This is a genomic window from Alkalibacillus filiformis, from assembly GCF_030814115.1.
GTDB lineage: Bacteria > Bacillota > Bacilli > Bacillales > Alkalibacillaceae > Alkalibacillus > Alkalibacillus filiformis.
This window is the reverse complement of record NZ_JAUSUP010000005.1, coordinates 115343-164031: the sequence shown is the minus strand read 5'-3', so window position 1 is coordinate 164031 and position 48689 is coordinate 115343. Positions and strand designations below refer to the sequence as shown.

The following is a 48689-nucleotide window of genomic DNA, read 5'->3' as shown; positions in this document are numbered from 1 at the left end:
ACATGAGGATTCCATATGAAAGCATCTTCTTTCATATGGATTAAAAGTTTGCCTTATGAGAGCAAAAACATGTCCAATATATTGACAGAACGTCACTATGAGCTTCTCGAGCAATTCTATGAGCCACTTACCCTGTTCTTTGAGCATCTAGACCAGATCTTTGAGCACCTAGATCATTTTTTTGAGCATCTTGACTAAATCTTTGAGCATCTAGCAATTACTGAACATAATTCTTTAATAAGTTCGAAATCTCATTCAATAAACGCTCCATCTCTTCATCAGTCCCAACTGAAATTCGGACATACCCTCTTACTTTAGATTTGTCAAAATAACGAATGTAAAAGCCGCGCTCTTTCAACGTTAAATACAACCACTCTGCTTCAACACGAACTGGTTTTACAAATAAGAAGTTAGCTTTAGAATCTAAAACTTCAAAACCTAATTCCTCAAGTGATTGCTTAAACCAAACTCGAGTGTTAATCACACGTTCCAACGTCTCTTGATAATAAGCATCATCTCTTAATGCCGCTTCAGCACCCGCTAATGAAACGCGGTTAATAGTATAAGAGTTAAACGAATTTTTAATTCGCTCTAGTCCTTCGATCAGTTCTTCTTGCCCTATTGCATAACCGACTCTAATGCCTGCAAGAGCATGTGATTTTGATAATGTCTTGGTTACGAGTAAATTAGGGTACTGCTCGACTAGCTGTACAGCTGATTCTGCTCCAAATTCAACATAAGCTTCATCGACGACCACGACACTATTAGGATTACCTTGTAAAACCTTTTCAACTTGGTTCAAACGTAAAGCTAACCCTGTTGGTGCGTTAGGATTTGGAAAAATGACGCCTCCAATTGATTGCTTCATTCCGTCAACATTAATTGTAAAATCCTCATTCAATGGAACTTCTTGAAATGGAATGCCATACAAGTTTGCATAGACAGGATAGAAACTATACGTCACACCCGGAAACTTAATCGCCTCATTCGATTCAAAGAATGCTTGAAAGGCAAAAGCTAACACTTCATCAGAACCATTTCCGACAAAGACTTGTTCATCATTGACCCCTTCACGATTTGCGATAACACTCTTTAACGAGTCCACTGTTGGCGTTGGATACTTTCGCAAATCTTCATTAACAACCCTTTTCATCGCTTCTAATGTGTTCGGTGAAGGGGGATATGGGTTTTCATTCGTGTTTAACTTAATAACTTGCAATTCATTCGGTTGCTCTCCAGGAGTATAAGGCTTTGCTTCGCGTGCTGTTCGGCTCCAAAACTTGCTCATCCTACTCACCCTTCATTCTCTTCGTTAACTCTTCTTTTACTTGTTCGACAGACATTCCTTTTTCAACCATTAACACGAGTAAATGATACGTAAGATCTGCAATTTCCATCGTTAAATTTTCGTCGTCATTATTTTTAGCACCAATTAGTACTTCGCCAAATTCTTCACTTATTTTCTTTAAAATTTTGTCTATACCTTCATCAAATAAGTAATTCGTATATGATCCTTCTTTACGATTCGTTTTACGTTCTTCGATCGCATTATACAACTCACTCACAACTGAACGGTTAAACGGTGTCGACTCACCTATGTCTTCTTCACGGTAAAAACAACTTTTTTCACCTGTATGACATGCACCACCTACTTGCTCAACTTGAATGAGTAACGCATCTTCATCACAATCATAGTTTAATTGTTTAACGTATTGATCGTTTCCTGACGTAGCCCCTTTTTGCCAAAGCTCTTGTCGACTGCGGCTATAAAACCACGTTCGTTTCGTCTCAATGGTCTTATGAAGTGACTCCTCATTCATGTAAGCCAGCATGAGTACTTCACCTGTTTTATAATCTTGAATGATTGCTGGGACTAACCCCTTCTCATCAAAACGGACATTCGTTACCATAACTGTTCACCCTAACCTAATTGGAAGTTCCTCTTTAAATAAATATTGCTTTAACGCTTGAAGTTCGATCTCGCCAAAATGAAAGACAGATGCAGCCAAGGCCGCGTCAGCTTGGCCATGCTTCAATACATCTCGGAAGTGTTCCATCTTACCCGCACCACCTGATGCGACAACTGGAATATTCACTTGCTCACTTAATTGCGCTATAACCTCATTGTTATATCCTTGTTTCACACCGTCTGTATCCATTACATTTAAAACAATTTCACCTGCACCGCGACGTTCCCCTTCTTTTGCCCAATCAAACAGATGCTTACCTGTATTGTCACGGCCACCTTTTACGAAGACAAACCATTCACCATCAACTTCTTTCGCATCAATTGATAAAACGACACATTGGTTACCGAAACGAACAGCCGCTTCGTCAATTAATAACGGTCTAGAAACAGCTGCACTATTTACGGATACTTTATCTGCTCCTGCTTGTAACACAGCTCTAAAATCTTCTACGGACTGAATGCCTCCGCCGACAGTAAAAGGAATATGGACTTCCTCAGAAACGCGTTCCACGACGTCTAAAAAAATGCCTCGCTTTTCATGTGAAGCCGTTATATCGTAAAAAACGAGTTCATCAGCGCCAAGTTCACTATATTTTTTTCCGAGTTCGACTGGGTCAGCAACATCTTGTATGTCAGCAAATTTTTTCCCTTTTACGACTCTTCCGCCTTGCACATCTAGACATGGAATAATTCTTTTCGCTAGCATGTTGTAGACTCCTTCATAATGTCTGATAGCTTTACTTTATCTTCATAGAGAGCTTTGCCAACGATCGCCCCGTAAATATTAAATTCACTTAACCTTTGAATATCTGAAAGTGATGAGACCCCTCCAGATGCTATAATCTGTAATTCAGATTGTTCGTTTAAGTCTGTTAAAGCTTCAAAGTTTGGTCCTTGAAGCATGCCATCTTTTGAAATATCCGTATAAACAATCGTCTTAACACCAACAGCTTCTAACTTTTTAGCAAACTCACCCGCTTCTACATCTGATGTTTCAATCCAACCGTCAGTGGCAACAAACCCATCACGTGCATCCACTGAAACGACAATTCGTTCTTCACCAAATTGATCGACAGCTGCTTTTGCAAACTCAGGATTTTTAACAGCAGCTGTCCCTAAAATCACTCGATTAACGCCGATATCAATTAATTCTTCAATACGTTCTAAGCTACGCACACCGCCACCAACTTGAACAGGGATAGAGACGGTATCAATAATCTGTTTAATGACATTTAAGTTTTCTGAAGGGTCACCTTTGGCTGCGTCTAAATCGACTAAATGTAAAAAGCTCGCTCCTTCATTCGCCCACTCTTGCGCCATTTCAACAGGGTCACCATAAGTTGTTTGCTCGTTATAATCACCTTGTATCAATCGAACACACTTCTGATTTCGTATATCAATCGCAGGAAAAATTCTCATCTAACCATCTCCCCAAAGTTCTTTAACATTTGCATTCCGACTCGCGCACTTTTTTCTGGGTGATATTGCATCCCCATTATGTGATTACGCTTAACAGCTGATGTAAAAGGCTTACCGTAATCTGTCGCATGTAAAATATCTTCTTCGTTTTTTGGTTGAGCAAAGTAAGAATGAACAAAGTAAACATAGTCATCATCTTGTACATCACGATTGATTAGTGATTCTTTGTTTTGGGCGCTAATTATTAATTGATTCCAACCCATATGCGGAACTTTCAAGCCATGCTCAAAACGAACAATTTCTCCTTCAATTAAGCCTAAACCTTCATGTTCACCATGTTCATAGCTCTTCTGAAATAACAACTGCATCCCTAAGCATATACCTAGAAGTGGTTTTCCTTGGTTAGCCTGACTTTTAATCTCGTCTGAGAAACCCGCTTCATTTAAACGATTCATTGCTTCACCAAATGCTCCGACCCCAGGTAAAATGATACCTGTAGCACTTTGTAGGTCTCCTGGTTGGTCCGTCACTTTACATTCAATGTTTAGGAGATTTAATGCATGTTGAACATTTTTTAAATTTCCTGCTCCATAATCAATAATTGCAATCATTTACAACATTCCTTTAGTTGATGGAACTGCTCCATTCTCATCTTGTATAGTCAATGCTTCGTTTAATACACGCCCAAAACCTTTGAAGATCGATTCGATAATGTGGTGATTGTTATGGCCATGAATGAGCTTCACGTGTAAGGTCACACCGGCTTGATTAATAAATGCTCGTAAAAACTCCTCGACTAACTCGGTATCAAACGTCCCGACCTTTTCACTTAACCCTTGAACATCAAATACTAAATATGGTCTGTTGGATACATCAACCGACACTAAGCTTAATGACTCATCCATTGGCGTAAAGTCAGTAGCATAACGTTTAATTCCTTTTTTATCACCAATTGCTTGTTTAAAAGCTTGCCCTAATACAATTCCAACATCTTCTACCGTATGGTGATCATCAACTTGTAAATCACCATCTGCTTTTACCGTTAAATCAAAAGATCCATGAGCAGTAAATAACGTCAACATATGGTCGAAAAAGCCGACACCTGTTTCTATATCTACTTCTTTCTTTCCGTCAATTACAAGTGATAAATCAATTGCAGTCTCACTTGTTTCTCGATCAATTGTTGCTTGTCGCATAGACTTGTCACACCTCTCATTTACTCAAAACGTATTCGCACTGATTCCTTATGAGCATCAAGCCCTTCTTCATCGGCAAACTGTTCAATTTGGCGACGAACACCACTTAATGCTTGCTCATTGTAATAAATGACGCTTGATTTTTTCATAAAGTCATAAACACCTAATGGCGATGAGAATTTCGCTGTGCCACTCGTTGGCAATGTATGGTTTGGCCCTGCAAAATAATCGCCTAATGGTTCTGGTGAATAATCACCTAAAAAGATCGCCCCGGCATTTTTTACTTTTTCTAGTTGTTCAAATGGGTCCCTCACTTGTAGTTCAAGATGCTCTGGCGCTAACTCATTTACAAATTCAAACGCAACATCTAGATCACTGACGACATAAATGCTGCCTTCATTGTAGATCGATTGTTGTAAAATATCTTGTCGCTTAAGATTTTTCTTTTGCCGTTCGACTTCATTCTTTATTTCATCTGCTAATTGCTCACTTGTCGTTACAGCTACTGCAGATGCCAATTCGTCATGTTCTGCTTGTGCTAGCAAATCAGCAGCAACGAACTTCGCATTTGCCTCATCATCTGCCACGACACATACTTCACTTGGTCCTGCAATTAGATCGATGCCAACGTCACCAAATACATACTTTTTAGCACGAGCGACATATGCGTTCCCAGGACCTACTATTTTATGAACTGAAGAGACATTTTCAGTACCATACGCTAATGTTGCAATTCCATGCGCTCCACCTATTTTTAATATTTCATCAGCTCCTGCCATGGAAGCAGCAACAATCGTCGTCGGATTGACTGAACCATCCCGTTGTACAGGAGTGGTAGCAATCACTTGTTCAACTCCAGCAACTTTAGCTGGCAAAATATTCATTAAAACGGTAGAAGGGTAGGCTGCTTTCCCCCCTGGTACATAAACACCGACTCGTTCAATTGGCCTCACTTGTTGCCCGAGCCATACGCCTTGTTGGTGATTCGTATACCATGATTGTTCTTTTTGTAATTGGTGATAGTTTACAATGTTTTCTTTTGCTTCTTTCAAAATTTGTATTAACGATTCATCAACTTGAGTAAAAGAATAATCAATCTCTTCTTGCGAAACTTTGTAATCGTCAAGTTCCACACCATCTAATTGTTTTATATATTGATAAACGGCTTGATCACCGTCATTTCTAACGTTGTTTACAATCTTTTCAACGCGCTCATCAATTATTTGATTATTTTCTTGATTACGAGCTAAGCGGTTCTTTACTACTTTTTCAATGTCTTCACGTGATATTTGTTCAACCTTCATTAGTGACACTTCCTTTTGAATCGACAATCCATTTGACTTGCTCGATTAACGGACGTATTTTCTCATCTTTTGTTTTAAAACTCGCTTTGTTCACAACAAGCCTAGCACTAATATCCATCATGTTTTCAATGATGACTAAATTGTTCTCTTTAAGTGTTGAGCCAGTCTCGACAATATCAACGACAACATCGCTTAGACCTACTAATGGCGCTAACTCAACTGAGCCGTTCAACTTGATCGTCTCGATTTGTTTACCTTGAGCTTTGAAATAATCATTCGTAATTTTAGGGTACTTAGTTCCAACCGTTAAGTGATGGTACTGATTCAAATTCACTCCAGGTTCACCCGCAACCGCAAAGCGACAATGACCAAACCCTAAATCAACCACTTCAAACACATCAACACCCGCTTCTAACAACGTATCTTTACCCGCTACGCCAATATCAGCTGCACCATTTTCTACATAAGTGCCAACATCTGTGGCTTTTACTAAAATAAGCTCGTAGTGACCATCATCACTTGTAAACATTAGTTTTCGAGATTTCTCATGGTAAGAAGTAAATTTAAGTCCAATCTGCTCAAACAACTCAATACTTAAATCAGCCAGTCGCCCTTTAGCTAGTGCGATTTTAATTGTTTCCATTCATAAAACCTGCCTTCATGAGGAAATTTTCAACAGTCGTAAAATTAAATGTTTCACCTTTAATGTCTACTATATTCTCAGAAAGGTAAATGACCTGATCTCCAGTATTTGAATCATTCTCATAGTGCATATTAACGACGACACCTTTCTCCCTTAAATCTCGAGCAACCTCCATTGCTTTAACGAAATCTTTCTCTTCAGTTACAACATCGACTATTTCAGATTGACTAGTTTCAAATGACTGTTGCTTTTTAACAATGGAAATTAGGTCATCTAAGTAAATGCCGAAACCAATAGCACTTGTTTCTAAATCAAAATGTTTCGTTAATTGATCGTACCGTCCACCTTGAATGATTGGTTTTCCGTAGCCTTGTATATAACCTTGAAACATCGTTCCTGTGTAATAATTCAAATGGTTAACTAACCCTAAATCAATTGAAATATAGTGTTCATACCCTAATTGCTCTAACTGATTAACTAACTCTTTTAACCTTTTTAGTGATTGCTTCATTCCACGGTTAATCGCTATTTTTTCCGCTTCTGCAAAAACACTATTAGGTGAGCCAAACAAATTCGGTATTTGGATTAACTGGTTTTTTATTTGATCGTCTACTTGATACTGTGTTAACAACCGACTTAACTCGTATTCGTTCTTTTCATCGACTTTTTGTTGAACGACCATTTGTTGTTCTTTCGTTAAACCCGCTTCTTGTAACAAAGATTGAAAGAATCCCGCCTGACCTAATTCAAGTTGTATACTTCTTAAACCTGATTGTTTTAATGATTCGATTGCCATAACAATCATTTCTATATCATTTAATGGATGCGCATCATCAAACCACTCAACACCTACCTGTGAAAATGAACGTGAGGATCGATCTGATTCACCACTTTCCATTCTGAAAATGTTCGTAACATATAAAAATTTGTTATACGTTTCCACTTCTGATCGTGACTGAGCGACCATGCGTGCAATTGGAACTGTAGCATCCGGCCTCAAGACTAGCACTTTGCCATCACGGTCTATTAACTTAATCATTTGATCAGAATCCATCGTCCCTGGAACACTCATGAACAGATCATAATATTCGAACGTTGGCGTTTGAATTGGTTGGTATCCATAGCTACTTAACACATGCTGTAATTGTCCCGTTAATGCTTGCTTCAACTCATAATCGTGTGCATATAAATCGGTAACCCCTTGAGGCAACTGCTGACTAAAAGCCATTTTGAAACACCCTTTATCACTCTATTTGTTTATCACTTTATCAGAATAAAGATTAATAACATTTTATCCATTGTCTTTTGAACTGTCAACCAGTTAAAATGAGATTAATAGAAAGGATGAGCTAACATGTTTGATAACCATATGCACTCGAACTTTTCAGCAGACTGTGAAGCGTCAATGGAAGATATGATTGAAGCAGGAATTAAGAGCGGCGTAAAAGAATTATCGTTTACAGAACATATCGATTATGATTATCCAGACCGTTCTATCGTATTTGATGTAGATCTACAGCGTTATGATGAAAAAATCAAAGAAATGCAAGCTGCATATAAAAATAAAATCAACATCCGCAAAGGAATTGAACTGGGCCTTCAACCTCATTTATCCGAACGGTATAATCAACTGTTAAATGAAGAGAACTTTGATTTTATTATTGCTTCCATGCATACAACGGATCAGAAAGACTTACATTCTGGCAATTTATTTGAAGGACAAACTTTGAATGAAGCATATGAAAAGTACTACACAGAGCTATATGAGTGTGTAAGGGATTTCGACCAGTTTAGTATTTTAGGTCATTTAGATTTAGTAACGCGGTATAAATATGAACCAGGTGTTTATCACTTTTTAGATGTCATTGAGGAAATGTTTAAAATTATCATTCCACGTGGTCAAGGAATTGAAATTAATACGTCAGGTTATAAGTACAACATGAACCGCTTGTTGCCTAGTCGTAACATTTTGCAGTTATACTATGATATGGGTGGAGAAATCATTACGGTTGGCTCTGATGCCCACAAACCTGAACGTGTCGGCGATCGAATCGATGAAGGATATCATTTGTTAAAAGACATTGGATTTAAGTATGTTACGACATTCCAAAATCGTGAGCCGCAATTTCATAGACTGTAAATGTTAAAAAGATTGGGACAAAACTGGCTCTATTTCGAAATGTGGTGTTCAATCTCACCTTATTATACAGATGAGATGTGTGACGAGCGGTAGGCGGCGACGCCAGTGGGAACAGCACGAGCTGAAGATCCACTGGGAAAGTGCATTTCTTTCCCCAGTTAGCTGAAGCCGTGCCCACGGCAAGCGTCCGCCGAAAGCGAGTCACAAACCAACGATTCATTCATCAACTTCTATAATGACCGTTGTAATAAGGACACCACCACATTTAGTATAGAGCCACAAAACATAGTACTAATACACAAAACCCGAACGAAATCACTTTTGACTTCGTTCGGGTTTATCTTTTATCATCGCTTCATCAAATTGCTTGGCTTTCACCCGCAGGGCACAAGGGCAACATCTGCTCAAACTCCCTACGGTAGCTTGTCGCAATGATTTCTTCGCCGGGGAGGATGATAGTCAAGCTATTAATCTTGATGTTCTAATTTTCCTAATAAATAAGCTGCGTAAATTCCTACAAAAATTAATAAAATACTTAAAGCATTTAACATGAAGCTGTCATCAAAGCCTGGATAAACGACAAATAGTGAACCAAATACTAGTCCAATAATAAGCGCATACGTCTGATAAAAATACTGATTCAAGAAGTACTTAATAATCTTACTCATAATTAACAGACCAAAAACAATTCCTAAACCTAAGGGTATTAAAGCTTCTATGACAACATCACTTAATATATAAACAAATGTTGGATACATTCCAACGATCAACAGTAACATTGACCCACTAATACCAGGCAAAATCATCGCCGAGCTAGCTAACCAACCAGACAAGAACAACAACACGTACGTCGAACTATCATATGTTGTAATCGTATCAGCTACACCTTCTTGAAATAAAGCCGTTAAACCGACAAGAAACGCAGCAAGAATAAATAAAGCGTAATGCTGCCCAGTAAATGTCTTCTTATATTCAGATTTCTTTAAAAGCATTGGAATAATCCCAACGATTAGCCCTAAAAATGAAAATTGTACTTGGTTTGGATAATGATCATAAAGCCAATTGACGAGATTAGATAATAAAAATAAAGCTAACAACACACCGACTAGTAATGGTACTAAAAACGCTAGATGACGCTTCCATTCACGTGTAAAAATGCCGTTTATTCCTTCAATCAACCTTTGATAAATACCTAATACAACCGCGATTGTTCCACCACTGACCCCTGGAATTAAATCACTGATCCCCATCAGGCCTCCGCGGTATAAGTTCCGCCATTCAATCATTAATAATCCCCATTTCATCTTGTCCTACTTTATTCTATTATACTAAAAGTTGTGTGTATGACTATCGGTTTTACAATAAAATTTGTGGGATATTTGATTTTGGGTGACGGATAATTTCTGGCGTTGCTTGATAAACGGTTTGTAACGTTTCAGCTTCAATGATGTCCTCACTAGTCCCCTGCTTTATAACTTCACCGTTATTCAATAAAATCAACTGGTCACAGTACTGTGCAGCTAAATTCAAGTCGTGAAGTACCATAAGCACCGTTAATTGATCACGCCTTTGCCACTCTTTAACTAAATTCAATACATTGACTTGATAACCAATATCTAAATATGAAGTCGGTTCATCTAATAATAAAACTTTAGGTTCTTGAACCATCGCTTTAGCAATTGCAACACGTTGACGTTCTCCGCCACTTAACGTATCAAGCATTTGGTCACGAAAAGATTCTAAACCCGTTAACGACAATACATTTTCAACACGTTTATAGTCTTCTTTACCTTCTTTTTGAAAGAAACTTAAATGCGGATAACGCCCCATTAATACCGCGTCATAAACCGTCATTGGATAAGGTGCTAAACCATCTTGTGTTAGGACAGATACTTTTTGTGCAAGCTTTTTGACCGACCACTTACCCGCTTCTTTCCCTAGAACTTTTACTGTCCCGCTCGTCGGCTCTTCTAAACCAGATAACAGTTTCATCAAGGTAGACTTACCCGCTCCGTTAGGGCCGATTAATCCAATACAAGCACCTTCGTCTACTTTAAATGAGACGTTATTTAACAACCACTTATTTTCTACTTGTTTAGATACATTTTCAATCGTGATCATTTATAAGCCTCCTAAAAGTACTCTCGCTTCGTTCTTCTTAATAAATAAGCGAAAAATGGCGCCCCTAAAAAGGCCGTAATAATTCCTAACGGTAACTCACGCGGAGCCATTAACACACGCGCTAACGTATCAGCTCCAACTAAGAAAATAGCACCACCGAAAATCGATAAAGGCAAAATTAAACGGTAGTCCGCCCCGACGATCAATCGAATAATATGTGGAACGACTAATCCAACAAACCCAATAGCTCCTGAAACAGATACGGCAGCACCTGTCATAATAGAGGCTAATATTAATAAATAAAACCGTGTTCTTTCTACTGAAACCCCTGAATGATGTGCTACTTCTTCACCAAGACCTAGCATATTTAACTCTCTTGAGTAAAATAACGCAATCAAAGCACAAATTAGAATAATGGGTAACACAATTTGGTTGTAACTCCAATCAGTTAACGTTAAGCTACCCATCATCCAAAATACTATAGTCTGTAGTTGTTCATTCGCTAAAGCCATAACAAGAGAAAGGCAAGCACCTATAAAGGCTTGAACGACAACACCTGCCAGTATAATCGTTTCCATTCTTACTTTTTGACCGATTCTTGCTAGGAAATACACTACCATAAGGGTTCCAAACCCAAACATAAAAGCAACAACAGGTAAAGTAAACTTACCTAACCAAACGACTTGTAAACCGAAGGCGAAGACTAGCGCTGCACCAAACGACGCCCCAGAAGATACACCTAATATAAATGGATCAGCTAACGGATTACGTAATACCCCTTGATAAATAGCACCTGCTAAAGCAAGTGCAGCACCAACTATTGCTGCTAGAATGACTCTTGGCATACGAATATCAAGTACGATTGTTTCTGTTGAATCACTCCAACTTGAATCAATCCACTGATGGATATAAGGCAATTCATAAATCACAATTTGCCATACAGTTTGCCAGTTTATATTCGCTGCTCCGACTGTAATTGCTAGACTCATAACAAAGAGTAAGGTGATCATCAAGACAGGTATAGTGATCGACAATATTAATCGGTTGTTCATTTGTTAACACCTAGTTTCAATTTCCTACTTACTCCACATATTCTGGATATAAAATCGATGCTATTTCTTCTAGTCCATCTACTAACCGAGGACCAGGACGCGAAACAGTATCATTATGAATATCATAAACCTCTTCATTTTCAACTGCTGCAATAGAATCCCAACCTGAGCGTTCTAACACCGTTTCAGTAACGTCATCTGTGTAATAACCATAAGTGGTAATAATGACATCTGGGTTTCGTTCAATTACGACCTCTTCACTTACTTGCGGCCAACCTTCCTGGTCAGCGATAATATTTTCACCACCAGCAAGTGTTATTAACTCATGTAAGAATGACCCTTCACCACCAGAGTACAGCTCTGGTCCTACTTCCATCCATACACTTTTACGTTCATCCTCTGGTACTTCACTCACTGCTTGAGTAATTTCTTCTTCTTTCATTTTCATATCATTAACTACTTGTTCTGCTTGTTCTGTTTGGCCCGTCGCTTGACCGACTAACTCAATGTCTTCATATACTTCTTCAAGACTTTGCGAGCCTAACGTTACAACGTTAAGACCTGCATTTCTCATCGCATCTAAGTCATCTGCGTTATTTAGATCAGCAATGACGACATCAGGCTCTAGTTCAACAATCTTCTCAATATTTAAATTCATGTCGCCTACTGTTTCTTCTACTTCAAACACTTCCTCCGGATAATCAGCCCATTCAGATACACCGACAACTTGATCGCCTGCACCTACAGCAAACACAATCTCAGTTGCACTTGGAATGACAGATACAATTCTTTCTGGCTTTCCTTCTATTGTAACCTCTTCACCTGCTTTATCTGTAAAGGTTACTGATTCACCTGAAGATTCTTCAGTCGGTTCGTTTGTTTCTCCTTCACCTTGACATGCTGTTAACCCGACAGCAAACACTAACATTAGTACTAAAAATAGCTTTGTCCATAGACTTTGATTCTTCATATCCCTCTTCCTTTCTGAATTAAAAAGTACCCTCATCTCCTACACGGGCAGGAAATGAGGGTACATACCTCAATTACTATATATAATCAACAGACTGTATATAGCTTTTCCTTTAAACCCGAAGGAAATGAGCTAAAACAAATAGGCAGGTCTCCTGGCTTAGGTTCATTGCTTCTAACCCCTTCCCGTCTATGACAGTGGATTGGTAAGTCGCTTCCCCTTACAGTGGCGGGACCGCATCGGACTTTCACCGAACTTCCCTTTTAAGTAAACAGTTGATCTGCTTACACCCATTTATTCTATGTATTTAATTATCAATATCTATATTAAGCTTAATTAACTACAACGTCAATATATCGAAACCCCTCTAACACAAAAGTGCTTCTTTTCATGCCCCTAAATAACACTCTTTTCTTAAAATTTGAACTTTTAATTAATCCATTAAAAATAACGGGCTTAATCCGATAATACTTTAGTAACACAATTTCGATTAAATTCGACAAGTTTGTAAAGTATAGGAGGATTTTATGAGGCGAAATAAATTAATTACAGTTTTAATTATAACTATGGTGACTTTAATAGCCTGCTCTTCTGAAACTGAAGAACTAGATGAAGAAACAGTTAGTGCAGGTCTTTTAGTAACAGAAAGCGGTTTAGGTGACAACGCTTTTAGTGATCTTGCGTTTCAAGGGTTAACTCAAGCTCGTGATGAACTTGGGATTGTATTTGATTATCGTGAACCTTTCGACGAACAATACGAACGACATTTAGAAGAACTAATTGAACAAGACCATGATGTGATTATTGGTTTAAGCTTTTCAACTGCTCCAGCTATCGCAACAATGGCCGAAACTTACCCTGAACAATCATTCGTGATCATTGATGATGTCATTGATTTACCTAATGTAACATCAATTACATTTAAAGAAGATGAAGGAAGTTATTTAATCGGACTTATTGCTGGAATGCGAACTGAGTCAGATGTCGTTGGGTTTATCGGTGGTGTAGATAGTGAAGTTATCCGCACTTTTGAAAGAGGTTTTGTAGAAGGAATAGAAGAATCTAATTCAGATGCTGAAATTTTAATAGAGTATGCTGGTACTTTTGATGATGATCAGCTCGGCGCTGACATTGCCAACAACATGATTGATGAGGGCGCCGATCACATTTTTCCATCAGCCGGTTTTACTGGTACTGGTGCTCTTCAAGAAGCTGAAAATGAAGGAGTCTTTGCTTTCGGTGTCGATACCGATCAATACACCATTGCAGAAGATGCTGTCGTTACATCAATGGTTAAAAATGTTAACACGGCGATCTACGAAGTTGTAGAAATCTTACAAAACGGTGAGGAGTTAAATGGTGAACATTTAGTGCTTGGCCTTGATGAGGACGGTGTTGGCCTTGCCCCTATTCGTGTTATTGAGTTATCAACACTAGAAGAAAGAACCCTTGAACAAGCCCAAAGTGATTCGTAAGGGAGTGGACTAATGAATATTAAACGCAAATTATACATTATGACGTTAATCCCTTTACTTTTAAGTTTAACTCTCGTGTCTTGGATCGTTTTTGAAATGATTAATTTTCAAAGTTCATCCCAAGAAGACGTAGACATTTTATTAGAAAGTAAAGAGTTTTACGCACAATTACAGGCTTCTGAACAAGCTTTATCTACATACTTTTACAGCCCATCAGAAGCAACAAGACAAGATGCTTTATTTCAAATTGAGCAAACTGAACAAACAATAGAAACGATCTCAAATTTAATTGAAACAGACGAACAGGCTCGTTGGCTGAACCAAGCTGAGACAAAATACGAAGACTGGCAAGAGCTGACGATTATGGCAATTGAACAAGAAAACATGAACGAAATCCACCGCCAATCTTTAAGAACGTCAGGGTTAGTGAATGATGCGTACATGTTAGAACGCGCTTCAACCCATTGGTACAATAATACAATCCAAGAACAAGAAACGATGATTAACAGTTTAGTGACGTTCATTCTAATTGCCAGCATTATATTGATTGCTGCTTCACTAATACTGTCAGTAAGGTTATCTAATAGAATTGCCAACCCATTACAACTATTATCGAAACAAGCTCAAGAGGCTGCTGATGGAAAACTCTCAATCACAGTTGACGTAAATGAAAAGGAAAAAGATGAAATCGGCCAATTAAAACGGTCATTTAAAACAATGATGGACAATTTAAGTCAAACTGTTCATTCGATCCATAGTATAAATAACCGAGTGAACGATTTTAGTAACCAATTAAACGAGGAAATTAATAGTTTGACAGAAGGGACTCAACAAGTTGCTAGTTCTACTGATGAATTAGCTCAAGGTAGTCAGTCTATATCTAATGATGTACAAGATGCCGTTACTTTAGTTGAACAAATGCAACAAGACTTCATTTCCAACACAGAAGAAAGTAAACTCGCCAATGATGCTAGTAATCAAGCTCAACAAGCAGTAGAAAACGGAAATGAAGCAATGAAAGATCAGCGTTCCATTATGGAAAATAACCAAGAAGCCATTTCACAAGTTAAGAATTCGGTTGATCAATTTACAAACTACACACAACAAATTGAATCTGCTGTCGAATTAGTAAACGATATTGCAGAACAAACTAACCTACTTGCACTTAACGCAGCTATTGAAGCAGCTAGAGCTGGTGAACACGGACAAGGTTTTGCTGTCGTTGCTGATGAGGTTAGAAAGCTGGCAGATCAATCGACATCAGCTACTGGTGATATAAAACAAATGGTAGAACAAATTAAGCAAGGCGTAGAAACGATCCATGACCAAACTGAACAAACAACAAATCTAAGCACTAAACAAACTGAAGCAGTTGCCATGTCAGAAAACGCCTTTAACTCAATAACTGAACACGTCAACGAAATCTATGAACGCTTAAACAAACTAACTGAAGGTATGAATTATTCACGTCAACAAAGTGAACAAATCACATCTACAATGGAAAGTATAAGCTCAGTTACTGAAGAGACAGCTGCAGGTACTGAAGAAATATCAGCTTCAGCAGCTGAACAACAAAGTGCTTTCCAAAAGCTTAAAGCAGAATCTGAAAAGTTAGAAGAAATGATCAAAGAGTTAAACGAACAAACCTCACATTTTTATTAAATCGAAGAGCTAGGTGAAAATTGAAGCCACCTAGCTCTTTTTACATTTCTCCACAATTCTCTTACAATAAAGTTAAAATAGAGAAAAATAGGTGAACACATATGACAAATTATGGCGCTTTCATTCAATACTACAGAACAAAAAGTGGATTCACACAAAAAGATCTTGCCAGCGGGATTTGTTCAATTTCTTACTTGAGTAAAATAGAAAACGGGACGATTGAACCTAGTCATGATGTGATCATGTCCTTATGCGATAAACTAGATGCCCCATACGAGGATTTAATCTCTGTTGAAAATGAAGATTTACATGATGACATTTATAATTTATATAAATTGATCGCCAAGAAAAATTTTAATGAAGCAAAGTCATCTTACTCACACTTAAAGAGTATGATTACACCATTTCATCAACTGCAGACTCTACATTTCTTTAGATTAATTGAATTTTACTACTTAGTAGAAACAAAGCAAGAAGATGTAATGAATCAACCCATTAAACAAATATACAACATGAAAGAAAGCTTTGCCGGTGAAACACTTTACCTTTTTAATAAAATATTCGGTGTTTATTACATCCACTGTGCTTACCCAAACAAAGCCGTTACTTATTTCAAAGACGCTGAAAAGATTTTAGTTGAATATTCATTAAAAGACCCTGACTTGTATTATTTATTGGCTGCAACTTATACAAGGATGGAAGAGCCTGTTTTAAGCAACCATTATTGTCAAATCGCAAAGGAACAATTCATTAGTGAATTTTTCTACCCCAAAATTACTAATTGTTACGTTTTATTTGGGATTAATTATACTTTGTTAAAGGAATTTGAACTGGCTAAACAATATTTATTTCAAATATTAGATTCTAGACCAATGATGGATTCAGAATTAGTTACAGCTAACTTAAAACATAATATAGGGTTTATGTATTGTGAAATGCGTGAGTGGGAACAAGCCATTCCATACTTAGAAGATGCCATTCATTCCTTCAAATCATATTATGAAAAATTACATTCATATCATTTAATTGCAAAAGCTCATTATTACTTGCAGGAAATTGAGCAGTCTGTATCGTATATTGAACAAGGTGAAGTGATCAGTAAGAGGATTAATGATGTCAAACTTAAGTGTCAACTCGAGATCTTAACAGCACAAGTTAACAATGAAGTAGGTGAATCATCATTTGTCGAAAAAGCAGAAAATAAGTGGATTCCTTATTTAACTGAAGTAGGTGAACGACATACTTTAAAAGAGTTGTATAGAATTTTAGGAGAATCACTTAAAGAAAAAGAACAATACAAATTATCTTCTTACTACTTTCAACAATTAGCCAAAGAATCAATATAACGCCAAAGTGAGGTTTTACACAATGTCAGAAACAGTACTCTTAAACTATGAGAACGATGTTGCAACAGTTACACTTAACCGCCCTGAGCAGCTCAATGCAATGAATGAAGAGCTTCTCGTAGACCTTAAAGAGAAGTTAGGGGAAGTTCAGCGAAGTGAAGCTAAAATACTAGTCATCACAGGTAACGGGAAGGCTTTCTCTGCCGGTGGAGACATGAAAATGATGCTTCAAGCAAGTGGCCCTGATGCTTTTAATGATGTTATGTCGAAGATTAAAGAGATCGTACTAACGCTATATCAAATGCCTAAAGTAACAATATCAGCTCTTAATGGCGCTACAGCAGGGTTAGGTTTAAGTATCGCTTTAGCATCTGATTATGTAATCGCTAAGTCGGACGCCAAAGTAGCTATGAACTTTATTGGAATTGGTTTAATCCCTGATGGTGGTGGCCACTTCTTTATGGAACAACGAGTGGGCATTGTAAAAGCTAAACAACTCATATGGGAAGGTAAAACATTAACAGCGAAAGAAGCTGAGCAACTTGAACTAATTGACTTAGCTACTGACCTTGAGTTAAACGAAGTAGTAGAAGGTTATGTTAAACAATTAAAACAAGCACCTATATTAGCTATGATTCAGTCAAAAGAAATATTAAACGGCGAACAAGTTAGTAAACTTAGATCCATATTAGAGGCTGAAACGAATGGTCAGTTATCCATGAGACAAACTGAAGATCACCAAGAAGGTGTTCAAGCTTTCTTAAATAAAAGAAAGCCACAATTCAAAGGACAATAATAAAAGGGCTAAACCTTTCATTCGACAAAAGGTTTAGCCCTATTTTTTAGTTAAGCTTCACCACAAGATTCTCTTAGAACTAGTTCATGAGGTACTGTTATTTTCTTAGGGGTGTGACTAGCTGAATTAATTTGTTCAAACAATGAATTAGCTGCTTCATAACCTAATTGAAAAATATTAATATCAACAGACGTTAAAGCTGGATTTGATAACTCAGAAAATATAACATTATTAAAGCTTACAATAGATATATCTTGCTTCACTTTAAGCCCCATATGCTCTAAAGTATTTACAATTCCAAAAGCTAATACATCATCTGTTACAACTAACCCTGTTGGAGGAGACTCTAACGACATCAACTCTTTAATCGCTTCACGTCCTCCTTCTTGCAAAAACTCTTGGTGCACAACATAATCTTTACACTTTTCAAGGTTAGCATGTTCTAATGCACGTTCATAGCCGTTTAAGCGATCAATTGTTACAACTAAGTCTAACCCACCACCAACAAAAGCAATACGTTCATGACCTAGATTAATCAAATGATTCGTTGCTTCTAATGAAGCTTGAACATTATTATTATCAACATAAGTAATTAACTCTTCATTTTCATAAGGCTTACCAATAACAGTAAAAGGAAAATCTTGTTCAAGTAAGTAATTCATAATTTGATCATTAACTTCAGAATATAGAAGAATTAATCCATCTAATCGATGGCCTTGCACCATATCATAAATGCCATTATATATTTCTTCTTTTGTATTACCTGTCGTCATATAAATTCCGTATTGGTTCTCATGAGACTTCGTACTTATTCCACGAATCACTTCAGGGAAGAATGGATTTTGAAACACCTTATTACCTGAGCTAGGCATAATGAGTCCGATCGTTTCGGTACTTTTACTCACCAAGCTCCGGGCTGTGTAATTCGGATGGTAACCTAAATCTTGCATAGCTTCACGAACGATTACTTTCGTTTTTTCACTAATTCTCGGATTGTTAGCAATAACGCGTGAAACTGTTGATGGAGACACGTTTGCTAACTTAGCGACATCTTTAATCGTTGGTGTCATTTCACATACTCCCCCTTAAACAAGACCTGTAACGCTAAAACGATTACTCTTAGCATTAATTTCCGCTACTTTCTTCTTATTATAAATAACCTCAGTATTTTCTGAAAGTCCGTGTACAACGATATCAATTTTGGACCAATTCGGTTTATAACAACTATTAATAACATTCGATACCAAATGCAACTGATTTCTATCATACCAAGTTTGTAACTCTAGTTCGAAATATTCTCCACCTCGGTAATTAAATGTCTCTCCGTCATCGTCATACAAACTGTATGTTGTTTTACTTTCACTTGGATAAACATGCAACGTCAAATGTTCAACTGGGTCATTTGTCGATTGCAGTTCATTTGCTTCAGGAATAATCGAGCCTTTCTTCACAAAGATTGGTAAGACTTGTAACGGTGCATCAACAATAATACACTTCCCGCCTTTGTATAGGTCACCATTCCAATAATTAAACCAATCACCTTTAGGCAAATAAACCATCCGACTTGTTGCTCCTGGCCTTAACACTGGAGCTACCAACACTCGATCACCTACTAAAAACTGATCAGAAAGGTTATATGTCTTCTGATCGTTAGGATACTCCATAAACAATGGCCGCATGACTGGAACACCTGTCTCACTTGCTTGTTTAAACTGTTGGTATAAGTATGGTAACCATTTATACCTTAGTTGGATAAATGATTTTATAGATTCTTCGTATTTTTTCCCAAACATCCATGGTTCTTGTCTAGCTGTGTGAATCGCACTATGGTTTCTGAAATATGGCGTAAATACACCTAACTGAGTCCATCTAACTAATAGTTCACCGCTTGCATCATGAGCAAACCCGCCAACATCAGCTCCAGAGAACGGTACACCAGAGACTCCTAAATTCATACACATCGGGATCGCCATCTCTAAGTGTTCCCAGAAACTTCTGTTATCACCTGTCCAAACAGCAGCATAACGTTGAATACCTGAAAAACCAGCGCGTGTTAACAAGAAAGGCCTTTTACCATCTAATAACAACTCTAGCCCTTCATAAGTTGCTTTTCCCATTAACATACCATAAACATTATGTAGTTCACGGTGTGTTTTCTTTTCGCCATCTTGGTCATGTACCACTTGAACATCCATAGTCTTCGTCTCATTAAAGACAGCAGGCTCATTCATATCATTCCAAATACCTTCTATCCCTAAGTCTGTATAAAACTGATGCTTCCTTCCCCACCAACTTCTCGTCTTTGTTTTGGCAAAATCAGGAAAAGCACTCTTCCCAGGCCAAACATCACCAAAGAATAAATTACCTTCTATGTATTTACAGAAAAGGTCATCTGTAATTCCTTCTACATAAGTTTCATACTCCGAGTCCACTTTCACCCCAGGATCAACAATTGGAACTGAACGGACACCTTGCTCTTTTAGGTCAGAGACGAGCCTCTTAGGGTTAGGAAAACGTTTATAATCGAACGTAAATACGCGATACTCATCCATATAATGAATATCAAAATGAACAGCATCTAAAGGGATTTCTTTTTCTCTAAACAGTGAAACTAATGTACGAACTTCTTCTTCACTTTCATAACTATACCTTGATTGGTGATAGCCTAATGCCCACTTAGGAGGTAGTGGCATACGTCCAGTCAAATAAGTGTATTGGTTGAGCACTTCTTTAGGTGTCGGACCAATAAACACATAGTAATCCAAACGACCACCTTCTGCAGAAAAACAATACTCATTTGACTCCTCTGTTCTCATATCAAATGTGGTTTTAAAAGTATTATCGAAGTAGATCCCATGAGCTTGACCATTTCTTAATGTCATAAAAAATGGTATAGATTGATACAATGGGTCTGTCTCTGGGTTGTGAGGTGCATACACATCACTGTTCCACATCGTATACACTTCACCTTTTTTATTTATGAAGCCAGACTTTTCGCCAAATCCATAGTACTGATCGTCATCATCTGCCTCTTTGGAGCAAAAAACTTTTCCACCAACTTCATAACCCATTCCCTTTTCATGATCGGCGACAATCAATTCACCTTTATAGTCTTTAATAAAAACTCGAAAAGGGCTCTTTTGAACAGTGACTTCCATGTAACTTGTTACTAAATTAATTACCTTCTTCTCTTCATAAACTTCAGCTTGGATGCTCTGCGGCTCCTGAATGACAGCAACACTAGATTCGTCATTCAATGGTTGTTCAAGGTTCATGACAATTCTAACAACCTCTTGGTCTACAAAGCTAATCACAACATAACCATTGTCACAATGAAATTCATAACCTTGCTTACTAACTTTGAAGCTATTTAAATCACCTATTAAAATCTCACTACCTACATCCACATCTTTCTGTTTACCTGGATGAATGGCAAAGCTCGTATCTTCCATCTATAACTCACCAACTTTCATTACCCTTTAGTTCCACCTGAAGTCAATCCTGATATTAAATACCTTTGAAGTGATAAAAAGACGAGTCCGATTGGGATTGCAATGAGCACTGCACCTGCAGCAAACTTTGTAAATTCTGCTCCATAGTTATTTGCGACCATATCGTATAAACCTACTGCTAACGTATAATTTTCTGGACTGCGTAATAATATTCTGGCTAAAATAAAGTCTGTAAAAGGTGTAATAAACGCAAACAAAGCAATAACAGCAAGAATCGGCTTTACTAATGGTAGAATGATCGACCAAAAGATTCGAAAATGACCAGCACCGTCAATTTTGGCTGAATCATCCAAATCATGAGGAATCGTTTCAAAATACCCTTTAGCTAGCCATGTATTCATTGGTAGTAAACCACCAACATAGATTAAGATTAATAAAATATGCGTGTCAATTAACCCTGTTACAACTGCTAAAATGTATATCGCGATTAATGCAGCAAAGTTTGGGATCATTTGTAAAATAAGAAACGTCATTAACCCATACTTTCTCCCCACAAAACGATAACGTGAAAATGAGTAAGCCATTAAGGCAATCATAATCACCGTTATAATCATAGTCGAAAAACAAATGATCAACGTGTTCATATACCAGATTAAATATTGACTTTCTTCTAAATTAAACAAACTCTTATAGTGAGTCAAAGTGGCATTATCAGGTATTACTTGAGAACTTGATAAGCTGTTACCCGGATTTAAAGATGAACCGACAATCCAAATAATTGGATATAAAATAACAGCAGAAACGATTAATATAACGAAATAAGTAAGAGTTAAACGGATGATTTTCTCTGTTTTCATACTCATATTACATCATCCCTTCTTCTTTAAATGCTCTTGTTCTTCTAAACTGCCAAATAGCAACCGTAATAACTAATAAAGATAATAGTAATGTGATAGCGGCAGCTTTACCATATTGTGATTGCTCTAAAGTTAGCTTATAAATCCAAGAGATTAATATATCTGATGAGCCAGCGTTTTGTCCTGAAACTGGCGGCCCACCACCATTAAATAAGAAGATTACGTTAAAGTTATTAAAGTTAAATGTATACTGTGTAATTAGTATAGGTGCGGATGCATACATAATGATTGGAAACGTGACGGATTTGAACTTTTGCCAAATTGAAGCACCATCAACTTTAGCCGCCTCATACAGTTCATTAGGAATCGATTGCAACACACCTGTAACCATAACAAAAATAAATGGAAACCCTAACCACGATTGAATCATAATTAAGGCGATCTTCGTGTATAAAGGATTGGTCATCCACGGAACTGGGTCTATACCGAAGAAATCGAGTATATGTATATTAATCGTACCGAACGTATTGTTGAACATCCCTGCAAAGACTAAAATTGAAACGAATGCTGGTACAGCCCATGGCAAAATAAAAATTGTACGAACCGTTCGTTTAAACTTTACACCTTCTTGGTTTAGCAATACAGCTAAGAAAATACCTATAGCTATTTGAATGGTTGTAGCTACAAATGTCCATACCAATGTCCAAGTAAACACACTAAAAAACGTACGGCGCCATAAATCTAGCTGAAAAATCTCGATATAATTTTTAAAACCAACCCATTCTATTAACCTAGCAGGAGGTCTATTGTTGACATCATAACTTGTGAACGATAGCAATACGACAAATATAATTGGAAAAATAACAACAAAGATTAGCAAGAAAAAACCAGGTGTAATCATTAAATAAGGAAAACCACTATCAATTAAGTTACGATATTGTTCTCTGATAGAAGGCTTACCTAATTGTTGATCTCTTCTTTTTCCTGCTTTAAATGCATCATAAATATTCAAACCATACAATAACAATCCAAATGCTAAAACGATGACCGCAATAATCCCTTGAACTAACAAGAATATTGAGTGGTCTTCCATTGGCACTTCACCAAGTGTAATTAACCCCCAAAAGCCAATATTAAAAAGGTCATAAAAGACGACAAAAAACGAAATAGCCGTAACCGTAAAAAATAGTCCTTTTAAAAACTGTTTATTATAATATTGCCCACCACCAGGAAAGATTGATAAATAAGCTGCTACCTTTCTATGTTTCGTTTTCAGCTCATCGTTTTCTTCAATATCCATCGAAAGGCCACCCCTTTCTTTATATTAACTATGTAAAAATATTGATGAAGCAGTACTAAACAAAGTACTGCTTCATCATTTGTGAATTACTCACCAAAGTTCGTTTCTATATTTGTTCTAATGACTTCAACAGCTTCATCTAACGCCTCTTCAGGTTCTTGATCACCAATTGCAATCAATTGTAATGCATCAGCCATTGGACCCCAAACTTCATCCATTTGAGGAATGTTAGGCATTGGAATTCCACGTTGTGACTGAATAGCGACTGCCTCAGCAACAGGGTCTTCAGCAATAGCTGGATCATCTATTAACGACGCAATCGGAGGAATCTCATTAACTAATTGGAAACGCTCTAATGAGTTTTCCTCATTTGCTAACCAAGTTACTAACTCAGTTGACCAATCTTTATATTCTGAGTAGTTACTCACATTCCAAGATTTAACACCTACAAATGTTTGTGCATACTCACCATTTGGTAACTCAGGCATTGGTGAAACACCAAAGTCTACACCTGCATTATTTAACCCTTGTACTGCCCATGGACCATCCATAGAAGCAGCTACACGACCTTCTTCAAATAAACCTGTTTTAGTCGAACCGCCTGCTTCACCAATAATACCGTCAGGGAATAAGCCTTCTTCATACCACATTTGAATATATTCAGCTGCTTCAACAGCACCATCGTTGTTAAGTCCGATCGTGCTAGGGTCTAACGTTCCATCTTGATCTTCAAACACAAAACCGCCATAAGATGCTAAGATTCCGTGCGCAAAGTAGTAGTTATCCCATAACGCTAAATAGCCATAGTTGTCTCCATCAGTGAAATCTTGAGAGAACTCAAATAGTTCATCAAATGTATCTGGAGCTTCATCTAAATGTTCTTTGTTATAAAACAAGACTGGAGTTTCTGTTGCTTTAGGTAATCCATACACTTCACCTTCGAATGTCACTGCATCTATAGATGATTCTGTATAAATATCTATAACATCTTGTTCAACTTCTAACGGAGCAATTAAACCTTGACTAGCCACACCGCCAATTTGATCGTGCGGTAATGTCAGTACATCTGGACCTGTACCAGCTGGTCCATCTAAGTTTAATTGTTCACGCTGTCTTGTTGCCATCTCTAACTCTTCAACAACAACTTCAATTCCATACTCTTCTTCAAAAGCTGCAATTGCACCTTCAATACCTTCTGCCTTATCTTCATCTGCCCAAACTAATAACTCTTCAGGCTTTTCTTGCTCTGGTGAGTCACCATCTGCACCACCATCAGAATCTCCACCAGAATCACGGTCTGGTCCACATGCAACTAATACAACTGAAGCTGCAAATACTAATACTAAAAACAAAAATAATCGCTTTGCCACTTGGGCCTCCCCCTTTTAATGATAATAATAACTCTTGTGAAAACGGTTGCACAAACTAACAAAATAGTAACTAACGCCATTTGTGAAACCGTTTGCATTAGTTGGGTTTATTATACACAAACCTACTATTATTTTGCAACATAATTTTCAAATAATTCTTTATAATTATTTATAGTACTTGAAATTATGGCTTCAATGTGTCATGATATTGCAAAATGAAAACGTTTGCACTAAAAGGTATATGAGGAGGAATACTATGCTAAAAGAAGCAATCCATCACCGACCAAAAAACAACTACGCTTATGCTTATAACGAAAATACGCTACATATAAAACTCCGGACTAAAAAGCATGACGTTAGCCATGTTCATTTAATTTATGGTGACCCTTTTGAGTATGTTAAGGACGAGCCTGTTCTTCATGAACAATCGATGAAAGTAGTTTACCAAGACGATTTATATGATTATTGGTTTGTTGAATTCGAACCTATTAACAACAGAACAGCATACATCTTCAAAATTTACGATGAACAAACGGAACCAGTGTATTTTACCGAAAGAGGTTACTTACATGAAATTCCGACAGATAACCCAGGTTTCTTTTTTAAGTTTCCTTACTTAAATAAAGTCGATGTTTTTCAAGCACCAGAATGGGTTAAGGATACTGTCTGGTATCAAATCTTCCCTGAAAGGTTTGCAAATGGGGATCCATCGATTAACCCAGAAGGTACATTACCATGGGGAAGTGAAGCTCCCTCACCTACAAACTTCTTCGGTGGCGATTTTGAAGGGGTTATGCAAAACTTAGACCACTTAGAAGAGTTAGGGGTAAATGGGGTATATTTCACCCCGATATTCAAAGCGCACTCAAACCACAAATATGATACGATTGATTATTTCGAAATTGACCCTCAGTTCGGTGATAAACAAACATTCAAAAATTAGTGGAAGAATGTCACAAACGTGGTATTAAAGTAATGTTAGATGCTGTATTTAACCATAGTGGTTATTACTTTGCACCATTTCAAGATGTAATAGAAAATGGTCAGGACTCAAGGTATGTTAATTGGTTTCATATTAAGGATTTCCCAATTCAAACTGAACCTAGACCAAATTATCACACCTTTGCTTATGAACCTAAGATGCCAAAGCTTAACACCGAAAACCCTGAAGTAAAACAATACTTATTAGATGTTGCTACTTATTGGATTGAGGAATTTGATATTGACGGATGGCGATTGGATGTAGCTAATGAAATCGATCACCAATTTTGGCGAGAATTTCGTCAAGCCGTAAAAAGAGCTAAAAATGACGTTTATATTCTTGGGGAGATTTGGCATGACTCAATGCCGTGGCTACAAGGTGACCAGTTCGATGCTGTCATGAATTATCCGTTCACTGAATCTACCTTAGACTTTTTCGCGCGTGCGCAAATAAATGCTGAACAGTTTTCAAACGACATTCAATATGTATTAGCTTCATACCCGGAAACGGTTAATGAAGTAGCATTCAATTTACTAGGAAGCCACGATACCCCTCGTGTACTTACTTTGTGTAATGGTGATCAACGAAAAGCATTGTTGATGTATCTCTTTCAACTAACATTTGTGGGAACACCTTGTATATACTATGGGGATGAAATTGCTATGACAGGCGGTCAAGACCCTGGATGTAGAAAATGTATGGAATGGGACATTGACCAACAAGACAGAGAGCTATTTGCGCAGCTTAGACAACTAATCAAGCTAAGAAAAACGATTCCTGCTTTAGGTCCAAACAGTTCTTTTCGTTTTATTCAAGCTGACAAACATCAAAACACTCTAATTTATGAACGAGCAAAAGGGCAATCAACTGTCACAATTGTCATTAATAATAGCGCTAATGATAGCTTTTATGATTCAACAACTGATTCTACAAACTTATTGACTAATGAAAACATCCTGTTAGGAGATCGAATTGAGATCCCACCTTTTAGTTTCATTGTTTTAGAATCGTAATAGTAAGTGGCTGAAACAAAACTACACAACAATACACAAAACCCGAACGAAATCTTATTTTGATTTCGTTCGGGTTTACACTTCATTGCTTTTGCCACAGCGTCTTACTTATTTAGCTGATTATCTTTAATAATCGCTTTACTCATCACCATGTAATGCGAGAACACTCGAACCAATTCATTGATTCTTTCTTTCACATCATGTTCGATGAGTTCATTATTAATCGAAAAATGGCCAGAGTATGTATAGACGTAGTTTGGTGTAATTAAGCAACGGAAGTAATCTAATATTGGCTTTAACTGATTCTCAATGACAAGATGATGTTGGATCGTCCCACCATTAGCTAAAATGGCTACAGGTTTATACTTCATAGCTTTGGGTGAAATTAAATCAAATAAGTTCTTCAAAGCACCTGGGATAGACCCTTGAAAAATAGGAGTTGCAACTATATAACCGTCTGCATCTTCAATACGATTAATAACTGATTGGGTTTCGTCTGCATATTGTTCTTTACTTCGACCATCAGCAAATTCTAATTGATAGTCCTCTAGATGTATATATTCGATTTCTTTTATTGCTGAGAATTGTTTTAATTGGCTCTCAACTTCTCCTAATAAAGCTTTCGTTTTCGAACCAACAACTGTTCCATTTATTAAAACAACTTTCACTCTTTTACCCCTCTCATTGATGAACGGATGATGATAAATTCTAGCTTATTATACTTCAGTATACGTGTCACATATCTTGCATACTTAAATTGGTTATATAATCTTCAGCTTCTTTAGGAGACTTAAACTCAATGATGTTAACATGTGAACCCGCATGTTGAAGTACTTCTTCTAGAATCGGCTTCTGATGCTTTGGAAAATCCCAAATGTACTTTAAGAAACTAATAGGTAATCGCTCTTGACAGCCTTCCCCCATATCAGGTCTTGTCGTGCCCCTATATTGAAAACGTCTCTTAAATGCTCGGAACAAACAAACGCGTCTAGGATAGTTTAAATAGATTACCGTGTCAGCTTTCGCCATTCGAAGATCAATTGTAGAAGGATAAAACCCATCAATAATCCACTCATTTCCCTTCACAATCTCTCTATTCAATTGCATCCACTCTTCTTGATCCATTTGGACCCAGTTAGGTTGCCAAAAGATTGAATCCAAATGAATAACGGGCATGTCCAACACCTCACCTAAACGACGAGAAAGACTTGATTTCCCTGCACCACTTGAACCTACAACTAAAATGCGGTTCAACCCATTCATCCTTTCTGACACTTCCCCCAATCATTGCAAACGGCCTAGTTGCAAATACCCATTAATTTAACTATATTATAAAACATTTTTCAACACCTATACGTAATCAATTTGACTTATTTATATGTTAGTAATATTTAGATTATTTACAAACAGTGTCATATAATTGTTATCTGTTCGTATAGGCACTGTGATTGACCTGTTAAACACAACTGTTATACTATCCCTCGGGCTTCAAAAACAAGGTAATAGTCCTATTGAAGTGAATTTTATCCATCTTTGGAGGTATTTTTAATGAAAAGAACAATAGTACTAATGTTGGGAGTCGGCTTGTTAATCGCCCTTCTATTAGTAGCTTTTGATTCCGATATAAAAGAAGCAAATACACATCAAGAAATGACAACTCATATATCTGAATTAGAGCAATATACAATGGGCTTAGAAATAGCCTCAACTCAACTAGAAACAAAAGAAAAAATTACACTGGTGGAACCTGAGCCAACACAACAAGTTGAACATAACGACTCTAGCAATGGCGAAAGTGATGTACAACACGTTAGTCAGCAGGAAGAAGCAACCGAAACAATGTATATGACAGCAACAGCATATACAGCCTATTGTGAAGGTTGTAGCGGTACGACTTATACAGGGATCAATTTAAGAGAAAACCCTGACCAAAAAGTAATCGCCGTTGACCCTGATGTTATTCCGTTAGGTTCAACAGTTTGGGTAGAAGGTTATGGAACAGCAGTTGCTGGAGATATCGGGGGAGCAATTAAAGGCGATCGTATTGATCTATTTATCCCTGATGAAGCTGAAGCAAAAAGATATGGTGTAAGACAAGTTAGAGTCGAAATTATCGACTAATTAAAAAAGCCGATCTCTGAAAAGGATCGGCTTTTTTGCTTCATTATTTTACTTTAGGCTCTAACTCAACTTCAATATTATTTCTCGTTGCTTTTGAGTAAGGGCAAACATGGTGTGCTTCATCCATTAAGGATTGAGCTTCGTCTTGAGACACACCTTCAATTTCTGAGATTAACTTAACAGCGATTTTAAATCCACCGTCTGATTCATCTTTCATGAAACTAACTTCTCCGTGTGTAGTAGAATCGATGTCTTTACCGTTATTTTTAGCTACTAGATTTAATGCACCATCATAACAAGCGGCATAACCAGCAGCAAAAAGCTCCTCTGGGTTTGTCCCTTTTTCATCCGTGTCTTCAGTCGGCATAACGACATTTAAATCAATTACACCATCTTCTGACTTAACGTGGCCACCACGACCACCTTTTGCTGTCGCTTTAGCTGTAAATAAGTGACTCATTAGCAACACTCCTTTAATATTTTCCTCTGTCTATTACATACCCGATTATCTCTTATATCATGCACTTAATTCAAACTTTATTATAAAACTTCTTACTATAGTACTGCTCATACCATTTAATTAACTCTTCAGAAGACATAGGTTTTGCAAAATAAAACCCTTGAAGCTCACTAGCCGCAGTATCTTCAATGATCTTAAGTTGTTCTAATTCTTCTACTCCTTCAACGACAACACCTAGTGATAAAGTTTTGCCAAGATTAATGACATCTATTAAGAACTGTCGTCCAATTGGATCATTTGTAATTCCATCTAAAAATGATTTATCAATTTTAACTTGATCAATTGGTAATCTTCTTAAATAGGTCAACGAAGAAAATCCTGTTCCAAAATCATCAAGTGCTGTTGAAACTCCTAACTCCCTCAAAGATTGAATAGTACTTAGAGCTTTTTCTTCATCTTCTATAATACTGCTTTCAGTCATCTCGAACTCTAATTCATGAGGATTTATATGATGTTTCTCAATTATATTCTTCACATCTGATATGAAAGCTTTTTCTGAAAGCGTACGGTTCGATAAATTAATTGCAACTTTCCCAAATTTAATTCCACATTCTTTCCACTGATTCATTTGTTTACAAACATGTTCGATTAACCATAATGTAATCGGATGAATAGCACCCGTATCTTCAGCGGCCGGAATGAACTGATTCGGTGGAATGAACCCTAGTTCTTCGTCTTCCCAGCGTATTAACACTTCTACACCGCTCACCTCAAAAGTTTGATTCACAACTTTAGGTTGATACTTCACGACGAGCTCTCGTTCATAGTCGATTAATCTTAATCGTTCTACTAATCGGTCTCTTAACCCTTCACGATGTAAAGAATCTGTGTACATAGCATATTGACCAATTAAATGTTCACCTTTTGTATTTAATACTGCATAGGCTTGTTCGACTAACTGGTTTGCACTTTGAGTTGTAGTTGGCTTACACGATAAACCGATACTAATGTTTAAGCCATAGTTCATGTTAGTTTTAGACAAATTAAGTAATTCCTTAGAAAAATTCTCTAGCTTATACTTATGATCGATTTCATTAACTAAAACAGCGATCTTTTTATTACTAATTCGATAAATCAACAGTTCTCGTCTCGAGAAGTTCTTACGATAAGCAAGTTTAATTTGGTCAACTAACACTTTAATTGTTTCATCACCAGTTTGATAGCTGTACTTATGATTAATGGTGTCCAAATCGTGTAAATGGATAACAGATAGTCCAAGATCTTGCGCCCTCTCAAACCCCTCTAACCTTTGATTGAACATTTTTCGATTCGGTAAATTGGTTAAGTGATCATATTGTTCCAAACGTTTTTCTAACTGGCGTTCAAACGACGTACTTGCGATTGAGAATAAAACAATACAAATGACACTAACCGTAACGCTAATGACTAAAATTTCAATTGAGTCGTGTCCATTATGGTTCATGTGTGCCATCGATTCATCTAAATCAAAGTAAGTTGCCATCATGCCTGTATAATGCATACTTGCCACACCAATACCCAATAAAGATGCTATGATTGCCTTATTAAGGCCTTTCATTTTTTCAGGCTGATTAATTAATATGTAAAGAGCTACTAATGAAATGATGATCGCAACTAAAACTGAGAATACGACCCCTGAATAATTATATCCAACAGTGCCTTGTTCTACGACAACCGCTTCCATGCCAATATAATGCATCGTGGCGATTCCGATACCCATAACAGATGAAGCAACAATTAATTGTATAGGGCTTCTCTTCTGTTCATATGCGAACCAAAAGGCAATAAAAGCTGCAACGATTGCTGGAATTACGGAAAATATAGTTAACACCCAATCATAACTCATCGGCGCTTGAACATGGTAGGCGGTCATACCAATAAAGTGCATTGACCAAATCCCTAACCCCATAGTTAATGAAGCTAATGCAACCCAATAATACGGGTGAATAAATCCATTATGATAAAGACGTTCATTTAACGTAAGTGCACCATAAGATGCAAAGATTGCGATCAAGACGGATAATACGACAAGTGAAGAGTCATGAGATCCTTTCACACTGATTGTCATTACCAAGCTGTAGTCATGAATATTCATTTTGATCCTCACTCTCTAGGTAAAAACTTACACTCATTTTAATACAAATGAGTGTATGATGACTAATTATAATTCTAATGAAGTAGCAAAATTTTTTATGAAATAAAAAAAGTGTGTAGCTTAGCGCTACACACTTTGTATATTGTAGGTCAATTACTGAGCAACTACGTTAGCTGCTTGTGGACCACGGTCGCCTTCAACGATTTCAAATTCAACGCTTTGACCTTCTTCTAGCGTTTTGAAACCTTCAGCTTGAATTGCTGAGAAGTGTACGAATACGTCGTCACCGTCTTGGCGCTCGATAAATCCGAAACCTTTTTCTGAATTAAACCATTTTACTGTACCTGTCATATGAAATGACCTCCTTAAAAATATCTTTGAAACAATTGAATCTTGTTACTTCAGACTTCATCTAAGAGAGGCCAATCAGTAATCATCGATATCAATCATTCGTTCAATTAATACTTTACTACCTTTCTGGGTAAAATGCAAGGGATAAGATAAATATTACAATTATTTTTCATTTCACACGTTTTCTTGTACTTACTAAAACCACTATGCTACAATGCATACTCGAAACATTTTATCAAAAACAAAGGATGTGTTCTTAATGAAGAAACTGCTATTACTATTAGTTTTAGCTATATTCTCAATCGTCATGGTCGCTTGTGGCGGTGATAATGGCGAAGAAGAAGGTGCACAAGAGGGTGACACACCTGATATGGAAGACGAATTACCTACTGATGAAGAAGACTTAGAAGATATGGAAGTTTCTGATGTAGATGAAGATGAAGTCGTTGCAACTGTAGATGGAGAAGAAATCTCAGGTGCCGAACTACTTCAAGGTGAACAAGCTGTAGGTCAACAATACGCACAGTTTGGCATGGATCCACAACAAAACCCTGAAATGATCCGTGAAGCAGCACTTGAACAAGTAATCAACTCAAAAGTTGTTGAATTAGCAGCAATTGAAGAAGGATTCGAACCATCTGAAGATGAACTAGATGAAGAAATTGACAACCAAATCTCTGGTATCCAAGAACAACAAGGTCTAGAATCTGAAGAAGATGTATATGAAGAGATTGATATGACTGAAGAAGAAGTCCGTGATGAAATCTCTACTATGCTTCTAATTAATAACTACTTAGAAGCGAACTTAGAAGAACCATCTGTTTCAGAAGAAGAAATTGAAGAAGCTTATGAAGAATATACAGCACAAGCTGAAGAAATGGAACAAGAGGTTGACGAGCTTGACGAAATGAGAGAAGTACTTGAACAACAAGTTATGCAACAAAAAGAATCTGAAAAAATGGAAGAAATGATTAACAATCTTCGCGACCAAAGCGATATCGAGATTTTAATCTAAATGACACTAAAAAGGTTGAGCACTAACAGCTCAACCTTTTTTTATTTCTTCAATATAAATAACCACATAAACGACAAGCTTTGTTTTAACTCATGTGATAATTGATTTAGGTGACTGTTATGAACACCTTGTTTGTAAACACCTTTTGATTCAACAACTTCAAATCCTTGCTCTAAAGCCATTTTCTCAAATTCCCAAGGCATCATTGTATTACATATTACCTCTTCACCATATAGCCTTCTATAGCTATGATTTCTCGGTCCAGCTGTTGGACCTAAAATGCCGAATAACATATAACCACCTGATTTAATAACACGTGCAACCTCTTTAAACGCATCTGCTGGTACTTCTGTCCACTCTAATGAATTAATCGCCATCAAGGTATCAAATGATTGGTCTTCAAATGGTAAATGTAGCATGTCTGCTTGAAGAAAATTCAACCGCTCCATGCCTTCAGTTAACCTACTTTGACATAAAGAAACCATTTCATGTGATAGATCAACGCCTGTTACTTCAAAACCTTTTTGCCAAAGTTTATATGAACCATATCCATCACCACACCCAAGATCTAACACCGAGCGCCCTTCAGGAACATGTTGTTCAAAAAAGGGGACAATCGTTTTACGACTGCCGCTATCCCACATTTCACGACTATTCGCATGCCAAAACGACGCCTTTTCATCCCACATCTCTCTTGCTTGTTCATGCCAATTCACATCACTCATCAACATACACCTCAATTAATAAAGCCTTTTTTCTCTCCGTATTCTAACAATCCTATGTAAGGATCACCATCGATTCCTAAAACTTCACAAAACGCAGGCTCTGTCTTATACCCTTTTTCTTTTAGCTCAATAACTTTACATTTCATGCTTTCATCTCTTTTTAAAACCTCTGCCTGAACAATCATATGTAAATAAGCATGTTGTTTATGTGTTGGTTGATTTTGACCAAACATTTCAAACTCAAAACCTTTAAAGTTAAAGTTCGCTTTCACAACATCTTCGTCCCTAATCCGTTTTCGTTCTAACTTAAAGTCTGACAAATGGCTATATAACTTTAATACCTTGTCTTCAAATTCACTAAAGTTCGTAACATAAAAAATGATGTCCAAATCAGAATCCTCTATGTCAATTTGTAAAGGGATTGTACCACATAAGATTGGATCATATCTTGAAAGATCATTTAAAATATTCAACTCATTTATAGCGGTTAAAGCTTTTTGCTGCCGATTGTTCCCGAACTCCATTGCTACTAATGGGGCAAACAAATCAAATCACCTCTCAACTGTAGAGTATATTTCTTCATCAATAACTGATACTAATTGTTCTGAAATGACATGATCACGACCACCATGCCTATTATACCACTCTATTACGCGTTTAACATGCTCTTGGTCACCACGTACTTTTTCTTCAATTTGTACATAAGCTTCATAACTGTCATATTCCCAAATCGCAAAAATTTCAACTAAACCATCTTGCTCAGTTGTCATCCATCGCCCAACTAAACGTGAGCCATATTTACGTTGTGTTGGCAATAAGTTTTCATTAAAATGCTTATTAAAAGCAACTACAAAGTCACTTTTCACTTGATACGTTTTCTTTCGATAAAACATTCGACCACCACCTAAAAACAAAAGCTTATTAGTAACATTTTACCAATAAGCTTTTATGAATTCTATATCGTTATTGATCAATGGAGTTAATTAGCAATTCTAACCTTGGCCATATGCCATCTCCAGCTTCCATTGGGTAACGGTACTCTACCATTAAAACCAGACTGTCAAGTTCTAAAAGGAAATAACCTTCTCCACTATCCACCGATTGTTGGAATCCTTCTAACGTCGTATCAAACCGCGACAGATCCATTTGGGAATCATCTAAGCTATGCTGCTCTACCATTATTTGTTGGGTTTCATCTAAGGTTTGGTCTTCAATTACACTTAATTCAACCTCCACCAATACTTCGTCATTATTATTATGATGTGTGACAGCATTATTACCCACTTCAACATGAGTTAAAAACTGATCCATTTGATACGTAATCCCATAAGGTTCAAGTTCATAAGTTGTTGCTTCAGATTGTTCTTCCATACCTTCTATCAAAATTGTAATTGGGTCGACTGTTAATTCCGTAACCGACAACGACTCTTCAATCTCTTCTAATTGCTCAAACTCTTCTAACACAACCGAGGCTTCAGTATCACCTTTCTTAACTGAAAACAATAACTCTCCTTCTTTTGGGAGTAAGCTTTCTTCAACAGATAAATTAAGAGTAAAAGAATAGCTACCCTCCATTTCATGAGTTATATTGTAAACTTCATCTCCTGCATTAGCAATCTTTTCTCCGTCAACCATTACAGCATATTTGAAGCTTTCAACCCCTTCTGGTGGTACTCCTCGCACCCGGTAATCACCATTTTCACCCTCAACTTCAATGGTTTCAACTATTTCAGAAGCAGTAACTGCTGTATCTTCTTCTATGTTTGTTGCTTGCTCAACTTGTTCATCATCTACAAACATCGTAAAGCTAATGACTGAAAACAGCGCAGCAGCTGCCATTGTTCCACCTAATACAATCCACTTCTGCCTCTTGTTCCGGCCTTTTTTCTTTTGAACATGTTTAATTAGATTTGAACGCATTTCAGCTTTCTTTTGTTGATCCATCTTTAGGTTATGGGCCTGTTGTCGTAACGACTCAACCTCTTTTTCCTCATTAAACCGATCCATCTTCAATACCTCCTTTACGTTGAAGTGCTTTTAAAGCTCTATGGTATGTGACACTAACCTTACTTTCCGACCAACCTAAAACGTCAGCTACTTCCCGAATTGACATTTCTTCAATCCCTCGTAATAGGAGCACTTCTTGATAATTCGGTTTCAATTCAGAAATAAATTTATTTAATAACGATTTTGCTTCTTTTTGTTCATAAATCTCTTCTGGTGATGCATCCAATTTAGGGTTTTTGTACTCTTCATACTGTAATAAGCGACGCCAATCCCGCACTCTATTTTTCCGCGTATGATCTATAGCTAAGTTTCTAGCAATACTCAACAGCCATGTTTTTGGACTGGAATCACCTTTAAAGGAGTCACTATGGTCAATTGCTTTAATAAACACATCTTGAACTAAGTCTTCAACATCTGGACTGCCTAATCTGAAGGCTAAAAACCGATACACATCATCAGCATATAAGTCGAACCATCTCGCAATTAAATCTTCATCCATGTCTTCCCCTCTCTTTCTGCCTCTTTAATTATTAGACGTTTTTACTGTAAATACCTTACACGCAAAAAATTAATTTCTAACTAAATTTTACAGCTAATTTTCCATTTATAAAATGTTCATATTTTCACCCTGACTTTGTGACATAAATCACAAAGTCAGGGATAATTGTGCTTCATAATAGAAATTGAATAAAACACGGGAGGTTATATATATGTTAACTGAACAACAAAAAGAAATTATTAAGTCTACTGCTCCTGTATTACGTGAACACGGTACAAAAATTACGTCTCGATTTTACAATTTACTTTTCGAAAATCACCCAGAACTTCTCAACATATTCAATCAAGCAAACCAAAAGCAAGGTAAGCAACAGCAAGCATTAGCAAACTCAATCATTGCAGCAGCTGAACACATTGAACAACTTGAAGAAATTATGCCTGTTGTCGAACAAATTGCACATAAGCACCGCAGTATCGGCGTCACGGCAGATCAATACCCGATTGTTGGTGAGAATTTATTACAAGCCATTGCCGATGTGTTAGGCGAGAATGCGACTGATGATATTTTAAATGCTTGGAAAGATGCTTACGAAGTCATTGCTAATATCTTTATAGAAGTAGAAGCCAATATGTATGAACAAGCAGAACTACAAGAAGGTGGTTGGGAAGGTTATAAAGACTTTTACGTCGCTCAAAAAGTAAAAGAAAGTGATGTCATTACATCATTTTATTTAAGACCTGTTGATCAAATGCCACTTCCAACTTTTAATCCTGGCCAGTATATCAGTCTAAAAGTTACTATACCTGGTGAAACTTACACGCATGTGAGACAATATAGTCTTTCAAACAAACCTAATGAAGAGTGTTATCGAATTAGTATTAAACGTGAAGCAGACTATGACCCTAACGGAATCGTTTCAAACTTCATGCACGAACAAGTAAATGAAGGTGACACCATACCGATCAGTGCACCTGCAGGGGATTTCACATTAGACGTAACTAATGCTAAACCTTTAGTATTAATTGGAGCTGGTGTTGGTGTGACGCCAATGATGAGCATGATTCACACTGTTGTAAAGGAACAACCAAACCGTCCTGTCACATTCATTCATGCAGTAAGAGATGAACAAGTCCAAGCATTCAAAACTGAAGTCGAAAACCTAATGACAAACCATCACCATATCAATCCATTAACGGTCTACTCAAACCCGATTAATGACCAACAATTGAAGCATCACGAACAAGGTTACATTACAAAGGAATGGTTAGAACTAAACATTCGTAACTTTAATAGTGAGTTTTACTTCTGTGGACCAACGCCATTTATGGAAAGTTTAATTCAATCTTTAACTGAACTTGGTGTAACAAGTGATCAAGTTCACTATGAATTCTTCGGACCGAAAGAACCTCTTAATGCCCCTACTTACGCATAAAACCAAAAAAGCTCCGCCGAATGTTATTTCGGCGAAGCTTTTAATTAATTAACATTTTCAATACGACGTTTAATCTCATCACGAACTTCACGGAACACTTTGTTCACTTCTTCCTCTGTTCCTTCTGCTTTAGCTGGATCAACTAACCCCCAATGAGCAGTTTCGACACCTTTAGGAACCACAGGACAATTCTCTTTTGCATCACCACATAACGTAATAACTAAGCTGGATTGATTTAAAATATTTGAATCGATCACCGACGACTTTTGATTACGAATATCAATTCCGATTTCATCCATCATTTCAACGGCTTTAGGATTAACACCATGTGCTTCAATACCTGCACTGTAAACATCCCATTCATCACCTAAAATCTCTTTACCTAACCCTTCAGCCATTTGACTACGACATGAGTTTCCTGTACATAAGAAATAAATAATTGGTTTACCCATTTAAAATCACTCCTATAAACTAATCAAGATTAATGAAATATATAAGCCTAACAACGTAATGACAAGCACTGGTACTGTAAGGATTAGCCCTACTTTAAAGTAATAACCCCACGAAATATGAATACCTTTCTTGTATAACACATGTAGCCATAGTAGGGTTGCTAATGAACCGATTGGTGTAATCTTTGGACCTAAGTCACTTCCAATGATATTCGCGTAAATTAAAGCTTCTTTGACTACACCTGTTGTATTAGTTGCATCAATCGCTAAAGCATTGATCATAACAGTCGGCATATTATTCATAACTGACGATAGAATCGCTGCAATAAAGCCCATCGACATAGTTGCAGCTAATACACCTTGTTCAGCTGAGGTTTCAATTAATTGTGCTAACACATCAGTTAAACCGACATTACGTAATCCATAAACGACAACATACATACCAATTGAGAAAAAGACGATCGCCCATGGAGCCCCTTTAACGACTTCCATTGTTGGAACCGCTGGGCTTCTTTTAGCTAAGATTAAAAAGATAACAGCAATGAAACCTGCTACAAATGAAACAGGAACTGTCTCTAAACCTTCTGTCATAAAGTACCCAATTAATAAGACACCTAACATAACCCAAGAGATGCGAAATAGCTTATGATCTGTAATCGCTTCTTTAGGTTCTTTCAAATTATTCAAATCATAGTCTTTAGGTATTGATTTTCTAAAGAAAAGATATAAAACAATAATACTCGCTACCATCGAAAATAAGTTTGGAATCATCATTCGTAACATATACTCAATGAACCCTATTTCGAAAAAGTCAGCAGAAACGATATTGACTAAGTTACTAATGACTAGCGGTAAAGATGTCGTATCCGCTATAAAACCACTCGCCATTATAAAAGGCAAAATCATCGCTTCTTTGAAATTAAGTGCTCTAACCATTGATAAAACGATCGGCGTTAAAATAAGTGCTGCTCCATCGTTAGCGAATAGAGCCGCTACAGCAGCTCCTAAAACTGTAACTAACACGAACATTTTCACACCACTACCACCAGCTAGTCGTGCCATATGCAAGGCTGACCATTCAAAGAAACCAATTTCATCTAAAATAAGAGAAATAATAATAATGGCTACAAAGGCAAATGTCGCGTTCCATACAAGTTCAGTTACATCAACTACATCTTGTAGCGTCACAACGCCAACAATCAAAGCAACTAAAGCACCTGCACAGGCTGACCAACCTATGCCTAATCCTTTCGGCTGCCATATAACTAACGTTAATGTTGCTAAAAATATTATGACAGCAATTGTTATATCCATGATGTACTCCCCTCTCACTACTCACATAATAAGTTTTGTTTCTCTAATTCTTTTAGTTTATTTTCCATGCTAGGTAGTTCATTAATAATCATCTCTACAACATGGTAACTAAGGTGATCGTGATTCACCTTATAATAGATCCAATTTCCTTTTCGCTTTTCTTGAACTAACTTCGCATCTCTTAACTTTCTTAAATGCTGACTGATCGCTGGTTGTGACATATCAAGCAACTCAACTAATTCACAAACGCAAAGTTCTCGTACATATACAGACTGCATAATGGTCAACCGCGTCTTTTCACCGAGTAATTTTAATACATTGGAAAGCTCGTCAGTCGTTACCTTCATTTGAATTGTCACGTTCGATCACCTCTATATAAGTAAATGCTTATATTATAATATAATCTTTAACCTACTCTTTTCAACCTCTTTTACAAACTCTTAACAAAAAAAGCTGCTGATTAAATACCAGCAGCTCATCTTTATTTAGTTCAGTTCTTCCCAAGTAAAGGAGATCGACCCTTCTATGTTCTTTCCGTGAAAGATGATTGGCAGTTCGCCATCTCGAGCAACTTCCAATTCATAAAGCCACTCTTCACCATCACCTATATACTCAATCGAACCTAAATCACTTGCGGAAGGATGAATTTTTAAACCATGTGGAAGTGTGTCATCTTCTAAGTCCCATTCAACTTGAAACTGATAATGATGGCCTTCTTCTACTGGAATTTCCACGACTTCTTCTCCATTAATCCGATCAAATGAAGCGTAATACTCACCATCACTTTGTTCAATGGTTAATCCTTCAGTAATCGACGGATTAGCTATTAATATAACCAATAACACAACGATTGCCGGAAACCCAACGATAAATGGTCGTTTTCTCGATAGTCTCGTATATCTTTCTATGAAGTAAAATAAAATAAACGCCACAACCGTAAATATACTACTATACAAAACTAAATATATGTACATTAAGAATGACGAAAAAATAAACGGCGAATATGCTAGAAACCAAATAAACATACCTGAAACCATATAAAGTGATACGTACATTCTCCTCGAATCATCTTCTAACTTTTTAGCTAACCATTCATTAACATAGGAGCTAATCATTAAATATAAAATGAAAACAGCCCAAATCAACGGGTTTGACAACAAATCATAAGCTTCTGCTAAATGAAAACCAGAATATAATAAATACACAACATATGCCATTAATAGCGTTACAAACGCTGTACCAATTCGACTACTAAAATTATGAAATTTGCCCATTCATGTGCCTCCAATCTTTTATTATCATACACTATTTTATTTAGTTAGAAAATGTTCAAACAAATTACTTACTTAATTCAAGCATTCATAATATAATTCTTATATAGTCTCAATGTTAAAGTGATAGGAGATTCGTATAATGAATAAAAAAGCAGAAAATTTAGCGGTTATTAGTTGGGTTATTGCTTTAGTGGCCACACTAGGTTCATTATACTTTTCAGAGATCAAGAACTTTGAACCGTGTTTGTTGTGTTGGTACCAACGAATCATCATGTACCCACTTGTATTAATCTATTTAATTGGGATTATTATTAAAGACCGTAAAGTGTTCATATATGGCGTTGTCTTTTCAATAATCGGCTTCTTAACGGCTTGGTATCATTATGCAATTCAAAAAGTGACGTTGCTACAAGACTCATCGCCCTCATGTGGACAAGTATCTTGTCTTGCTCAATACATTAATTGGGGAGGGTTTATTACAATCCCTTTCCTTGCAGGGACAGCCTTTACGTTAATTCTCATTATAAGCGTGATGGGTTATAAATATTCAAAGGAGGACTAATATGAAGAAATTATTAATATTCGGTGGTGTCATCGTTGTATTATTTATCGCATTAATTTTATTAGTGGATGCTTCTTCTGAAGACGTTACAGATGATCCACTTTATGATAACGAATTCACACCTAGTGAGTTAGAATCGGAATTAGAAGAGGAAGAACAGGTGACAGTGTATTTCCACAGTCCTGAATGCCAATACTGTTTAGAAACGACACCTGTATTAGTACCACTTGCAGAGGACATGGATGTTGATTTAATTCTTTACAACTTACTCGAATATGAACAAGGTTGGCACAACTACGGAATCGAGAGTACTCCTACTGTTGTTCATTACGAAAACGGTGAAGAAGTTAATCGTATCGTTGGGGCCGCTCCTGAAGAAGAATTTGAAGCCTTTTTAAACCATTATGCTTTAGATTAATACAAAAGCGAGGACATTTATTTGTCCTCGCTTTTTTCTGTCTCTTGACCCTCTTCATCTTCACTTCCCGGCAAAGAGTCAACTTGATGGTTATAAGCATAACCTTTCGAAATTGCAACAATCGTTAAGATGGTCACAATAATTACAATAGCAATTGATATAATTAATACTGTTGTCATATCCCGCTTCTCCTTACGTCCATCATTACTTTCATTATAATTTTGTTTATTTTTCCTCGCAAGGGCGCTAACTATTCATCTAAAGCTAATGCCGCCAATTGTTCATAAACAACGTCGTCTAATGGAGGGTTATGAAGTCCTGCACGAACATCACGATAATACCGTTCAAAGTTAAAAAATTTTGAAAGCCCTCTTCCTCCTGCAATTCGCATCGCCAGATCAACAACACGCTGAGCATCGTTTGTCACATTTACTTTAACCATTGCAATTTCATTTGCTAGAAGATCTCTTTGTTCTTCTTCATCCCATCTTCTAGCTAAATCAAATAAAAGGTGGCGTGAACGCATAAGCAATAAACTCATCTCACCTAACTTTTGTCTTACTTGGTGTGTTTTCGCTATTGGATGATCTAAACTGTTTGGCTGAAAACTTTTAGCAAATACAATAGCTTCTTTAAAAGCTGCTTGTGCAATCCCTAAATAACACGCTGGTATATGTAACAGCCATGCTTTAGGTAATGATTGCTTGTTGTTTTGTTCAAGATGAAATTCTAAATCAATCGAAACATCTTTTAATACAAGATCATCACTACCAGTCCCTCTCATACCTAACGTATCCCATGTTCGGTCAATAGATACACCTTCTTTTAACATATCAATTAAAAACCAACTGACCTTCTCTTCATCGGGCATATAAGCAGAAACTAAGGCAAAATCCAACTTCTCAGCCATAGTCGTAAACGTTTTACGACCATTAATGACATACTGATCTTGTTCTAATACTGCAATCGTTTCGGGTCTGCCCCCACGTGTTGGACTCCCTGTGTTTCGTTCTGTTGAAGCACGGTTAAAGAGTTTCTGTTTAGCTGCTTCTGTTGCGATGAACTCATAAACAGCATTAGTCCAAATTCCTTCTGCTTTAATTTCCATTAATAGCCCTAGATGCCAACCGACCGAAAGAGCAGTGGCTCCATCACCTTCTGCTACTTTTTCTTGCATGAGCAACCATTCATATAAGTTCAAATCTTCCCCACCATATGCTTCAGGTAAGACGATGGATAAATAATTATACCGTTTCAACACTTTTAAAGTTTGATCTAAAAAACGAGCTTCATGATCAGCTACTTTGGCATTCTCACTAACTTGTTCACTTATTTTAGACGCACGTTTATATAATTCAACTTGTCGTTCATTTTTTAGAAAAACATCATCATTTAATCCCACGACAAGAACTCCTTTCTTATAACAAACCAATCTCTAAGTATAAGTTATTTTATGCATCAATTGGGGTTTAGCATATAATATAAGCACATTTTTTTAATTTTGATTTAGTAAATAATAGTTTAAAAACAAATGTGTTGAGGAACATAAAATATAAAGGAGGTTTTTGAAATGAAAGGAATTGGCTTTATTAATCATTTAATTAATATTGTAATTGGTATTGTTCAATTGATTTTAGGTTTTCGCATTATTTTAAAATTGTTCGGCGCTTCAGAAACAGCACCTTTTGTAGAGTGGGTGTACAACACGAGTGAACCTCTCTTACATCCTTTTGAAGGGATTTTTCCAACAACAGTATTAGATGGGACATTTGTTGTTGAGTTTTCTGCGATTTTTGCGTTCTTAATATATACACTGATTGGATACTTCTTAACGAGTTTAGTAACAGGTTTCGACCGTCGTTGGAATAAAGAATAAAGCTAAGCGACAGAGCTTAGCTTTTTTTATGAGCAGTTATAAAATTTAAAACCTTAGGCTTATTAGCAAGTAATACTAGACCGACGATTAATAATAGTAACCCAAGTCCAGAAACAATCGTTAACGGTTCGCCGATTAAAAGAATCCCAAGGAGAGCAGCTGTCACTGGTTCAGCCAAAGCTAACGTAACAGCCATAGATGCAGGAATTCCTTTTAACCCTCTAGCGAACAACAAATAAGCCAATGCTGTTGCAATTAACCCTAAGTGCAACATGCTGATTGCGCCACTACTTTGAACCAACCAGCTCGTATCATAGACAAAAAGAATCGGTAGTAAGAAAATGGCCGCTGTACTAAAGACGACGGCAACTACAACATCAGAAGGGTAATTAGTCACAAGATCTTTACTAACAAACGTGTATATCGCAAAGGCTAACCCTGCCATTAATGCAAAGACCATTCCTAGAAAATTAAAAGTCACGCTCTCTCCTGACTGAAACAGCAATAAACAACCGACCACTGCTAGAACTGTCGAAATAGCCCAAACGAGATCAGGTAACCTTTTATGTATAACACCTTCCATTAAACCTGCAAAAATGGGCGCACTACATATGGCAATGACAGTACCGATCGCTACTCCTGTTAAATCAACTCCTGAGAAGAAGAATGGTTGATACAACGCCATCGCAATCGCACTAACGAGCAAAGGCTTTTTTGGGATCCCTTTGATCGATAACCGCTTTTGAAAATAGACCAATAAAAATAAAGAGCCACCACCAATTAGTAACCGTAATGCACCTACGACTAATGGCGTTGACTCTTCAGGTGCTAATGCTTGTGCAGTTCCTGTCGTCCCCCATAAAATAGCTCCGATCAAAACAAGCCATACACTACTTCTCATAACAAAACACACCTTTTAAAATGGCAAATGACGCTCAAACCTTACAAATGAATAAACACGCATGAATAACACTAAAGCTAAAACTAAAATTAATGGATATTTGATGTATTGAATTTCAGCAAAGTAGACTAATATTAATCCAACTAAAGTAAGCCCGGCTAGAAAGTTAGAATAACGACCATTAAGCGGTGTATTACTAACAGCTAAAGAGGATACTTTTTTAATTTTATCAAAGTAACACTTCTTACAATAAGCTTGGACCATAAAGAAAATCTGTGTTGTAAACAAATCTTTCTTCGATTCAATTAATTGATCACAGTTCTGACAATGGACTTGTCTCATAATATGTTCACCTTCTATAAACTATTAATCTTCTATTTATTGTATCAGTTTTTACATAAAAATGAAGCTACTTACTACTACGGCTTATGAAAAAAGCCAGCTACTTGAACGTATGCTGACTTTCCATCTTTTAATAATTAATCGGCTTTAAGTTTTTAGTAATTTCTTCACGTTTCTCTTCTAAAAATGGAGGCAAAGCTAGCGTTTCCCCTAAGTTCAGTTCGTCTTCATCGGTAGTAAATCCAGGTCCATCTGTCGCAAGCTCAAACAGAATACCATTTGGTTCTCTAAAATAAACTGATTTGAAATAATAACGATCAACGAACCCAGAATTGCCGAGCTTAGATTGGTTTAGACGATCAATCCATTGGTAGAGTTCTTCTTCACTTTGTACACGAAAAGCAACGTGGTGTACGCCTCCTCGTCCTAGCCGCTCTGGATGTAAGTTAGGGCTTACATGGACATGCAATTCAGCACCTGCACCACCTTCTCCTGTTTCAAAAACGACCACTTCATTTTCAGTCTGCGTAAATTCATATGTCCCAGATCTCCTAAAGCCCATCACTTCAGTTAAAACTGCTTCCGTTCGTTCGAGGTCTGGTATTGTTAAATGAATAGGACCTAAGCCTATAACGCCGTGTTGAGGATCAGCTTTAGACTGCTGCCACGGAATTCCACCGCTAACACCTTCATTTTTCTCATCAGACACTAACATGAGGCGTTGCTTTTCATGATCTCGAAATGGGATGACGCGACGTCCAAACTGCTCAACAATCCCTTCATGCTCCACATCAAGATGAGTCAAACGCTCTTCCCAATATTTAAGCGCTTCGTCATTTGGAACACGTAATGATGTTGTTGAAATGCTGTTATTCCCATCATGGTTTTGTCCAATTTGATCCATTTCAAAAAACGTTAACTCAGTACCGGGATTACCGACTTCATCTCCATAAAATAAGTGGTACATGGATGGGTCATCTTGATTAACTGTCTTCTTCACTAATCGCATTCCTAGAACTTTTGTATAAAAGTCAACATTATCTTGAGCATTTTTAGTCATAGCAGATAAATGATGAATCCCTAAAAGCTCCATGTGTAAAAACCCCCTAAAAATTAGTTAGTAGAAGAATAACAGAAAACTGTTCGTTTCCCCAATCATTCCACTTATCATTTGTATATTTATTAATCTCTTAAATCGATCCAAAAACGTCTAACGACATTACCATCTTCCTCTGTAAATGGTAACCCTTGCATACCACCGCATTTTTCAATAACACGTAATGATGCTTCATTTCCATCATTACACGTCACTAACGCTCTTGGCACTTCTAATGCTTTTAAAAATGTTAACGACTCATTTAACATAAATGTTGCATGCCCTTTCCCTCGTTCAGACGGTCTGACACCATATCCGACGTGTCCACCTGTTTCAAGTAAAGGGCCTGTTAAATCGTGACGTATATTACATGCTCCTAAAATTTTATACTTTTCATCGACTAACCATCTCGTTGTTGCAGGAACATACCCTTCTGGCAAACCGACCCCTTCTTCAGTACTGATTAAGTTTTGAACAAATGCTTCGAAGTTCGATGGGTCTTTTCTTAAGGCTGAAGGGATTATATCCTCTCCACTATTAACCCACTCTTGGTAAAAGTCAATATAGGCATCTTGTAATGATGTGGTTGGTTTAATTAATTTTAGACTCATACAATTTCCTTTCTGTTCATTATTTCGCGAACCTTTCCCAATGCTCGATTGAACCTTCAACTAACTTAAACATTGGATGAGGATCTAAGTGATTTAAATCATAATCTTTTAGTTGGTCAAATCGACTAGAGTCTCTAGTTTCTAGCTTTGTTAATAAGTGTTCCCACTCATAAGCTAACTGTCCAGTCGTTAAAGGGATTTCTGAAACTTCTTGTCGTGAAATAATTTTAGTTCGATCAAAGCGATAACCACGGAATGTCGCCTCTTCATGAACGCCACTTAAATAATGTCCTACCGCATTAATCGGTTTTGCTTGATCGCGAAAACGGATAAGCTGAGGGTGGTTACGATAACCCTTTGTCTCACCTAGTAAGACTTTTTGCGCTAGTAGCGTCTCACGCCATAAAGCGACAAGTCCCTTTGCATCTAAATATTTCGGATGAACTGACCATAAACGCATGCGATCTCTCCTAGACGTATTCTCCTAATCGTTTAAATTCTAATTCGTTAAACTTTTCAATAACGCGTTCGCGGTTCATGTTAAACTCAGCATCACTTAGGTCACACGTTACACCAGCTTGGCAATGGATTTCAGCCAACTTACGTGAAAGATGAATCATTTCAAGATCGTTTTCAAACTTCGTCTTTTGTGCTTTCGTCAATGTGTCTAAATTATCTAAGATCTCATCTAGAGATCCATGGTTAATGAGTAATTTTAAAGCCGTCTTTTCACCCACACCTCGAACACCTGGATAATTGTCACTCGAATCACCCATCATCGCTTTAAGATCAATCATTTGTTTCGGTGTAATCCCTTTTTCTTCTAAGAAACGATCTGCTTCATACACATCGTAATTGCCGTATCCTTTTTTCAATAAGGCTACTCGAACTCCGTCATCTAATAGCTGTAAAATGTCTTGGTCACCAGTTAAAATCGTCACATCCGCTTCACCTTGATAGGTTAGAGCCAATGTACCAATACAGTCGTCAGCTTCAAAACCCTTTACCCCAACATTCGGAATATCCATCGCTTCTGTTACTTCTTTAACCAGATCAAATTGTGGAATTAACTCTTCAGGTGGCGCACCACGATTAGCTTTGTATTGTGAATAAAGATCATTTCTAAATGTATGACTCCCCATATCCCAACAACAAATAACGTGTGATGGTTGAAATGTATTCGTTGCTGTTAACAGATGGCGAATAAAACCATGGATCGCATTGGTTGGAGTTCCTTTACTGTTAATCATAAAATTATTGTTCATCGCTGTTGCGTAAAAAGCACGGAATAATAGTGCCATACCATCAACTAATAAGACGTGTTTCTTCATCGGTCTCCTCCATTACTTAATTTCGACTTTTCTAAATTGAGCAATCAGTTCTTCAGGGTCTTTTTTTATCTGGTACGTAAAGACGCCTTTCGTTGTGTGAAAGTATAAAAAGCCGTATTTGTCTGACAGCATTTTATATGACATATCGAAGACAATTTTAAGGTCGAATTTATTCTCAGCTGTTATGATTTTGTCTTCATACAACTCAATGAAGTGTTCTTCTTCGATATACTTTTTTTGAAAGTTAATATGGTCAATCTCTCGCCTAAGTATGACATAGGGATGTTTGTATAACATTTGGTTGACTCTCCTTGTAACAAGCTAATTTTCATTATAGCATTGCCACCTGTGAGATGTCTTTTCATACAAAAAAGGTTGAGCAGAACTAATTGTAATACACAAAACCCGAACGAAATCACATTTAGACTTCGTTCGGGTTTATCTTTAAGCTCCGCTCCATCAAAATGCTTCGCTTTCCACGGGCGGCTGGTAAGCCTCCTCGTGCTACGCACTGTGGGGTCTCACCCCGGCCTTTGCTCCCGTAGGAGTCTACGCATTTTGATTCCGCTATGTGTCTGCTCAACTAAGCTAAAATGTCAACTGTTCGTTTTCTCACCACACTCCAACCCTTTTGGCTCAACCCCTTACAATCAAAGCTCTTAAATAACCCACATAGTAACGACGAATGCGAGTGCTTTTCA

52 protein-coding genes, 1 pseudogene and 1 riboswitch are annotated in these 48689 nt (G+C 37.1%); of the genes and pseudogenes, 12 read left to right on the top strand and 41 right to left on the bottom strand.

Going from position 1 to position 48689, the window contains the following annotated elements:
• Positions 1-217: 217 nt before the first annotated feature.
• From hisC to hisZ, 9 genes are read right to left on the bottom strand one after another with little or no spacing between them, the layout of a single operon-like run.
• Entirely contained in the window at positions 218-1288 is a 1071-nt protein-coding gene (gene hisC / locus J2R98_RS09940; protein WP_307068546.1) for a histidinol-phosphate transaminase, read from the bottom strand.
• Position 1289: 1 nt separating this feature from the next.
• The gene (hisIE, locus tag J2R98_RS09935) at positions 1290-1910 is read right to left on the bottom strand and encodes a bifunctional phosphoribosyl-AMP cyclohydrolase/phosphoribosyl-ATP diphosphatase HisIE (RefSeq protein ID WP_307068543.1); all 621 of its coding nucleotides are present in this window, start codon (positions 1908-1910) and stop codon (positions 1290-1292) included.
• Between the two features lie 6 nt (positions 1911-1916).
• The gene (gene hisF, locus J2R98_RS09930) at positions 1917-2675 is read right to left on the bottom strand and encodes an imidazole glycerol phosphate synthase subunit HisF (RefSeq protein WP_307068541.1); all 759 of its coding nucleotides are present in this window, start codon (positions 2673-2675) and stop codon (positions 1917-1919) included.
• Positions 2669-3388 (bottom strand): 1-(5-phosphoribosyl)-5-[(5-phosphoribosylamino)methylideneamino]imidazole-4-carboxamide isomerase, encoded by a 720-nt coding sequence (hisA, locus tag J2R98_RS09925; protein WP_307068539.1) that lies wholly within the window; start codon positions 3386-3388, stop codon positions 2669-2671. The genes hisF and hisA overlap by 7 nt, the downstream gene beginning before the upstream one ends.
• Positions 3385-3999 (bottom strand): imidazole glycerol phosphate synthase subunit HisH, encoded by a 615-nt coding sequence (gene hisH, locus J2R98_RS09920; protein WP_307068537.1) that lies wholly within the window; start codon positions 3997-3999, stop codon positions 3385-3387. The genes hisA and hisH overlap by 4 nt, the downstream gene beginning before the upstream one ends.
• On the bottom strand, positions 4000-4584 hold the full coding sequence (hisB, locus tag J2R98_RS09915; RefSeq protein ID WP_307068535.1) for an imidazoleglycerol-phosphate dehydratase HisB: 585 nt from the start codon (positions 4582-4584) through the stop codon (positions 4000-4002).
• A gap of 20 nt (positions 4585-4604) precedes the next feature.
• Positions 4605-5888 carry a histidinol dehydrogenase gene (gene hisD, locus J2R98_RS09910; protein ID WP_307068534.1) on the bottom strand — a complete coding sequence of 428 codons (1284 nt, stop codon included), beginning with the start codon at positions 5886-5888 and terminating at the stop codon, positions 4605-4607.
• A complete protein-coding gene (gene hisG, locus J2R98_RS09905; RefSeq protein WP_307068532.1) occupies positions 5878-6531 on the bottom strand; it encodes an ATP phosphoribosyltransferase in 654 nt (217 codons plus the stop codon). Before hisG ends, hisD begins: the two co-directional genes overlap by 11 nt.
• The gene (gene hisZ, locus J2R98_RS09900) at positions 6518-7759 is read right to left on the bottom strand and encodes an ATP phosphoribosyltransferase regulatory subunit (protein ID WP_307068530.1); all 1242 of its coding nucleotides are present in this window, start codon (positions 7757-7759) and stop codon (positions 6518-6520) included. The genes hisG and hisZ overlap by 14 nt, the downstream gene beginning before the upstream one ends.
• A 126-nt stretch (positions 7760-7885) precedes the next feature.
• On the opposite strand from hisZ, the gene J2R98_RS09895 reads away from it, so the two are divergent.
• Positions 7886-8671, top strand: coding sequence for a histidinol-phosphatase HisJ family protein (locus J2R98_RS09895; protein WP_307068528.1), 786 nt, complete (start codon positions 7886-7888; stop codon positions 8669-8671).
• Positions 8672-9138: 467 nt separating this feature from the next.
• Here the strand turns inward: J2R98_RS09895 and J2R98_RS09890 are convergent, their stop codons facing one another.
• The 4 genes from J2R98_RS09890 to J2R98_RS09875 are packed head-to-tail and all read right to left on the bottom strand — an operon-like array spanning position 9139 to position 12814.
• Positions 9139-9975 carry a DUF368 domain-containing protein gene (locus J2R98_RS09890; protein ID WP_307068526.1) on the bottom strand — a complete coding sequence of 279 codons (837 nt, stop codon included), beginning with the start codon at positions 9973-9975 and terminating at the stop codon, positions 9139-9141.
• A gap of 52 nt (positions 9976-10027) precedes the next feature.
• Complete coding sequence (locus tag J2R98_RS09885) at positions 10028-10792, bottom strand: ABC transporter ATP-binding protein (protein ID WP_307068524.1); 765 nt, start codon at positions 10790-10792, stop codon at positions 10028-10030.
• 11 nt (positions 10793-10803) lie between these two features.
• Positions 10804-11844, bottom strand: a complete 1041-nt coding sequence (locus J2R98_RS09880) for a FecCD family ABC transporter permease (RefSeq protein ID WP_307068522.1) — start codon at positions 11842-11844, stop codon at positions 10804-10806.
• A gap of 28 nt (positions 11845-11872) precedes the next feature.
• On the bottom strand, positions 11873-12814 hold the full coding sequence (locus J2R98_RS09875; protein ID WP_307068520.1) for an ABC transporter substrate-binding protein: 942 nt from the start codon (positions 12812-12814) through the stop codon (positions 11873-11875).
• A gap of 127 nt (positions 12815-12941) precedes the next feature.
• Positions 12942-13123, bottom strand: a riboswitch (cobalamin riboswitch).
• Between the two features lie 218 nt (positions 13124-13341).
• Between J2R98_RS09875 and J2R98_RS09870 the strand changes: the two genes are divergently transcribed.
• The 4 genes from J2R98_RS09870 to J2R98_RS09855 all read left to right on the top strand — a co-directional run bounded on the left by J2R98_RS09870 (position 13342) and on the right by J2R98_RS09855 (position 18093).
• A complete protein-coding gene (locus J2R98_RS09870; protein WP_307068518.1) occupies positions 13342-14289 on the top strand; it encodes a BMP family lipoprotein in 948 nt (315 codons plus the stop codon).
• Positions 14290-14301: 12 nt separating this feature from the next.
• Positions 14302-15951, top strand: a complete 1650-nt coding sequence (locus J2R98_RS09865) for a methyl-accepting chemotaxis protein (RefSeq protein ID WP_307068515.1) — start codon at positions 14302-14304, stop codon at positions 15949-15951.
• A gap of 101 nt (positions 15952-16052) precedes the next feature.
• Positions 16053-17297, top strand: a complete 1245-nt coding sequence (locus tag J2R98_RS09860; RefSeq protein ID WP_307068513.1) for a helix-turn-helix transcriptional regulator — start codon at positions 16053-16055, stop codon at positions 17295-17297.
• Positions 17298-17319: 22 nt separating this feature from the next.
• Positions 17320-18093, top strand: a complete 774-nt coding sequence (locus J2R98_RS09855; protein ID WP_307068511.1) for an enoyl-CoA hydratase — start codon at positions 17320-17322, stop codon at positions 18091-18093.
• A gap of 50 nt (positions 18094-18143) precedes the next feature.
• Here J2R98_RS09855 and J2R98_RS09850 read toward each other — a convergent pair whose 3' ends face one another.
• From J2R98_RS09850 to J2R98_RS09830, 5 genes are all read right to left on the bottom strand, one after another.
• Entirely contained in the window at positions 18144-19163 is a 1020-nt protein-coding gene (locus J2R98_RS09850) for a LacI family DNA-binding transcriptional regulator (protein WP_307068508.1), read from the bottom strand.
• A gap of 15 nt (positions 19164-19178) precedes the next feature.
• Positions 19179-21545 (bottom strand): glycoside hydrolase family 31 protein, encoded by a 2367-nt coding sequence (locus J2R98_RS09845; RefSeq protein ID WP_307068507.1) that lies wholly within the window; start codon positions 21543-21545, stop codon positions 19179-19181.
• 20 nt (positions 21546-21565) lie between these two features.
• Positions 21566-22408, bottom strand: coding sequence for a sugar ABC transporter permease (locus tag J2R98_RS09840; RefSeq protein WP_307068505.1), 843 nt, complete (start codon positions 22406-22408; stop codon positions 21566-21568).
• Position 22409: 1 nt separating this feature from the next.
• Positions 22410-23702, bottom strand: a complete 1293-nt coding sequence (locus J2R98_RS09835; protein WP_307068504.1) for a carbohydrate ABC transporter permease — start codon at positions 23700-23702, stop codon at positions 22410-22412.
• A gap of 86 nt (positions 23703-23788) precedes the next feature.
• Positions 23789-25072 (bottom strand): extracellular solute-binding protein, encoded by a 1284-nt coding sequence (locus J2R98_RS09830; RefSeq protein ID WP_307068502.1) that lies wholly within the window; start codon positions 25070-25072, stop codon positions 23789-23791.
• A gap of 256 nt (positions 25073-25328) precedes the next feature.
• On the opposite strand from J2R98_RS09830, the pseudogene J2R98_RS09825 reads away from it, so the two are divergent.
• Positions 25329-27067: pseudogene (locus J2R98_RS09825) on the top strand (glycoside hydrolase family 13 protein).
• A 104-nt stretch (positions 27068-27171) separates the two neighbouring features.
• On the opposite strand, the gene J2R98_RS09820 reads toward J2R98_RS09825, so the two are convergent.
• Positions 27172-27735: an NADPH-dependent FMN reductase gene (locus J2R98_RS09820; RefSeq protein WP_307068501.1), complete on the bottom strand. Its 564-nt coding sequence runs from the start codon at positions 27733-27735 to the stop codon at positions 27172-27174.
• Between the two features lie 67 nt (positions 27736-27802).
• Positions 27803-28330 carry a DNA topology modulation protein gene (locus J2R98_RS09815; protein ID WP_307068557.1) on the bottom strand — a complete coding sequence of 176 codons (528 nt, stop codon included), beginning with the start codon at positions 28328-28330 and terminating at the stop codon, positions 27803-27805.
• A gap of 285 nt (positions 28331-28615) precedes the next feature.
• Between J2R98_RS09815 and J2R98_RS09810 the strand changes: the two genes are divergently transcribed.
• Positions 28616-29188, top strand: coding sequence for a 3D domain-containing protein (locus J2R98_RS09810; protein ID WP_307068499.1), 573 nt, complete (start codon positions 28616-28618; stop codon positions 29186-29188).
• A 43-nt stretch (positions 29189-29231) separates the two neighbouring features.
• Here the strand turns inward: J2R98_RS09810 and J2R98_RS09805 are convergent, their stop codons facing one another.
• The 3 genes from J2R98_RS09805 to J2R98_RS09795 form a co-directional block, all read right to left on the bottom strand.
• Positions 29232-29648 carry an organic hydroperoxide resistance protein gene (locus J2R98_RS09805; protein WP_307068497.1) on the bottom strand — a complete coding sequence of 139 codons (417 nt, stop codon included), beginning with the start codon at positions 29646-29648 and terminating at the stop codon, positions 29232-29234.
• A gap of 70 nt (positions 29649-29718) precedes the next feature.
• Positions 29719-31782 (bottom strand): putative bifunctional diguanylate cyclase/phosphodiesterase, encoded by a 2064-nt coding sequence (locus J2R98_RS09800; RefSeq protein ID WP_307068495.1) that lies wholly within the window; start codon positions 31780-31782, stop codon positions 29719-29721.
• Positions 31783-31935: 153 nt separating this feature from the next.
• Entirely contained in the window at positions 31936-32133 is a 198-nt protein-coding gene (locus tag J2R98_RS09795; protein ID WP_017185847.1) for a cold shock domain-containing protein, read from the bottom strand.
• A 259-nt stretch (positions 32134-32392) separates the two neighbouring features.
• Between J2R98_RS09795 and J2R98_RS09790 the strand changes: the two genes are divergently transcribed.
• Positions 32393-33148, top strand: coding sequence for a SurA N-terminal domain-containing protein (locus J2R98_RS09790; RefSeq protein ID WP_307068492.1), 756 nt, complete (start codon positions 32393-32395; stop codon positions 33146-33148).
• 41 nt (positions 33149-33189) lie between these two features.
• On the opposite strand, the gene J2R98_RS09785 is transcribed toward J2R98_RS09790, so the two are convergent.
• From J2R98_RS09785 to J2R98_RS09765, 5 genes are all read right to left on the bottom strand, one after another.
• Positions 33190-33873: a class I SAM-dependent methyltransferase gene (locus J2R98_RS09785; protein WP_307068490.1), complete on the bottom strand. Its 684-nt coding sequence runs from the start codon at positions 33871-33873 to the stop codon at positions 33190-33192.
• 11 nt (positions 33874-33884) lie between these two features.
• Positions 33885-34418, bottom strand: a complete 534-nt coding sequence (locus J2R98_RS09780) for a DUF4269 domain-containing protein (RefSeq protein WP_307068488.1) — start codon at positions 34416-34418, stop codon at positions 33885-33887.
• Positions 34419-34424: 6 nt separating this feature from the next.
• Complete coding sequence (locus J2R98_RS09775; protein ID WP_307068486.1) at positions 34425-34766, bottom strand: NIPSNAP family protein; 342 nt, start codon at positions 34764-34766, stop codon at positions 34425-34427.
• A 70-nt stretch (positions 34767-34836) separates the two neighbouring features.
• Positions 34837-35880: a hypothetical protein gene (locus J2R98_RS09770; protein WP_307068484.1), complete on the bottom strand. Its 1044-nt coding sequence runs from the start codon at positions 35878-35880 to the stop codon at positions 34837-34839.
• Positions 35867-36379, bottom strand: a complete 513-nt coding sequence (locus J2R98_RS09765) for an RNA polymerase sigma factor (RefSeq protein ID WP_307068482.1) — start codon at positions 36377-36379, stop codon at positions 35867-35869. The genes J2R98_RS09770 and J2R98_RS09765 overlap by 14 nt, the downstream gene beginning before the upstream one ends.
• 211 nt (positions 36380-36590) lie before the next feature.
• Between J2R98_RS09765 and hmpA the strand changes: the two genes are divergently transcribed.
• Entirely contained in the window at positions 36591-37811 is a 1221-nt protein-coding gene (hmpA, locus tag J2R98_RS09760) for an NO-inducible flavohemoprotein (RefSeq protein WP_307068480.1), read from the top strand.
• A gap of 44 nt (positions 37812-37855) precedes the next feature.
• On the opposite strand, the gene arsC is transcribed toward hmpA, so the two are convergent.
• From arsC to J2R98_RS09740, 4 genes are all read right to left on the bottom strand, one after another.
• On the bottom strand, positions 37856-38263 hold the full coding sequence (arsC, locus tag J2R98_RS09755; RefSeq protein ID WP_307068478.1) for an arsenate reductase (thioredoxin): 408 nt from the start codon (positions 38261-38263) through the stop codon (positions 37856-37858).
• Between the two features lie 12 nt (positions 38264-38275).
• Positions 38276-39577, bottom strand: coding sequence for an arsenic transporter (locus J2R98_RS09750; protein WP_307068476.1), 1302 nt, complete (start codon positions 39575-39577; stop codon positions 38276-38278).
• 17 nt (positions 39578-39594) lie between these two features.
• Positions 39595-39936 (bottom strand): ArsR/SmtB family transcription factor, encoded by a 342-nt coding sequence (locus tag J2R98_RS09745; RefSeq protein ID WP_307068474.1) that lies wholly within the window; start codon positions 39934-39936, stop codon positions 39595-39597.
• A gap of 126 nt (positions 39937-40062) precedes the next feature.
• Complete coding sequence (locus J2R98_RS09740; RefSeq protein ID WP_307068472.1) at positions 40063-40851, bottom strand: hypothetical protein; 789 nt, start codon at positions 40849-40851, stop codon at positions 40063-40065.
• Positions 40852-40990: 139 nt separating this feature from the next.
• Between J2R98_RS09740 and J2R98_RS09735 the strand changes: the two genes are divergently transcribed.
• Together J2R98_RS09735 and J2R98_RS09730 are read left to right on the top strand one after the other, a co-directional pair.
• A complete protein-coding gene (locus J2R98_RS09735) occupies positions 40991-41413 on the top strand; it encodes a disulfide oxidoreductase (protein ID WP_307068470.1) in 423 nt (140 codons plus the stop codon).
• Position 41414: 1 nt separating this feature from the next.
• Complete coding sequence (locus tag J2R98_RS09730; protein ID WP_307068468.1) at positions 41415-41831, top strand: thioredoxin family protein; 417 nt, start codon at positions 41415-41417, stop codon at positions 41829-41831.
• A 17-nt stretch (positions 41832-41848) separates the two neighbouring features.
• Here J2R98_RS09730 and ytzI read toward each other — a convergent pair whose 3' ends face one another.
• Together ytzI and J2R98_RS09720 are read right to left on the bottom strand one after the other, a co-directional pair.
• Complete coding sequence (gene ytzI / locus J2R98_RS09725) at positions 41849-42010, bottom strand: YtzI protein (protein WP_307068466.1); 162 nt, start codon at positions 42008-42010, stop codon at positions 41849-41851.
• A 71-nt stretch (positions 42011-42081) separates the two neighbouring features.
• Positions 42082-43233: an acyl-CoA dehydrogenase family protein gene (locus J2R98_RS09720; RefSeq protein ID WP_307068464.1), complete on the bottom strand. Its 1152-nt coding sequence runs from the start codon at positions 43231-43233 to the stop codon at positions 42082-42084.
• A gap of 168 nt (positions 43234-43401) precedes the next feature.
• Here J2R98_RS09720 and J2R98_RS09715 point away from each other — a divergent pair, with 168 nt between their 5' ends.
• On the top strand, positions 43402-43707 hold the full coding sequence (locus tag J2R98_RS09715) for a YggT family protein (protein WP_307068462.1): 306 nt from the start codon (positions 43402-43404) through the stop codon (positions 43705-43707).
• A 16-nt stretch (positions 43708-43723) separates the two neighbouring features.
• Here J2R98_RS09715 and J2R98_RS09710 read toward each other — a convergent pair whose 3' ends face one another.
• The 7 genes from J2R98_RS09710 to J2R98_RS09680 form a co-directional block, all read right to left on the bottom strand.
• Complete coding sequence (locus J2R98_RS09710; protein ID WP_307068459.1) at positions 43724-44608, bottom strand: DMT family transporter; 885 nt, start codon at positions 44606-44608, stop codon at positions 43724-43726.
• A 15-nt stretch (positions 44609-44623) separates the two neighbouring features.
• Positions 44624-44950: a hypothetical protein gene (locus tag J2R98_RS09705; RefSeq protein WP_307068457.1), complete on the bottom strand. Its 327-nt coding sequence runs from the start codon at positions 44948-44950 to the stop codon at positions 44624-44626.
• 130 nt (positions 44951-45080) lie between these two features.
• On the bottom strand, positions 45081-46043 hold the full coding sequence (locus tag J2R98_RS09700; protein ID WP_307068456.1) for a ring-cleaving dioxygenase: 963 nt from the start codon (positions 46041-46043) through the stop codon (positions 45081-45083).
• A gap of 89 nt (positions 46044-46132) precedes the next feature.
• Positions 46133-46657, bottom strand: a complete 525-nt coding sequence (locus J2R98_RS09695) for a GNAT family N-acetyltransferase (RefSeq protein ID WP_307068453.1) — start codon at positions 46655-46657, stop codon at positions 46133-46135.
• Between the two features lie 19 nt (positions 46658-46676).
• Complete coding sequence (locus tag J2R98_RS09690; protein WP_307068451.1) at positions 46677-47117, bottom strand: pyrimidine dimer DNA glycosylase/endonuclease V; 441 nt, start codon at positions 47115-47117, stop codon at positions 46677-46679.
• 10 nt (positions 47118-47127) lie between these two features.
• Positions 47128-47988, bottom strand: coding sequence for a 5'-3' exonuclease (locus J2R98_RS09685; protein ID WP_307068449.1), 861 nt, complete (start codon positions 47986-47988; stop codon positions 47128-47130).
• A 12-nt stretch (positions 47989-48000) separates the two neighbouring features.
• Complete coding sequence (locus J2R98_RS09680; RefSeq protein WP_307068448.1) at positions 48001-48285, bottom strand: hypothetical protein; 285 nt, start codon at positions 48283-48285, stop codon at positions 48001-48003.
• Positions 48286-48689 lie beyond the last annotated feature (404 nt).

What these genes read in the sequence shown, in the direction of transcription:
- hisC (WP_307068546.1), bottom strand. Translation starts at nt 1,288, where the DNA reads ATGAGCAAGTTTTGGAGCCGAACAGCACGCGAAGCAAAGCCTTATACT.
- hisIE (WP_307068543.1), bottom strand. Translation starts at nt 1,910, where the DNA reads ATGGTAACGAATGTCCGTTTTGATGAGAAGGGGTTAGTCCCAGCAATC.
- hisF (WP_307068541.1), bottom strand. Translation starts at nt 2,675, where the DNA reads ATGCTAGCGAAAAGAATTATTCCATGTCTAGATGTGCAAGGCGGAAGA.
- hisA (WP_307068539.1), bottom strand. Translation starts at nt 3,388, where the DNA reads ATGAGAATTTTTCCTGCGATTGATATACGAAATCAGAAGTGTGTTCGA.
- hisH (WP_307068537.1), bottom strand. Translation starts at nt 3,999, where the DNA reads ATGATTGCAATTATTGATTATGGAGCAGGAAATTTAAAAAATGTTCAA.
- hisB (WP_307068535.1), bottom strand. Translation starts at nt 4,584, where the DNA reads ATGCGACAAGCAACAATTGATCGAGAAACAAGTGAGACTGCAATTGAT.
- hisD (WP_307068534.1), bottom strand. Translation starts at nt 5,888, where the DNA reads ATGAAGGTTGAACAAATATCACGTGAAGACATTGAAAAAGTAGTAAAG.
- hisG (WP_307068532.1), bottom strand. Translation starts at nt 6,531, where the DNA reads ATGGAAACAATTAAAATCGCACTAGCTAAAGGGCGACTGGCTGATTTA.
- hisZ (WP_307068530.1), bottom strand. Translation starts at nt 7,759, where the DNA reads ATGGCTTTTAGTCAGCAGTTGCCTCAAGGGGTTACCGATTTATATGCA.
- J2R98_RS09895 (WP_307068528.1), top strand. Translation starts at nt 7,886, where the DNA reads ATGTTTGATAACCATATGCACTCGAACTTTTCAGCAGACTGTGAAGCG.
- J2R98_RS09890 (WP_307068526.1), bottom strand. Translation starts at nt 9,975, where the DNA reads ATGAAATGGGGATTATTAATGATTGAATGGCGGAACTTATACCGCGGA.
- J2R98_RS09885 (WP_307068524.1), bottom strand. Translation starts at nt 10,792, where the DNA reads ATGATCACGATTGAAAATGTATCTAAACAAGTAGAAAATAAGTGGTTG.
- J2R98_RS09880 (WP_307068522.1), bottom strand. Translation starts at nt 11,844, where the DNA reads ATGAACAACCGATTAATATTGTCGATCACTATACCTGTCTTGATGATC.
- J2R98_RS09875 (WP_307068520.1), bottom strand. Translation starts at nt 12,814, where the DNA reads ATGAAGAATCAAAGTCTATGGACAAAGCTATTTTTAGTACTAATGTTA.
- J2R98_RS09870 (WP_307068518.1), top strand. Translation starts at nt 13,342, where the DNA reads ATGAGGCGAAATAAATTAATTACAGTTTTAATTATAACTATGGTGACT.
- J2R98_RS09865 (WP_307068515.1), top strand. Translation starts at nt 14,302, where the DNA reads ATGAATATTAAACGCAAATTATACATTATGACGTTAATCCCTTTACTT.
- J2R98_RS09860 (WP_307068513.1), top strand. Translation starts at nt 16,053, where the DNA reads ATGACAAATTATGGCGCTTTCATTCAATACTACAGAACAAAAAGTGGA.
- J2R98_RS09855 (WP_307068511.1), top strand. Translation starts at nt 17,320, where the DNA reads ATGTCAGAAACAGTACTCTTAAACTATGAGAACGATGTTGCAACAGTT.
- J2R98_RS09850 (WP_307068508.1), bottom strand. Translation starts at nt 19,163, where the DNA reads ATGACACCAACGATTAAAGATGTCGCTAAGTTAGCAAACGTGTCTCCA.
- J2R98_RS09845 (WP_307068507.1), bottom strand. Translation starts at nt 21,545, where the DNA reads ATGGAAGATACGAGCTTTGCCATTCATCCAGGTAAACAGAAAGATGTG.
- J2R98_RS09840 (WP_307068505.1), bottom strand. Translation starts at nt 22,408, where the DNA reads ATGAGTATGAAAACAGAGAAAATCATCCGTTTAACTCTTACTTATTTC.
- J2R98_RS09835 (WP_307068504.1), bottom strand. Translation starts at nt 23,702, where the DNA reads ATGGATATTGAAGAAAACGATGAGCTGAAAACGAAACATAGAAAGGTA.
- J2R98_RS09815 (WP_307068557.1), bottom strand. Translation starts at nt 28,330, where the DNA reads ATGAATGGGTTGAACCGCATTTTAGTTGTAGGTTCAAGTGGTGCAGGG.
- J2R98_RS09810 (WP_307068499.1), top strand. Translation starts at nt 28,616, where the DNA reads ATGAAAAGAACAATAGTACTAATGTTGGGAGTCGGCTTGTTAATCGCC.
- J2R98_RS09805 (WP_307068497.1), bottom strand. Translation starts at nt 29,648, where the DNA reads ATGAGTCACTTATTTACAGCTAAAGCGACAGCAAAAGGTGGTCGTGGT.
- J2R98_RS09800 (WP_307068495.1), bottom strand. Translation starts at nt 31,782, where the DNA reads ATGAATATTCATGACTACAGCTTGGTAATGACAATCAGTGTGAAAGGA.
- J2R98_RS09795 (WP_017185847.1), bottom strand. Translation starts at nt 32,133, where the DNA reads ATGACAGGTACAGTAAAATGGTTTAATTCAGAAAAAGGTTTCGGATTT.
- J2R98_RS09790 (WP_307068492.1), top strand. Translation starts at nt 32,393, where the DNA reads ATGAAGAAACTGCTATTACTATTAGTTTTAGCTATATTCTCAATCGTC.
- J2R98_RS09785 (WP_307068490.1), bottom strand. Translation starts at nt 33,873, where the DNA reads ATGAGTGATGTGAATTGGCATGAACAAGCAAGAGAGATGTGGGATGAA.
- J2R98_RS09775 (WP_307068486.1), bottom strand. Translation starts at nt 34,766, where the DNA reads ATGTTTTATCGAAAGAAAACGTATCAAGTGAAAAGTGACTTTGTAGTT.
- J2R98_RS09770 (WP_307068484.1), bottom strand. Translation starts at nt 35,880, where the DNA reads ATGGATCGGTTTAATGAGGAAAAAGAGGTTGAGTCGTTACGACAACAG.
- J2R98_RS09765 (WP_307068482.1), bottom strand. Translation starts at nt 36,379, where the DNA reads ATGGATGAAGATTTAATTGCGAGATGGTTCGACTTATATGCTGATGAT.
- hmpA (WP_307068480.1), top strand. Translation starts at nt 36,591, where the DNA reads ATGTTAACTGAACAACAAAAAGAAATTATTAAGTCTACTGCTCCTGTA.
- arsC (WP_307068478.1), bottom strand. Translation starts at nt 38,263, where the DNA reads ATGGGTAAACCAATTATTTATTTCTTATGTACAGGAAACTCATGTCGT.
- J2R98_RS09750 (WP_307068476.1), bottom strand. Translation starts at nt 39,577, where the DNA reads ATGGATATAACAATTGCTGTCATAATATTTTTAGCAACATTAACGTTA.
- J2R98_RS09740 (WP_307068472.1), bottom strand. Translation starts at nt 40,851, where the DNA reads ATGGGCAAATTTCATAATTTTAGTAGTCGAATTGGTACAGCGTTTGTA.
- J2R98_RS09735 (WP_307068470.1), top strand. Translation starts at nt 40,991, where the DNA reads ATGAATAAAAAAGCAGAAAATTTAGCGGTTATTAGTTGGGTTATTGCT.
- J2R98_RS09730 (WP_307068468.1), top strand. Translation starts at nt 41,415, where the DNA reads ATGAAGAAATTATTAATATTCGGTGGTGTCATCGTTGTATTATTTATC.
- ytzI (WP_307068466.1), bottom strand. Translation starts at nt 42,010, where the DNA reads ATGACAACAGTATTAATTATATCAATTGCTATTGTAATTATTGTGACC.
- J2R98_RS09715 (WP_307068462.1), top strand. Translation starts at nt 43,402, where the DNA reads ATGAAAGGAATTGGCTTTATTAATCATTTAATTAATATTGTAATTGGT.
- J2R98_RS09710 (WP_307068459.1), bottom strand. Translation starts at nt 44,608, where the DNA reads ATGAGAAGTAGTGTATGGCTTGTTTTGATCGGAGCTATTTTATGGGGG.
- J2R98_RS09705 (WP_307068457.1), bottom strand. Translation starts at nt 44,950, where the DNA reads ATGAGACAAGTCCATTGTCAGAACTGTGATCAATTAATTGAATCGAAG.
- J2R98_RS09700 (WP_307068456.1), bottom strand. Translation starts at nt 46,043, where the DNA reads ATGGAGCTTTTAGGGATTCATCATTTATCTGCTATGACTAAAAATGCT.
- J2R98_RS09695 (WP_307068453.1), bottom strand. Translation starts at nt 46,657, where the DNA reads ATGAGTCTAAAATTAATTAAACCAACCACATCATTACAAGATGCCTAT.
- J2R98_RS09690 (WP_307068451.1), bottom strand. Translation starts at nt 47,117, where the DNA reads ATGCGTTTATGGTCAGTTCATCCGAAATATTTAGATGCAAAGGGACTT.
- J2R98_RS09685 (WP_307068449.1), bottom strand. Translation starts at nt 47,988, where the DNA reads ATGAAGAAACACGTCTTATTAGTTGATGGTATGGCACTATTATTCCGT.
- J2R98_RS09680 (WP_307068448.1), bottom strand. Translation starts at nt 48,285, where the DNA reads ATGTTATACAAACATCCCTATGTCATACTTAGGCGAGAGATTGACCAT.